49 protein-coding genes and 1 pseudogene (1 of these 50 only partly in view) are annotated in these 57671 nt (G+C 60.4%); 28 read left to right on the forward strand and 22 right to left on the reverse strand.

Annotation, left to right across the window (positions count from 1 at the left end; genetic code table 11):
- Positions 1-894 (reverse strand): LysR substrate-binding domain-containing protein (locus P7F28_RS06740; RefSeq protein WP_277183723.1); only part of this gene is annotated, 894 nt, incomplete at its 3' end.
- Positions 895-1006: 112 nt separating this feature from the next.
- Here P7F28_RS06740 and P7F28_RS06745 point away from each other — a divergent pair.
- Both P7F28_RS06745 and P7F28_RS06750 read left to right on the forward strand, forming a co-directional pair.
- Positions 1007-1771 carry a transporter substrate-binding domain-containing protein gene (locus tag P7F28_RS06745; protein WP_277183724.1) on the forward strand — a complete coding sequence of 255 codons (765 nt, stop codon included), beginning with the start codon at positions 1007-1009 and terminating at the stop codon, positions 1769-1771.
- 2 nt (positions 1772-1773) lie between these two features.
- Complete coding sequence (locus tag P7F28_RS06750; RefSeq protein WP_277183726.1) at positions 1774-2898, forward strand: M14 family metallopeptidase; 1125 nt, start codon at positions 1774-1776, stop codon at positions 2896-2898.
- 13 nt (positions 2899-2911) lie between these two features.
- Here the strand turns inward: P7F28_RS06750 and P7F28_RS06755 are convergent, their stop codons facing one another.
- Positions 2912-4885: a glycoside hydrolase family 28 protein gene (locus tag P7F28_RS06755; RefSeq protein WP_277183727.1), complete on the reverse strand. Its 1974-nt coding sequence runs from the start codon at positions 4883-4885 to the stop codon at positions 2912-2914.
- A gap of 245 nt (positions 4886-5130) precedes the next feature.
- Between P7F28_RS06755 and P7F28_RS06760 the strand changes: the two genes are divergently transcribed.
- From P7F28_RS06760 to P7F28_RS06790, 7 genes are all read left to right on the forward strand, one after another.
- Positions 5131-6027 carry an alpha/beta fold hydrolase gene (locus P7F28_RS06760; RefSeq protein WP_277183728.1) on the forward strand — a complete coding sequence of 299 codons (897 nt, stop codon included), beginning with the start codon at positions 5131-5133 and terminating at the stop codon, positions 6025-6027.
- A 177-nt stretch (positions 6028-6204) separates the two neighbouring features.
- Positions 6205-12021 (forward strand): excinuclease ABC subunit UvrA, encoded by a 5817-nt coding sequence (uvrA, locus tag P7F28_RS06765; RefSeq protein ID WP_277183806.1) that lies wholly within the window; start codon positions 6205-6207, stop codon positions 12019-12021.
- Positions 12011-12433: an ACT domain-containing protein gene (locus tag P7F28_RS06770; protein ID WP_277183729.1), complete on the forward strand. Its 423-nt coding sequence runs from the start codon at positions 12011-12013 to the stop codon at positions 12431-12433. Before uvrA ends, P7F28_RS06770 begins: the two co-directional genes overlap by 11 nt.
- Positions 12434-12473: 40 nt before the next feature.
- The gene (locus tag P7F28_RS06775) at positions 12474-13718 is read left to right on the forward strand and encodes a DUF445 domain-containing protein (RefSeq protein ID WP_277183730.1); all 1245 of its coding nucleotides are present in this window, start codon (positions 12474-12476) and stop codon (positions 13716-13718) included.
- Positions 13719-13773: 55 nt separating this feature from the next.
- Positions 13774-14250 (forward strand): nuclear transport factor 2 family protein, encoded by a 477-nt coding sequence (locus P7F28_RS06780; protein ID WP_277183731.1) that lies wholly within the window; start codon positions 13774-13776, stop codon positions 14248-14250.
- Positions 14250-16184: an amylo-alpha-1,6-glucosidase gene (locus P7F28_RS06785; protein ID WP_277183732.1), complete on the forward strand. Its 1935-nt coding sequence runs from the start codon at positions 14250-14252 to the stop codon at positions 16182-16184. The genes P7F28_RS06780 and P7F28_RS06785 overlap by 1 nt, the downstream gene beginning before the upstream one ends.
- 48 nt (positions 16185-16232) lie before the next feature.
- Positions 16233-18968, forward strand: coding sequence for a glucosidase (locus tag P7F28_RS06790; RefSeq protein ID WP_277183733.1), 2736 nt, complete (start codon positions 16233-16235; stop codon positions 18966-18968).
- A gap of 75 nt (positions 18969-19043) precedes the next feature.
- On the opposite strand, the gene P7F28_RS06795 is transcribed toward P7F28_RS06790, so the two are convergent.
- Positions 19044-19379, reverse strand: a complete 336-nt coding sequence (locus P7F28_RS06795; RefSeq protein WP_277183734.1) for a hypothetical protein — start codon at positions 19377-19379, stop codon at positions 19044-19046.
- Between the two features lie 31 nt (positions 19380-19410).
- Positions 19411-21723: an FdhF/YdeP family oxidoreductase gene (locus P7F28_RS06800; protein ID WP_277183735.1), complete on the reverse strand. Its 2313-nt coding sequence runs from the start codon at positions 21721-21723 to the stop codon at positions 19411-19413.
- 105 nt (positions 21724-21828) lie between these two features.
- On the opposite strand from P7F28_RS06800, the gene P7F28_RS06805 reads away from it, so the two are divergent.
- Genes P7F28_RS06805 through P7F28_RS06815 form a run of 3 tightly spaced genes read left to right on the forward strand, consistent with a single transcriptional unit; the run spans position 21829 to position 25031 of the window.
- On the forward strand, positions 21829-23265 hold the full coding sequence (locus P7F28_RS06805) for a PLP-dependent aminotransferase family protein (protein ID WP_277183807.1): 1437 nt from the start codon (positions 21829-21831) through the stop codon (positions 23263-23265).
- Complete coding sequence (locus P7F28_RS06810; protein WP_277183736.1) at positions 23262-23525, forward strand: helix-turn-helix domain-containing protein; 264 nt, start codon at positions 23262-23264, stop codon at positions 23523-23525. The genes P7F28_RS06805 and P7F28_RS06810 overlap by 4 nt, the downstream gene beginning before the upstream one ends.
- A 57-nt stretch (positions 23526-23582) precedes the next feature.
- A complete protein-coding gene (locus P7F28_RS06815) occupies positions 23583-25031 on the forward strand; it encodes a PLP-dependent aminotransferase family protein (RefSeq protein WP_277183737.1) in 1449 nt (482 codons plus the stop codon).
- Position 25032: 1 nt separating this feature from the next.
- On the opposite strand, the gene P7F28_RS06820 is transcribed toward P7F28_RS06815, so the two are convergent.
- Together P7F28_RS06820 and P7F28_RS06825 are read right to left on the reverse strand one after the other, a co-directional pair.
- Positions 25033-26166: a TAXI family TRAP transporter solute-binding subunit gene (locus tag P7F28_RS06820; protein ID WP_370467252.1), complete on the reverse strand. Its 1134-nt coding sequence runs from the start codon at positions 26164-26166 to the stop codon at positions 25033-25035.
- A 146-nt stretch (positions 26167-26312) separates the two neighbouring features.
- Positions 26313-27899 carry a zinc ribbon domain-containing protein gene (locus P7F28_RS06825; RefSeq protein WP_277183738.1) on the reverse strand — a complete coding sequence of 529 codons (1587 nt, stop codon included), beginning with the start codon at positions 27897-27899 and terminating at the stop codon, positions 26313-26315.
- Here P7F28_RS06825 and P7F28_RS06830 point away from each other — a divergent pair.
- Positions 27898-28167 (forward strand): hypothetical protein, encoded by a 270-nt coding sequence (locus P7F28_RS06830; RefSeq protein ID WP_277183739.1) that lies wholly within the window; start codon positions 27898-27900, stop codon positions 28165-28167. The genes P7F28_RS06825 and P7F28_RS06830 overlap by 2 nt on opposite strands.
- A 671-nt stretch (positions 28168-28838) precedes the next feature.
- Here the strand turns inward: P7F28_RS06830 and P7F28_RS06835 are convergent.
- Positions 28839-30422, reverse strand: coding sequence for an aldehyde dehydrogenase (NADP(+)) (locus tag P7F28_RS06835; protein WP_277183740.1), 1584 nt, complete (start codon positions 30420-30422; stop codon positions 28839-28841).
- A 151-nt stretch (positions 30423-30573) separates the two neighbouring features.
- Here P7F28_RS06835 and P7F28_RS06840 point away from each other — a divergent pair, with 151 nt between their 5' ends.
- On the forward strand, positions 30574-31509 hold the full coding sequence (locus P7F28_RS06840) for a LysR family transcriptional regulator (RefSeq protein ID WP_277183741.1): 936 nt from the start codon (positions 30574-30576) through the stop codon (positions 31507-31509).
- 7 nt (positions 31510-31516) lie between these two features.
- Here P7F28_RS06840 and tam read toward each other — a convergent pair whose 3' ends face one another.
- Entirely contained in the window at positions 31517-32302 is a 786-nt protein-coding gene (tam, locus tag P7F28_RS06845; protein ID WP_277183742.1) for a trans-aconitate 2-methyltransferase, read from the reverse strand.
- 100 nt (positions 32303-32402) lie between these two features.
- Between tam and P7F28_RS06850 the strand changes: the two genes are divergently transcribed.
- Together P7F28_RS06850 and P7F28_RS06855 are read left to right on the forward strand one after the other, a co-directional pair.
- Positions 32403-33329, forward strand: a complete 927-nt coding sequence (locus P7F28_RS06850) for a LysR family transcriptional regulator (RefSeq protein ID WP_277183743.1) — start codon at positions 32403-32405, stop codon at positions 33327-33329.
- Between the two features lie 177 nt (positions 33330-33506).
- A complete protein-coding gene (locus tag P7F28_RS06855; protein ID WP_277183744.1) occupies positions 33507-34739 on the forward strand; it encodes a HAMP domain-containing sensor histidine kinase in 1233 nt (410 codons plus the stop codon).
- Positions 34740-34791: 52 nt separating this feature from the next.
- Here P7F28_RS06855 and ahpF read toward each other — a convergent pair whose 3' ends face one another.
- Both ahpF and ahpC read right to left on the reverse strand, forming a co-directional pair.
- Positions 34792-36378: an alkyl hydroperoxide reductase subunit F gene (gene ahpF / locus P7F28_RS06860; protein WP_277183745.1), complete on the reverse strand. Its 1587-nt coding sequence runs from the start codon at positions 36376-36378 to the stop codon at positions 34792-34794.
- 144 nt (positions 36379-36522) lie between these two features.
- Positions 36523-37086: an alkyl hydroperoxide reductase subunit C gene (gene ahpC, locus P7F28_RS06865; protein ID WP_277183746.1), complete on the reverse strand. Its 564-nt coding sequence runs from the start codon at positions 37084-37086 to the stop codon at positions 36523-36525.
- A gap of 256 nt (positions 37087-37342) precedes the next feature.
- Between ahpC and ribA the strand changes: the two genes are divergently transcribed.
- Positions 37343-38023 carry a GTP cyclohydrolase II gene (ribA, locus tag P7F28_RS06870; RefSeq protein WP_277183747.1) on the forward strand — a complete coding sequence of 227 codons (681 nt, stop codon included), beginning with the start codon at positions 37343-37345 and terminating at the stop codon, positions 38021-38023.
- A 15-nt stretch (positions 38024-38038) separates the two neighbouring features.
- Here ribA and P7F28_RS06875 read toward each other — a convergent pair whose 3' ends face one another.
- Together P7F28_RS06875 and P7F28_RS06880 are read right to left on the reverse strand one after the other, a co-directional pair.
- Complete coding sequence (locus P7F28_RS06875; protein ID WP_277183748.1) at positions 38039-38767, reverse strand: 2OG-Fe(II) oxygenase; 729 nt, start codon at positions 38765-38767, stop codon at positions 38039-38041.
- A gap of 65 nt (positions 38768-38832) precedes the next feature.
- Positions 38833-41112 carry an ATP-dependent DNA helicase gene (locus P7F28_RS06880; protein WP_277183749.1) on the reverse strand — a complete coding sequence of 760 codons (2280 nt, stop codon included), beginning with the start codon at positions 41110-41112 and terminating at the stop codon, positions 38833-38835.
- Between the two features lie 118 nt (positions 41113-41230).
- Here P7F28_RS06880 and P7F28_RS06885 point away from each other — a divergent pair, with 118 nt between their 5' ends.
- Genes P7F28_RS06885 through P7F28_RS06900 form a run of 4 tightly spaced genes read left to right on the forward strand, consistent with a single transcriptional unit; the run spans position 41231 to position 43630 of the window.
- Positions 41231-41356 (forward strand): hypothetical protein, encoded by a 126-nt coding sequence (locus P7F28_RS06885; RefSeq protein ID WP_277183750.1) that lies wholly within the window; start codon positions 41231-41233, stop codon positions 41354-41356.
- Positions 41353-42870, forward strand: coding sequence for an FAD-binding oxidoreductase (locus P7F28_RS06890; protein WP_277183752.1), 1518 nt, complete (start codon positions 41353-41355; stop codon positions 42868-42870). Before P7F28_RS06885 ends, P7F28_RS06890 begins: the two co-directional genes overlap by 4 nt.
- Entirely contained in the window at positions 42867-43229 is a 363-nt protein-coding gene (locus P7F28_RS06895) for a hypothetical protein (protein ID WP_277183754.1), read from the forward strand. The genes P7F28_RS06890 and P7F28_RS06895 overlap by 4 nt, the downstream gene beginning before the upstream one ends.
- Positions 43230-43264: 35 nt before the next feature.
- Complete coding sequence (locus P7F28_RS06900) at positions 43265-43630, forward strand: DOPA 4,5-dioxygenase family protein (RefSeq protein WP_277183755.1); 366 nt, start codon at positions 43265-43267, stop codon at positions 43628-43630.
- A 35-nt stretch (positions 43631-43665) separates the two neighbouring features.
- On the opposite strand, the gene phaP is transcribed toward P7F28_RS06900, so the two are convergent.
- Entirely contained in the window at positions 43666-44229 is a 564-nt protein-coding gene (gene phaP, locus P7F28_RS06905; protein ID WP_277183756.1) for a TIGR01841 family phasin, read from the reverse strand.
- 544 nt (positions 44230-44773) lie between these two features.
- On the opposite strand from phaP, the gene P7F28_RS06910 reads away from it, so the two are divergent.
- Positions 44774-45049 (forward strand): helix-turn-helix domain-containing protein, encoded by a 276-nt coding sequence (locus tag P7F28_RS06910; protein WP_277183757.1) that lies wholly within the window; start codon positions 44774-44776, stop codon positions 45047-45049.
- Between the two features lie 19 nt (positions 45050-45068).
- Here the strand turns inward: P7F28_RS06910 and P7F28_RS33940 are convergent, their stop codons facing one another.
- Together P7F28_RS33940 and P7F28_RS33945 are read right to left on the reverse strand one after the other, a co-directional pair.
- Entirely contained in the window at positions 45069-45602 is a 534-nt protein-coding gene (locus P7F28_RS33940; protein ID WP_370467253.1) for a DMT family transporter, read from the reverse strand.
- A pseudogene (locus tag P7F28_RS33945) lies at positions 45576-46016 on the reverse strand (EamA family transporter); the annotation flags it as partial. The gene P7F28_RS33940 and the pseudogene P7F28_RS33945, both read right to left, overlap by 27 nt.
- A 411-nt stretch (positions 46017-46427) precedes the next feature.
- Between P7F28_RS33945 and P7F28_RS06920 the strand changes: the two are divergent.
- Positions 46428-46607, forward strand: a complete 180-nt coding sequence (locus P7F28_RS06920) for a hypothetical protein (RefSeq protein ID WP_277183759.1) — start codon at positions 46428-46430, stop codon at positions 46605-46607.
- Here P7F28_RS06920 and P7F28_RS06925 read toward each other — a convergent pair whose 3' ends face one another.
- On the reverse strand, positions 46608-47042 hold the full coding sequence (locus P7F28_RS06925) for a hypothetical protein (protein ID WP_277183760.1): 435 nt from the start codon (positions 47040-47042) through the stop codon (positions 46608-46610). It abuts the gene before it with no gap.
- Between the two features lie 239 nt (positions 47043-47281).
- Here P7F28_RS06925 and P7F28_RS06930 point away from each other — a divergent pair, with 239 nt between their 5' ends.
- A complete protein-coding gene (locus P7F28_RS06930; protein ID WP_277183761.1) occupies positions 47282-47662 on the forward strand; it encodes a hypothetical protein in 381 nt (126 codons plus the stop codon).
- A 34-nt stretch (positions 47663-47696) separates the two neighbouring features.
- Here the strand turns inward: P7F28_RS06930 and P7F28_RS06935 are convergent, their stop codons facing one another.
- From P7F28_RS06935 to P7F28_RS06945, 3 genes are all read right to left on the reverse strand, one after another.
- Positions 47697-47864 carry a hypothetical protein gene (locus tag P7F28_RS06935; protein ID WP_277183762.1) on the reverse strand — a complete coding sequence of 56 codons (168 nt, stop codon included), beginning with the start codon at positions 47862-47864 and terminating at the stop codon, positions 47697-47699.
- Between the two features lie 206 nt (positions 47865-48070).
- Positions 48071-49102 carry a S1C family serine protease gene (locus P7F28_RS06940; protein WP_277183763.1) on the reverse strand — a complete coding sequence of 344 codons (1032 nt, stop codon included), beginning with the start codon at positions 49100-49102 and terminating at the stop codon, positions 48071-48073.
- A 53-nt stretch (positions 49103-49155) separates the two neighbouring features.
- Positions 49156-50025 (reverse strand): phosphorylase, encoded by an 870-nt coding sequence (locus P7F28_RS06945; protein ID WP_277183764.1) that lies wholly within the window; start codon positions 50023-50025, stop codon positions 49156-49158.
- 92 nt (positions 50026-50117) lie between these two features.
- Between P7F28_RS06945 and P7F28_RS06950 the strand changes: the two genes are divergently transcribed.
- From P7F28_RS06950 to P7F28_RS06960, 3 genes are all read left to right on the forward strand, one after another.
- A complete protein-coding gene (locus P7F28_RS06950; protein WP_277183765.1) occupies positions 50118-50627 on the forward strand; it encodes a DUF1269 domain-containing protein in 510 nt (169 codons plus the stop codon).
- A gap of 182 nt (positions 50628-50809) precedes the next feature.
- Positions 50810-51574: a ParA family protein gene (locus P7F28_RS06955; protein ID WP_277183766.1), complete on the forward strand. Its 765-nt coding sequence runs from the start codon at positions 50810-50812 to the stop codon at positions 51572-51574.
- Between the two features lie 155 nt (positions 51575-51729).
- Positions 51730-52641 (forward strand): LysR family transcriptional regulator, encoded by a 912-nt coding sequence (locus P7F28_RS06960; protein WP_277183809.1) that lies wholly within the window; start codon positions 51730-51732, stop codon positions 52639-52641.
- On the opposite strand, the gene P7F28_RS06965 is transcribed toward P7F28_RS06960, so the two are convergent.
- Complete coding sequence (locus P7F28_RS06965; protein WP_277183767.1) at positions 52629-53501, reverse strand: mechanosensitive ion channel family protein; 873 nt, start codon at positions 53499-53501, stop codon at positions 52629-52631. The two genes, P7F28_RS06960 and P7F28_RS06965, sit on opposite strands and share 13 nt — an antisense overlap.
- A gap of 154 nt (positions 53502-53655) precedes the next feature.
- A complete protein-coding gene (locus P7F28_RS06970; protein WP_277183768.1) occupies positions 53656-54186 on the reverse strand; it encodes an Lrp/AsnC family transcriptional regulator in 531 nt (176 codons plus the stop codon).
- A 154-nt stretch (positions 54187-54340) separates the two neighbouring features.
- Between P7F28_RS06970 and mdeB the strand changes: the two genes are divergently transcribed.
- Positions 54341-57067 carry an alpha-ketoglutarate dehydrogenase gene (gene mdeB / locus P7F28_RS06975; protein WP_277183769.1) on the forward strand — a complete coding sequence of 909 codons (2727 nt, stop codon included), beginning with the start codon at positions 54341-54343 and terminating at the stop codon, positions 57065-57067.
- Here mdeB and P7F28_RS06980 read toward each other — a convergent pair.
- On the reverse strand, positions 57064-57671 hold the 3' portion of the coding sequence (locus P7F28_RS06980; protein ID WP_277183770.1) for a phosphoribosyltransferase. Its footprint extends 40 nt past the window's final position; 608 of the gene's 648 nt are visible here — the last part of the coding sequence; its start codon lies beyond the right edge, outside the window — the gene reads right to left on this strand; it ends in the stop codon at positions 57064-57066. The two genes, mdeB and P7F28_RS06980, sit on opposite strands and share 4 nt — an antisense overlap.

Here is a 57671-nt window from a genome sequence, read left to right on the forward strand (position 1 = left end):
CGCGAAGGATACGGCCATTGTCGCCAGTTCCTGTGCGGCGGGCGTGAGTGGCACGCCCGCGCGACGTATCAGACACACGGGCGTTTTCCCCGCGCGCTCCCGAATCGGCACGATGCTGACGTGCTCGCGAAAAAACGGATGCGCCGCGAGACTCGCCGGTTCCAGCGCAAGATAATCGCTCGCCGCGATGCAGTGCAGCGTATCGAACACGGCTTCCGTGGTGGCGGCGATATGTGGTGGCGCGAGACGCGCATCGTCGAATAAAGCGGATAAACGGTTCGATGCCGCGCCGCCGCCCGGTTGCCGCGTGCTGACCCATTGCGCATCGCGCAGATCGGCGAGTTTGCGGGCGCGTGCGAGCGGATGCCCGCGCCGCGCAATCACCGACACTTCTGAGTCGAACAATCGCGTGGTTTCCATGTCGTGAACGTCCGCGCCCGGCGCGATCAACGCAAGCGCGAAATCGAGACTTCCGTCGCGTACCCATGAGGTCAGCACGCGCGACGTCGCACTCGTCAGATGCACGTCGATACGCGGACAGCGCTCCCGATAACTCGCCAGCAATCCCGGCAGCAGGCGCAAACTCGCTTCCGCCGCCAATCCCAGCGATACGTTCCCCGTCAACTCGCCGCGCAACTGGCGCATCTCGTCTTCGGTCTTGCGGCATTCGCCGAGAATCAGATCCGCGCGCACGCGCAGCCGCTCACCGATGGGCGTCAGACGCGCGCCGCGCACGTCGCGCTCGAACAGCGGACCGCCTGCGATCGCTTCGAGCTTTCTGAGTTGCTGCGTGATGCCGCTCTGCGCGATATCCAGCCGTCGCGCGGCGGCGCGCAGACTGCCCGCTTCGGCCACGGCGATAAACATGCGCAACTGCGTCAGCGTCAGTTCCATAAGCGTGTGCGAGCGATCATAAAAAACGATCATGATAAGCAAAATAGGACTTTTTTAGCGCATTTCGGCTTCGTACCATCGATGCATTCAACCAAGCGAAACGCGCACTGACATGCTCAAAACTCTGCTGCTCGCGGCCACGCTCGCGCTCGCGCTTCCCGTCCACGCCAAAGACGCCGACACGCTGCGACTGGGCATCGATCCCGGCTATCCGCCGATGGACGTGAAGACGCCCGACGGCCACGTCGCCGGTTTCGACGTCGATCTCGGCGATGAGATTTGCCGCCGTATCGCCATGCATTGCCAATGGGTCGAGCTGGAGTTTTCCGGCATGATTCCGGCGCTTCAGGCGCGCAAGATCGACGGCATCATGTCCACGATGGCGATCACCGACAAACGCATGAAGCAGATCGCGTTTTCCACCAAGCTGTTTCAGTTTCGCTCGCGTCTGATCGCCAAACGCGGCGCGTCGCTGGCGGCGACGGCGGACGGGCTGAAGGGCAAGCGGATCGGCGTGCAAAGCGGCAGCCAGTTCGAAACCTATGCGATGAAAAACTGGCAGCCGGGCGGCGTGGAAGTGGTCGCGTATCAAAGCATGGAAGGCGTGCTGAACGACCTGAGCGCAGGACGGCTGGATGCCGCGCTGCTCGGTTCGGCCGAAGCCGATCACGGCTTTCTAAAGACGCCGCGCGGCGCGGGATTCACCTTCGTCGGCGAACCGCTGTCGATGGGCGATCACGGCGTTGGCATGGGTCTGCGTCAGGACGACGCCGCGCTCAAGGCGAAGGTGGACAAGGCCGTCGCGGATATGCGCGCGGACGGCACGTATCAGAAGATCGCGCACAAATATTTCGATTTCGACGTCTACGGGGACTAAACGTGCGCACGCAAAGCAAAGCACTCGTCGCGACCACGCTCGGCACCACGCGCGAACTGGTCAGCTTCCATTTCGGCGATGGCGCGCCCGGCGAAAAGGTCTACATTCAGGCCTCGCTCCACGCCGATGAAACCCCCGCGATGCTCGTCGCGTGGGCGCTCAAACAACGTCTTCTGGAACTCGAAGCCGAAGGGCGGCTGCGCGGCGAGATCGTGCTCGTGCCGCTGGCAAATCCGATCGGCTTGTCGCAATACGTGCTCGGGCAATTCGTCGGGCGCTTCGAGGCGAACAGCGGGCAGAACTTCAATCGCGGCTTTCCGATGCCCGCCGCGCAGGCGTTGATCGAACGGATCGGCACGCGCTTTTCGCACGATAACGCCGCGAAGAACACGCGTTTGTTGCGCGAAGCCGTATGCGACATGCTCGGCGAAACGCGCGCGAAAAACGAATTCGAGTCGCTGCGGCTGACCTTGCTGACGCTGGCATCGGCGGCGGATATCGTGCTCGATCTGCATTGCTCGCTCGAAGCCACGATGCACCTTTATACGAGTCCCGCGAGCTGGCCCGCCATCGAACCGCTTGCACGCTATCTCGATGCCAACGGCGTTCTGCTCGCCACCGATTCGGGCGGTCAGTCCTTCGACGAAATTCATGCCTTGCTGTGGAACGAACTGCGCGCGCTGCTCGGCGAGAGCGTGCCGATCGATGTGCCGAATATCGCGGCGACGCTGGAGCATCGCGGACAGCGCAATGTCGGCTATGAAAGCGCCGAGTGTGATGCGGACGCCATCGTCGAGTTCCTGATTGCGCGCGGCGTGATCGAAGGCCGCGCGCGTGAATTGCCGCCGCTCGCGCATGAGGCCACGCCGCTGGCGGGCAGCGAGCAGTTGATCGCACCGGTAAGCGGGATCGTGGTGTATCGCGCGGAAGTGGGCGCGCGGCTGAAAGCGGGCGACGCCGTGTTCGATATCGTCGATCCGCTGACGGACATGGTCACGACCATCACGACAAAGAACGACGGCGTGTTCTACATGCGGCGCGCGATCCGCTTTGTCACAGCGGGCGCACCGATGGGCCGTGTAACGGGCGAAAAAGCGTTTAGAACGGGGACGTTGGTTGGGGCATAGCGCAGAGTGTGTTCTACCTCGCATCCGTCACCGTCTGATTCAACGTCTTCCCCGCGATCAACGTATTCACCAGCACGATGTCATGCACGTTGTACGCGTAGATCGGTCCCGGCGTGGTCGATGTCGCGGGACCGGCCGCAGCGGGCGTGCCAAAATCGCAATTGGTGATGGTCACGCCGGTGATGGCGGGAATGGTCGGCGTGGGCGCGGGGCCGTTGTAATCGAACGCGACCGGGCCTTGCGCGACGATCGCCTGAAAGCATGATGCGTTGACGCCGTTCAGCGCCACATTGCTCGCCTTGAGGTTCGAAATATTCACGTTCTGCACCAGCGCGGGCCGCGTGCGGATGGCGTCCTTCGACGGCTGATAATCGCAATCGAAGGTGATGATGCCGCCCTGCGATGCCGACGGATTCGCCGCGCTCGCCGTCACCACACCGAGCGGCACGGTCGCGTTGATCGGACTGCCTGCGAGCAGGCTGCTGCCGTAGCCGGAAGGCGTCAGGCTCACGCCGTTCGGCAGCGTGACATTGTCCACATAGAAGTCCTTCACAAAGCCGCCGCGATTCATATTCGTCTTGATGCGAATCGCGATATTCAGCGAATTCGTCGCCCAGAACTGATTCAGCATTTGCAGATTGCGCGCATAGATGCGCTGCACGCCGCCGCCCATTTCGCTGCCGAGCGTGATGCCGCCGTGGCCGCTGTTCATCGTGCAATTCTGGATGACGTGGTTCTGGGCGGGACCGTATTGCGTATCCAGATCCTTGCCCGATTTAATGGCGATGCAATCGTCGCCGGTGTTGAAGACGACGCTTTCGCACAGCACCATATCGCAGGCGTCGGGATCGAAGCCATCGTTGTTCGGACCGATGCTGTCCACCGTCACGCTGCGCATCACCACGTTCTTGCAATCGGTCGGATGATGTTGCCAGAACGGTGTATTGAACGTGCGATAACTCTGCATCAATACGTTCGTACACCCGATGAATTCGACCATACAAGGCCGCAGATAATGGCCGATGCCGAAGATACGCTTCTCGATCGCCACGCCCGCTTCAGAGAGCGCGGGCAGATAGTTCTGATCCTGCTGCCACGGCGTGGCGGGATTCGTGAGCGACGCGTACAACGCATCCGAAATGCCGGGCACGGCGGTTTTCATATCGATATTGTTAGGATTGCTGGATGCCTGCGACGGCGTCGATGAACTGACGCAGCCGTAGACGCCGTTATTGCCTTTCCAGGTCCACCAGCACGTGGCTGTGTTGCCGCTGCCGGCGAACGGCGTCATGGCCTGGCCGTTGAGAATCGACGAATCGCCTTCGCCCGTCAACGCGATATTGGTCTGATTGCGCGCGTAGACCGGCGGCGCGTAGTTGAGGCAATCGTTGGCTTGCCAGCGGCTGTACCAGAGCTTGCCATTTGCGCCGCAATCGATCGGGCCGTCCTTGGCGTAATCGGCGGGATTGGGGCTGAAAAAGATCTCGCAGTTCGCGGATAAATGAAAGTTCACGTTCGATAACAGCACGATCGGACCGGCGCAATACCAGTTGCCCGCAGGCACGATCACTTGTCCGCCGCCCGCCGCGTTGCAGGCCGCGATGGCGGCAAGGAAGGCGGGACGCGAATCGAAGGAGCCGGGGGCGTGGGTCTGATTCGCGCCGGTCGAGAGTGGCGATTTGGTCGCGTCGGTGTACGGATTCGCGACCGCGATCACCGCGCATGGCTTCGCGCCGTAGTCGGTCACTTGAAACTGGCGGCTCGGGAACATCGAGGTCGAGACACTTTGCAGCGCGTTGATGATCTGCGTCGCGGAGCCGGATGCGCCCCAGATCGGGTCGGGCGCGGGGGAGTCGTTCGAGTCGTGGCCACCGCATCCGGCAAGCATGCTCAGCGCGCCAAATCCGCCGATCAACGGTGCGCCTGCCGAGACGCCTGCCAATTTGACGAACGACCGTCGCGCGGGGGAATGGGGATGCTGTTTCATGCCGTCTCCTCGGAATTTTATAAAACGATGTCGTACTTCTGTATCGCACTCATGCAGTGATTTCCACGCACACTTTGGAAATCGTTTTCTCTATTTACGATAGCCAAGCTACGGACATAGCGTCAATCGACAAACGCTCGGGAGTTTCCCTTAGCGTCGTACGACATCGCATGAAAAAGGCGCGTCCTGCTGCTTTTGCGGACACGCTCTAGAATGGCTTTTCACCTCGTCGAAGGAGCGTCGCCATGCTGGAATTCGTCCGACACGTCACCACGCCGACACTCGATATCGCCTATGCGGATACCGGTCCCGCCGAAGGTCCAGTGGTCGTTTTGCTGCACGGCTGGCCGGATGCCGCGCGTGGCTGGAGCGCGGTGGCGGATCGGCTGAATGCGGCGGGTTATCGCACGGTGGTGCCGGAATTGCGCGGCGCGGGCGGCACGCGTTTCCTTCAGGCCGATGCCGTGCGCGATGGCTCCGCCGTGGCGATCGTGCAGGACGCCATCGATCTCGCGGATGCGCTGGGCATCGATCAATTCGATCTCGCCGGTCATGACTGGGGCGCGCGTGCCGCTTATACGGCGGCGGCCCTCTATCCGCAGCGCGTGCGTCGGATCGCGGCGCTGTCGGTCGGTTTTCAACCTGCGGGCGTGTTCGAATTGCCGGATTTCGCGCAGGCGCGGCGTTATTGGTATCAATGGTTCATGTCGCTCGACGATGGCCCGAAAAAAGTCGCCGCCGATCCCAAAGGCTTCGCGCGCATTCAGTGGGATACGTGGGCGCCCGCCGGGTGGTTCGAGGAAGCGGAGTTCGAAGCGAGCGCGCGGGCGTTCGAGAATCCGGATTGGGTGGCGATTACGTTGAACGCGTATCGGCGGCGGTATCGGAAGGATGAGGCGTCCGATCCGGCGCTCACGTCGCTTTACGACAAGCTCGCCACCGTGAATACGCTCGCCACGCCCACGCTAGTGATTCACGGCGGCGCGGATACGTGTACGGACGAGTCGACATCGGCGGGACAGGAAGGGCATTTCACGGGCGGATACCGGCGCGTGGTGATCGACGGCGTCGGGCATTTTCCGCAGCGTGAAGCACCGGATGCGGTCGCGGACGCGCTGATCGCGCATTTCTCCGAGAAGTGATTCAAGCGCGCTGGCCGGAAGTTTGCGGAAGCGTCAGGAACACTCGCGGCTACTCGTGCGAACAGTACTGTATGCGTGTACAGTACTGTTCGCATCGGCGGCGGCGTCCCGGTTTTATCGCGGGCGCGCGGCCAACGGCTCGAAGCAGCCGCCCAACTCATTGAATCGGTTGACAAATTGGCATCGAATAACGCAATTCGCATTCGCGGCGCACGGCAGCACAATCTCAAGAATCTCGACCTCGATCTGCACACCGGGCAAATGACCGTGGTGACCGGCCCGTCCGGTTCCGGTAAATCGAGCCTGGTTTTCGACACTTTGTATGCCGAAGGGCAGCGAAGGTATGTCGAGACGTTCAGCGCGTATGCGCGTCAGTTTCTGGATCGGATGGACCGGCCGCAGGTGGATCGCGTGGACGGCGTGCCGCCCGCTATCGCTATCGATCAGACGAACCCGGTGCGCAGTTCGCGTTCGACGGTCGGCACCATGACCGAACTGAACGATCACCTGAAGCTGTTCTATGCGCGCGCCGCCGAAGTCTTCGACCGGAAAACCGCGCTGCGCGTGCGTCACGACACGCCCGAAACCATCTACGCCGAATTGCTCGATCGCACGCGCGCCGACGATCCGCGTCTGGCGATCACGTTTCCCGTCGAATTGCCCGATACCGCGAGTGATGAGGAGGTCGAACAATGGCTGTCCGCGAGCGGTTACACGCGCGTGCAGGCCAAGCGTCATGTCGAAACGGAGCAGGGCAAGCGGCAAGTGCTCGATGTGGTTGCGGACCGATTCCGCTTGCAGAACATCGAACGTTCGCGCGCGCTTGAAGCGATCGAAAGCGCGTTGTTGCGCGGCACCGGACGCATTGCTGTCTATGTGCTGAAAGACGAAACCGAGCCTGAAATCTGGCGTTTTTCCACCGGTCTGCATTGCCCGGAAAGCGATCTGCGATATGCCGATCCGCAACCCGCGCTGTTCTCGTTCAACTCGGCTTACGGCGCGTGCGAAACGTGCCGTGGTTTTGGCCGCGTGATCGGCGTCGATTACGGTCTGGTGATTCCCGACGAGAACAAGACGTTGCGCGAAGGCGCGGTCAAGACGCTGCAAACGCCCGCGTGGAAAGAGAATCAGGACGATCTGCTTCGATACGGCGCGAAAGCGGGCATTCGGCTCGGCGTGCCTTGGAAAGAACTGACGCAGAAGGAACGCGATTGGGTCATCAAAGGCTCGCCGGACTGGACCGGCAAGTGGCAGAACCAATGGTACGGCGTGCAGCGCTTCTTCGATTATCTGGAATCGAAGGCGTACAAGATGCACATTCGCGTGCTGCTGTCGAAGTACCGCAGCTATACGACGTGTCCCGTGTGCGAAGGCGCGCGGCTGAAGACCGAATCGATGTTGTGGCGTCTTGGCACCAAGGAACAGGCCGATGCAGTGCTCAAGCCTTCGAATTGCTTCATGCCGAAGGGCGTGGACTGGAATCGTCAGCAGCTCGAAGCATTGCCGGGTCTGACGGTCCACGATCTGATGCTGATGCCGATCGAACGCATTCGCCGTTTCTTCGATTCGCTCACGCTGCCTTCCACCTTGCTCGATGAAGCGCTCAAACTGCTTCACGCCGAAGTGCGCACGCGCCTCAAATATCTCTGCGATGTGGGCCTCGGTTATCTGACGCTGGATCGGCAATCGCGCACGCTGTCGGGCGGCGAAGTGCAGCGGATCAATCTGACGACGGCGCTGGGCACATCGCTGGTGAATACGCTGTTCGTGCTCGATGAACCGAGTATCGGGCTGCATCCGCGCGATCTGAATCGCATTGTCGAAGCCATGCATCGTCTGCGCGATGCGGGCAATACGCTGGTCGTCGTCGAACATGATCCATCGGTGATGCTCGCGGCGGATCGTCTGATCGATATGGGACCGGGGCCGGGCGAACGCGGCGGGCAGATTGTCTATGACGGCACGCCCGACGAGATTCAGACGCGCGACACGCTGACCGGCGCGTATCTCGGCGGACGCAAGCATGTGGCGCATGCGTCGAGCTGGAATCGCCGTATCGTCGATAAAAAAACGCCGCGTTTGACGCTCGAAGGCGCAAGCGATCACAACCTGCGCGACGTGACCGTCGAGATTCCGCTGCAACGTCTGGTGTGCGTCACGGGCGTGTCCGGTTCCGGCAAATCCACGCTGATTCAGGACGTGCTCGCGCCCGCGCTGATGCGTCATTTCGGCAAGGCCACGGAAGCGCCCGGCGCGTTTCGCGCGCTGAAGGGCGCGGACCAATTGAGCGATGTGGTCTTCGTCGATCAATCGCCGATCGGGCGCACGGCGCGTTCCAATCCGGCCAGCTATGTCGGCGCGTTCGATGAAATCCGCAAGCTGTTTGCGAAGGCGCCGCTCGCTGCGCAACGCGGTTACGGCGCAAGCATGTTCAGCTTCAATTCCGGCGATGGACGCTGTCCGACATGCGGCGGCTCGGGCTTCGAACACGTCGAAATGCAGTTCCTGAGCGATGTCTATCTGCGTTGCCCGGATTGCGATGGACGTCGTTATCGCGCGGAAATTCTCGATGTGAAGATCGAGCGTGGTGCGCGCGTGCTGAGCGTCGCGGACGTGCTCGAACTGACCGTGAGCGAAGCGGTGGAATGCTTTGCATCGGATACCGAAGTATTGCGCGTGCTTCAGCCTATCGTCGATGTCGGTCTGGAATATGTGAAGCTCGGCCAGCCGGTTCCTACGTTATCGGGCGGCGAAGCGCAGCGTCTTAAACTCGCGGGCTTTCTCGCGGAAACCTCGCAAGCGAAGAAGAGCGAAAGCCGTCTCTTCATGTTCGATGAACCGACCACCGGCCTGCATTTCGACGATATCGCCAAGCTGATGCAGGCGCTGCGCCGTTTGCTGGAACGCGGGCATTCGCTGATCGTGATCGAACACAATCTGGATGTGATTCGCGCGGCCGACTGGATTATCGATTTGGGTCCGGAAGGCGGCGATGGCGGCGGCGAAGTGGTGTGCGTCGGCACGCCCGACGATGTGGCCGCGTGCGAGCATTCGCACACGGGCCGCGCGCTGGTCGAATACGAAGAAGCGATGCAGCCAGGCGCGGCGGAAAAGCGTGCAGGTGTGCCTTTGCAGCTCGCCGCCGAAGTGGCGAGCGCACGGCGCGCGTTGCAGGGCGAGGACGTGGTGCGCATCGTCAATGCGCGCGAGCACAACCTCAAATCGCTCGATGTCGATATCCCGCATAACAAGTTCAACGTGGTGACGGGCGTGTCCGGTTCGGGCAAGTCCACGCTCGCGTTCGATATTCTGTTCCACGAAGGACAGCGGCGTTATCTGGAATCGCTGAACGCGTATGCGCGCTCCATCGTGCAACCTGCGGGTCGCCCAGAAGTCGATGCGGTCTACGGCATTCCGCCGACCGTCGCAATCGAACAACGTCTGTCGCGCGGCGGGCGCAAGTCCACCGTTGCTACGACGTCCGAAGTATGGCACTTCCTGCGTCTGCTTTACGTGAAGCTCGGCATTCAGCACTGCATTCATGATGGCACGCCGGTGCAGGCGCAAAGCTCGGAGTCGATCGCTGCGCAGATCATGCGTGATTTCAAGGGCCAACATGTCGGTTTGCTCGCGCCGCTGGTGGTGAATCGCAAGGGCGTTTATACGGATTTGGCGAAATGGGCGAAGGCGCGCGGCAATACCCATCTGCGTGTCGATGGCGAATTTCTGCCGGTGAGTCCGTGGCCGAAGCTCGATCGATTCCGCGAACATACGATTGAATTGCCTGTGGCGGACTTGGTCGTATCGGCGAATAACGAGGCGGAATTGCGGCGTTTGCTCGATGAAACACTCGAAGTCGGCAAGGGCGTGATGCATCTGATCGCGCCGTTGGACGATCTTCATGGCGCATGGAGCGAAGGTCAGCGCAAAGGCAAAGAAGAGACGCGCGTGTTCTCGACCAAGCGCGCGTGCCCGGTCTGCGGCACGAGTTATCCCGAACTCGATCCGCGTATGTTCTCGTACAACAGCAAGCATGGCTGGTGCAATACGTGCGTTGGCACGGGCGTGAAGCTGACGCGCGAACAACGCGCCGCGTTCGATGACACCGTGTTCGCGCAGGATGATCGCGGCCGCGAACAAAGCATCGGTTCGGTGGATCAGGAACCGGACGATATCGTCGATCAGCCGTGTCCCGATTGCGAAGGCACGCGTCTGAACGAAGTGGCGCGCGCGGTGACCTTCGGCAATTATCCGATCACCGAAGTCGGCCGATGGACCGTCACGGATACGCGCGAGTGGATTGCATCGCTCAAGCTGAAGGGACGCGATGCGGATATCGCGCGCGATGTGGTCAGTGAGATCGAAGGACGTTTGCAGTTCCTCGAAGAAGTGGGACTCGGTTATCTGAGTCTCGATCGCGCTGCGCCGACGTTGTCGGGCGGCGAAGCGCAGCGCATTCGTCTTGCTGCGCAACTCGGCAGCAACCTGCAAGGCGTGTGCTACGTACTCGATGAACCGACCATCGGTTTGCATCCGCGTGACAATCTGATTCTGCTTTCCGCGTTGAAGAAGCTCAACGACAAGGGCAATACGCTCGTTGTCGTCGAACATGATGAAGATACGATTCGGCGTGCTGATCACATCATCGATATTGGTCCGGGTGCGGGCAAACGTGGTGGCATGGTCGTGGCGCAGGGCAATGTGACGGATCTCGCGGCGCACAAGGCGTCGCTGACGGGGCAGATGCTGGCGAATCCGATCGTGCATCCGTTGCAGCCGCGTCGTGAAGTGCGCGCGGGCACGGCGAAACGGCCTGCGGTGCCGGAGCAATGGCTGACGGTCGAAGGCGCGACGCTGCATAACCTGCGCAATGTGACGGCGAGCGTGCCGCTGAATCGGCTGGTGGCTATCACGGGCGTGTCGGGTTCCGGTAAATCGACGCTCGCGCGCGATGTGCTCATGACCAATCTGCTCGATGCGGTCGGCCGTTCGGTGCTTTCATCGCCTGCTGTAAGGCGTGCGCGCAAAACGGCGCAAGCGGCTGCGCCCGCTGCTTCTAAATCGCGTTCGAGCGTGTTGGCGCGTGAAGCACCGCGTCCGAAATTCGATGTCGTTCACGCATGGCAAGGCTGCGCGGGCGTGACCGGTTTCGAAGCCATCGACCGCGTGCTCGAAGTCGATCAGACGCCGATCGGCAAGACGCCGCGTTCGTGTCCGGCGACGTATATCGGCATGTGGGACACCATTCGCAAGCTGTTCGCGGATACGCTCGAAGCACGCGCGCGCGGTTATACGCCGTCGCGTTTCTCGTTCAATACCGGCGAAGGGCGTTGTCCGGCATGCGAAGGTCAGGGCGTGCGCACCATCGCCATGAGTTTTTTGCCGGACGTGAAGGTGCCATGCGATGTGTGTCACGGCCAGCGCTTCAATCCGGAAACGCTCGCGGTGACGTGGCGCGGCAAGAACATCGGCGAAGTGCTGACGATGGAAATCGACGAAGCCGTCGAGTTCTTCGCGTCGATGCCGTCCATCGCGCATCCTTTGCAGTTGATGAAGGACGTGGGACTCGGTTATCTCACGCTCGGCCAGCCGTCGCCGACGTTGTCGGGCGGTGAGGCGCAGCGCATCAAGCTGGTCACGGAGTTGTCGAAGGTACGCGACGACATCACGCGTCGCGGGCAGAAGCCGCCGCATACGCTCTATGTGCTCGATGAACCGACCGTCGGCCTGCATATGGCGGACGTGGCCAAGCTGATTCGCGTGCTGCATCGGCTGGTGGATGGCGGGCATAGCGTGATCGTCATCGAGCACGATCTCGATGTGATTGCGGAAGCGGATTGGGTGCTCGATCTTGGCCCGGAAGGCGGCGTGAATGGCGGCACCATCGTCGCGGCAGCCGATCCTGAAACGCTGTCGACGCATCCGCGCAGTCATACGGGCGCAGCGTTGCGGCCGGTGCTCGGACGCACGCGGAGGGCAGAAGATGCTGCGTAATCTCGACACACTCATTGCATCGATGCAACCCGAGTTGCAACCGGGCGCTTACGTGTTCGCTTCGGTGCCACACGATGAAGTGATCGGCGGCGACAGCGTGATCGCGACGTTCCGTGAGCGCGAAGGCATGACCGTCGTGATGGCCGAACGTGCGGCGGAACTCGCGGGCATCGACGTGCTGTTTCGCGCGGCGTGGATCACCTTGACCGTTCATTCCGACCTGCACGCGGTCGGTCTGACGGCAGCCTTTGCAAGCGCGCTCGGCGAGGCGGGCATCAGTTGCAATGTGATGGCGGCGGCGTATCACGATCACATTTTCGTGCCGTTCGAAGACGCCGACCGCGCGATGGATGCGCTTTTGAAATTGCAGCGCGCTGGTATGCTTGCGGCCTCTAAAAAACCACCTGAATAAAGCAATGGAAACGCAGGACAAAGCAGTCGCGCTCAAACGAATGAAATGGTTCGCTTTCGCGCTGCTGATCGCGGCGGGCGCGTTGTTCGCGCTCGCCAAAAGCCAGCACGATGCAGGCGCGTGGGCGTGGGTGTCATCGTTTGCGGAAGCGGCGATGGTCGGCGCGTTGGCGGACTGGTTCGCGGTGGTCGCGCTGTTCCGTCATCCGCTCGGCGTGCCGATTCCGCACACGGCCATTCTTCCGGCCAACAAGGCGCGCGTCGCGGATAACCTCGCGGTCTTCGTGCGCGATCGTTTTCTCGGCACGGATGCGCTGGTCGCGCGCGTCAACGCATTCGATCCCGCCACGCGTTTATCGGCGTGGCTCGCGGAGCCTGCCAACGCGCGTTTGCTGGGAAACCGCGCGGTCACGGCGGTCGGTCAGTTGCTCTCCTTTATCGACGATGAACGCGTCAAAACCATGCTTTACGATGCCATTCGCCGTCGCGCGGAAGGCTTCGATCTGGCGGGCGCGGCGGGCGGCGTGCTGTCCACGCTGACTGCGGATCGCCGTCATCAATTGCTGCTCGATGAAGGCCTGAAGCAAATGGCCGCGTGGCTCGACAAACCCGAAGTGCAGGAGATGTTCGCGGCGCGCATCGTCGCGGTGGCGGGCGAGGAATATCCGAAGCTGATCGGCATGCTCGGTTTCGTCGGATTGAATGCGGAAGATTTGGGCGCGAAGTTCGCGGCGGGACTCGTGCGCGGCGCGAATCAATGGCTGCACGATATCAGCGAGAATCCGGAGCATGAACGTCGTCAGGCGTTCGATGCAGCGGTGGAACGCTTCGTCGAGCGCCTGAAAAGCGATCCCACGTTCAAGACGCATATCGACGAACACAAGCGTCAATGGCTCGAACGGCCCGAATTGCGCGCGTACGTGAATGGTTTGTGGGACGAATTCACCGCATGGCTCGATGCCGACCTCAAGCGCACGGATTCATCGCTGCACGCGAAAGTGGTGGAGATGGCGGCGGGTTTCGCGCAGGCCTTGGGCAACGATCCCGCACTGCGCGATTCCATCAACGAACATATGCGCGATGCCTTGAAAGCGCTTGCGCCCGAGTTGCGCGAAGGCATCGCCAAACATATCGCGGCGACCGTCAAGCAATGGGACGATGCCACGCTCGTACGCGATGTCGAATTGAATATCGGCCGGGATTTGCAGTTCATTCGCGTGAACGGAACGTTGGTCGGCGGGATGGTCGGATTGTTGATTCATGCGGTGACCGTGCTGACGCTCTGAGCCGGATGTATCATTGCCGGCACGACCTCCAGGATCAGCACGATCCCTTGAAACCGTGCCCAACCAAAACACCGACCTGATCGCGCGCTTCTACGAAGCGTTCCAGTCGAAAGACGCCGAAGGCATGGCGGCGTGCTACTCGTCCGACATACGCTTCGAAGACCCGGTGTTCGGCGCGCTGCACGGGCGCGAAGCAGGCGATATGTGGCGCATGCTGCTCGCCCGCGCCGAAGACCTCACGCTCGCAGTCGAAGACATCAAATCGCTTGGACAGACCGCCAGCGCGCACGCTGTTGCGCGCTATACGTATTCGGCCACGGGCCGCTTCGTCGTCAACGATATTCAAACGCGCTTCGCCATTCGCGATGGTTTGATCGCCGAACAAACCGATACTTTCGATCTTTATCGCTGGAGCCGTCAGGCGCTGGGCGCGAGCGGCTGGCTGCTCGGCTGGACGCCGCAGATGAAGAACGCCATCCGCACGAAAGCCAAACGCGCGCTGAAGGAATATCAAAAGAAGAAAGGAGCGTGATGACCCGCATCGATCAATTCGATGATGCACGTCTCGAAGACGAATGGCTCGAAGCCGATGCGTTCGGCGGCTTCGCTTCCGGCACCGTCGGCACGATGCGCACGCGCCGTTATCACGCGTTGCTGCTGTGCGCGACGCAGCCGCCGGCGGGGCGCGTTGTGCTGGTGAATGGCGTCGAAGCGTGGATCGAACTGAATGGCGCGCGCATTCCGCTGACAATGCAGCGTTACGCGCCCGATGTGCTGTATCCCGATTCGCGCGCCAATCTGCTGAGCTTCGAGACCGAGCCGTGGCCGACGTGGCGCTTTCGTATCGATCAAGATGTGGTGCTGGCGGCTGAAGTTTTCGTGTCGAAGGAAAGCCGCGAAACGGTGTTGCGATGGCGTTTCGAAGGCGCATCGAAGGCTGCCACGCTCAAAGTGCGGCCCTTGCTCTCGGGACGCGATTACCACGGCATGCATCATGAAAACGCGTCCTTTTCTTTCGATGCGAGCGTCGATGGCGGACGCGTGCATTGGCATCCATATGGCGATCTGCCGGTGATTGCGGCGACCACGAATGGTGTGTATCAACACGCGCCCGATTGGTATCGCAACTTCTGCTATGTACGCGAGCGTGAACGTGGAATGGACTTCACGGAAGACCTCGCATCGCCGGGCGTGTTTGCGTTCGATCTCGCGCGTGAAGAAGCGGCGATGATCCTGCACGCCGTCGCCGAACACGATCCTTTCCGCGATGCCGATGCGCTCACGCATGCCACGCAACTCGCATCGGCGGAAGCGGAACGGCGCGCCAAATTCGATACACGTCTCGCGCGCGCCGCCGACGCGTATATCGTCAATCGCAATGTGGGACGCACGATCATCGCGGGCTTTCCGTGGTTCACGGATTGGGGCCGCGATACCTTCATTTCGATGCGCGGTTTATTGCTCGCGGCAGGGCGCTACGCAGAAGCCGAATCGATCCTGCTCGAATGGGCCGATACGATTTCCGAAGGCATGGTGCCGAACCGTTTTCCCGACAGCGGCGGTCTGCCCGAATACAACTCCGTCGATGCCTCGCTGTGGTTTATCGTCGCCGTGCATGACTATCTGGCGACGAACCACGCCAGCGCCGCCACCGCGACGCGATTGCAACGCGCGGCGGAATCCATTCTCGAAGGCTATACGCGCGGCACGCGCTTCAATATCGCGGCGGGCACGGACGGTTTGCTGCGCGCGGGCGTGCCCGGCGTGCAGCTCACGTGGATGGACGCGAAGGCGGGCGACTGGGTCGTGACGCCGCGCATCGGCAAGCCGGTGGAAGTGCAGGCGTTGTGGATCAACGCGCTGTCGATCGTATCGGAATGGGATACGCGCTGGCAGGACATGCGCGATCGTGCGCGCGCCAGTTTCACCACCCGTTTCGTCGATGCCGATACCCACACGCTCTGCGATGTCGTCGATGTCGATCACGAACCCGGCAAGCTCGATCATTCCATTCGACCGAATCAGATTTTCGCGCTCGGCGGCCTGCCGTTTCCGCTGATCGATGGCGATACGGCGCTTGCCGTGCTCACGCAAGTGGAAACGCATCTGCTGACGCCGCTCGGTCTGCGCACGCTTGCGCCGAACGATCCGGCGTATCGGCCGCATTATGCAGGCGGCGTGCTGGAACGCGATGGCGCGTATCACGAAGGCACCGTATGGCCGTGGCTGATGGGACCGTTTATCGAAGCGTGGCTGCGCGTGCATGGCGCGGATGGCGTGCGCGAGCGCTTTCTCACGCCCTTGTACGATCATCTCGATCATTTCGGTCTCGATCACATCAGCGAAGTGGCCGATGGTGATGCACCGCACACGCCCGGTGGCACGCCATTTCAGGCGTGGTCGCTGGCAGAATTCATGCGCATCGAACGGCTCCTGATCCAGCGTAATACAGTGGAAACGCGCTAAATTACGAGTCTTGCCTGCGGCTTCATGCAGCACCCACAGGAGACTTACATGCCGAAAGCGCCCATCGTCAATCAGATGCAAACCACGGAAGGAATGCGGCTGCATTCACCGGACTGTTCGCGCTGGCAGCGTTGGGGACCGTATCTGAGCGAGCGTCAATGGGGCACGGTCCGCGAGGATTACAGCGAATTCGGCACGGCGTGGGAATACTTCCCGCACGATCATGCGCGCAGCCGGGCGTATCGATGGGGCGAAGACGGCCTTGCCGGTTTCGGTGACGACAAGCTCAACTGGTGCGTGTCGCTGGCGCTTTGGAACGGTCAGGATTCCATCATCAAGGAGCGCTTGTTCGGTCTGACGAACGAGGAAGGCAATCATGGCGAGGACGTGAAGGAACTGTACTTTTACGTCGATGGCACGCCCACGCATTCCTACATGCGCATGCTCTACAAATATCCGCATGCCGCGTTTCCGTACGCCGATCTCGTCGATGAAAACGCGCGTCGCGGTCCTGACATGCCCGAATACGAAGTGCTCGATACCGGCGTGTTCGACGATCAGCGCTACTTCGACGTGCAAGTGGAATACGCCAAGCACACGGCAGACGATATCGTGATGCGCGTGAGCATCGAAAATCGCGGCGATGTGGACGCGGAACTCGATGTCCTGCCGCAAATGTGGGCGCGCAATACGTGGTCGTGGAAACCGTTACCGGTGAAGCCTTCGCTCACACTGGAAACGGTCAACCAGACGCAATACGTCGCCGCAGAGCACGGCGGTCATGAACCGATGGTCGTCACCGCGTGGTCGCCGGATGCCGAAGCGGTCGAATGGCTGTTCTGCGAAAACGAGACCAACGTCAAGCGCCTTTTTCATATGGAGGGCGTTGGCCCGTTCAAGGACGGCTTCAACGACTACCTCTTGCAAGGCGATGAAAACGCCATCCGACGCGATACCGGCACACGCGTGGCCGCGCGCATGCACGTGCGATTGCAGGCGCATGGCAAGGCCGTGGTGTATATGCGCTGGCGTCCCGAATCCGCGCCCGACACCGTGCCGCTCGATGCCGATGCGCTGTTTGCAAGGCGTATTTCGGAGGCGGACGAGTTTTACGGCGCGCTGCAACACGATTTCGCCGATGCAGACCAGCGGCTGGTGCAACGTCAGGCGCTTGCCGGCATGCTCTGGTCGAAGCAGTACTACCAGTTCGATGTCACGCGCTGGCTCGACGGCGATCCTTTGCAGCCGAAACCGCCGAAACAGCGCAGACAAGGGCGCAACGCCGACTGGCGGCATCTGTGTAACGCGGACATCGTATCGATGCCGGACAAGTGGGAATATCCGTGGTACGCGTCGTGGGATCTCGCGTTTCATGCCGCCGCGTTCGTGCTGATCGATCCGGAGTTTGCGAAGCGTCAAATGTTGCTGCTGGTGAAGGACCGCTATCAGCATCCCAACGGACAACTGCCCGCCTACGAATGGGCTTTCGGCGATGCTAACCCGCCCGTGCACGCCTGGGCAACGTGGCGCGTCTACTGCATCGATCGTGCGATTACGGGCAAGGGCGACCGCGATTTTCTGGAACTCGTGTTCCACAAGCTGCTGCTGAACTTCTCGTGGTGGGTCAACCGCAAAGACGCCGACGATCGCAATATCTTTCAGGGCGGCTTTCTCGGGCTGGACAACGTCGGCATCTTCGATCGCTCGTCGCCGCTGCCCACAGGCGGTCATATCGATCAGGCCGATGGCACCGCGTGGATGGCGGCGTACGCGCTCGACCTCATGCGTATTGCATTGGAACTGGCGTACGCGAACAAGGTGTTCATCGATATCGCGGTCAAGTTCTTCGAGCATTTCCTGTATATCGCGGAAGCGGTGAGTTGCGAAGATGGCTGCGATACGGGCTTGTGGGACACGGAAGACGAGTTCTTCTACGACAAGCTGCGCCTGCCGGATGGATCGAGCGTGCCCATGCGCATTCGATCCATCGTCGGCCTCATTCCGATGTTCGCGGTGCATGTGCTGGAGCCGGGCGTCGCGCACGGACTGCCGGGGCTGCGTGACCGGCTGCACTGGTTTCTGGAGCATCGCCCGGATCTGGCGCGGCTGGTATCGCGATGGAATGTCGAAGGAAAAGGCAATAGCGTGCTGCTGTCGCTGTTGCGCGGGCATCGGATGAAAGCGCTGCTCAGGCGCATGCTGGACGAAACCGAATTTCTCTCCGATCACGGCGTGCGCGCCTTGTCGCGCGTGCATCTGGATCAGCCGTTCGTGTTCTATCACAACAGCGAGAGCTTCAGCATTCAGTACCTTCCGGCCGAGTCGAATTCGCGTGTGTTCGGCGGCAACTCCAATTGGCGCGGGCCGGTGTGGATGCCGGTCAACTATCTGCTGATCCAGTCGATCCGCGAATTCCATCGCTATTACGGCGATGATTTCCGCGTCGAATATCCGACCGGTTCGGGTCAATGTTTCTCGCTTGCGCAGATCGCCGATGAACTCTCGCGCCGTCTCACCACGCTCTTTCTGCTGGATAAAAGCGGCAAGCGTCCGGTGATGGCGGCTTATCCGCACCTACAAACAGACCCACGTTCACGCGACCTGATCCTTTTCCACGAATATTTCGATGGCGACAACGGGCGCGGCGTCGGCGCTTCGCATCAGACTGGCTGGACGGGGCTGATTGCGCTGATGCTGCAGCCGCATACCTTCAATTCGTCGGGCGTCGTGCCGCTTGCCGGGGAAGCGGATGCACGCCAGCAGGAGCTTGCAGCGGCGAAGTGAAGCAGCGAGGCATGCGTGATTTATCCGAATATCGATTGTTCGGATAAGTCTGATGTCGCCAGACCTCCTGACTGTTTAAGTTGGCGAAACGACCAACGTGAGGAAAGTCGGGAGAACAAAATGAATTTGATCAGCGTCCATTCCCAGAGCGGCTATCAGCATGGCATGGGAGCGTTCGGGAACGCGCGCGTCGAGCATGAACATTGCCCGCCCATTGCAATGGTCTTCTTTGTATTCGCCGCCGCCATGACAGGCGGCATCTGGTTCGCGGATCGCTTTAACGATATCGCGATCGGCTGGATGGCCGGCGTCGCGATCCTCGGCATGATGGGTCTGGTGATCGACCGGTGGTTCAGCGGCGCGGATGCGCTTGAGCGGCGCATCCGGCATCGGCAGCGGGCGCGCAGTCACGCGCTCGGCAATCTCGCTTCCACGCGCGATCTCACACGGCAATGGCGTGCGTGGAACGCGTCAGCAACACGGGAATGGACTTCGACGTCGGCGTACCGGCGCCATCCGCAACCGATGACAACGGCACGAGCGGATTGGTCTCCGGATAGTACGCGCCCAGGCATCCGCGCGGAATATCGTATGCGACGAGCCTGAAGCTTTCGGCGCGGCGCTCCACGCCATCGTCCCAGACGCTGGTGATATCCACGAACTCGTCCGGCTCGAAACCGAGCATGTCGATATCCTCGCGGTTCGCAAACAGCACGCGGCGCTGGCCGTACACGCCACGGTAGCGGTCATCGAGACCGTAGATGGTGGTGTTGTACTGATCGTGCGAGCGCGTGGTCATGAGCGTCATCAGGCGTTCGCCGTGCCGCGCGCGGGCGCGGTGAATCGGGGTATCGAAGGCAATCTTGTGGACGATGAACTGCGCGCGGCCGCTCGGCGTCTTCCAGATGCGGTCGCGCGACGCCACGCCGAGGTGAAAGCCACCCGGTTGCTTTAGCCGTTCGTTATAGCGCTCGAAGCCGTCGATCACCTTTTCGATACCATCGCGGATCAGCGCGTAGTCGGCGGCGTGCGCGAGCCAGTCCACTTTCGCCGAGCCGAGCGTCGCATGCGCCATGCGCGCGACGATCGCTATTTCCGACAGCAGATTGGCCGATGCCGGCTTGTTCATGCCGTAGGAGATATGCACCATGCTCATCGAATCTTCGACGGTCACGCCTTGCGGCACGCCGTTCTGCATATCGATTTCGGTGCGGCCGAGCGTCGGCAGGATCAGCGCGTCGCGGCCGTGGATCAGATGGCTGCGGTTCAGCTTGGTCGTCACGTGCACGGTGAGGTCGCAAGCGCGCATGGCTTCCCATGTGCGCGGCGTATCGGGCGTGGCGATCGAAAAATTGCCGCCTAATCCGATGAACACCTTCACCTTGCCTTCCAGCATCGCGTGAATGGTTTCGACCACGTCGTAACCGTGTTCGCGCGGCGGCTCGAAGTCGTAGGCCGCGCCGAGCTTGTCGAGAAACGCCTGCGTCGGCTTCTCTTCGATACCGACCGTGCGGTCGCCCTGCACATTGGAGTGGCCGCGCACCGGGCACAGCCCCGCACCGCGCCGGCCGATGTTTCCGCGCATCATCATCAGGTTCGAGAGAATCTGGATGGTCGGCACGGAGTTCTTGTGCTGCGTGAGGCCCATGCCCCACGTCGAAATCACGGCGCGGCCTTTCACGTAGATATCGGCGAGCTTGAGGACGTCTTCCATCGGCACACCGGATTCTTCGATCACCGCGTCCCAGCTTTCGGCGCGCAGGTCGTCGGCGAAGGCGTCGAAGTTGACGGTATGTTCCGCGATGAAGGCCACGTCGAGCACGCGTTCGCTGCCGTTCGAAATGGCTTCATCGTCGAGTTCGATCACGCGTTTTGCCACGCCTTTGATTAACGCGAAGTCGCCGCCCACTTTCGGGCGAATGAACACCGAACTGATTTTCACGCCCTTCGGATTCAACATATCGAGCGTGTGCTGCGGGCTGGCGAAGCGTTCGAGTCCGCGTTCCTTGAGCGGGTTGATCGACACGATGGTCGCGCCGCGCTTGGCGCACTCGCGCAGTTCGCCGAGCATGCGCGGATGGTTGGTCGCCGGATTCTGGCCGAAGATCAGCAGCGTATCCGCGTGTTCGAAATCGTCGAGCGTGACCGTGCCCTTGCCGATGCCAACCGTATGCGGCAAGCCGCGGCTCGTCGCCTCATGGCACATGTTCGAGCAATCGGGGAAATTGTTGGTGCCAACCATCCGCACGAACAACTGATAGAGGAATGCGGCTTCGTTGCTGGCGCGGCCGGACGTGTAGAACGCGGCGCGGTCCGGGTTATCGAGTGCTTTCAGATGCGCGGCGATCAGTTCGAACGCCGCGTCCCATTCGATCGGCACGTAACGGTCGCGTTTCGAGTCGTAGACGAGCGGATCGGTCAGGCGTCCGTGCTGCTCCAGTTCATAGTCCGATTGCGCCATCAGCGCTTCGACCGTGTGCTCTTCGAAGAACGCGGGCGTCACGCGCTTGGACGTCGCTTCGGCGGCGACGGCTTTGACGCCGTTTTCGCAGAACTCGAATGTCGAGCCGTGCTCGCGATCCGGCCACGCACAGCCGGGGCAATCGAATCCATCGGGCTGATTCTGCTTGAAGAGTGTCTTGTAATTGCCGCCCGCAACGCGTTCCTTGACGAGATTGATCGCGACTTGCTTGAGCGCGCCCCAGCCGGCGGCCGGGTGCGTGTACGGTTCGATGCGGGCTTCTGACTTCTTCATGGCTTGTGTGTGACGGCGGATTAAGCGATGAAGAAATCGTACTGTGTTCCAAATTTTTCGCGGCGCACAGAAAATGCGAAATAAGAGGAGTACAGTTGCGACATGATGAAGCTCTACGAGAAATTCGCCGATGAGATCGAAGAAGCCGTGCGGCGCGGCGTGTTCGCGCCCGGTGAACGCGTGACGTCGGTGCGGCAGGCGAGTCAGCAACACGGCGTGAGCATCAAGACGGTGCTGCACGCGTATGCGCTGCTGGAGAGTCGCGGCATTCTGGAGACGCGTCCGCAGTCGGGGTACTTCGTGCGGGCGAAACCGCCTGCGCGTGTGATGGCGCGCGTGGCGAAACGCACGATTGCTGCGGCATCGGAAGTGGATGTGAGCGGGCTGGTGCTGTCCACGTTGCGCAGTATCGGCGCGCACGATGCCGTGCCGTTCGGCTCGCCGTATCCCGATCCCGAGCCGTTCCCGTGGCGGCGCATCAACCAGTATGCGAACGCGATCGCGCGCCGGCATGCAAGCTGGAATCTGATCGATGATCTGCCACCCGGCAATCCCGAACTCATTCGCCAGATTGCGCGGCGTTATGCGGAAAACGGCGTGCCGGTCGATCCCGACGAAATCGTGATTACGGTCGGTGCAACGGAAGCGATCAATCTCAGTTTGCAGGCCGTCGCCAAACCGGGCGATACCGTCGCCGTCGAATCACCGACGTATTACGCGATGCTCCACGCCATCGAGCGTCTCGGCATGCGCGCGATCGAAGTGCCGACGCATCCGGCCGATGGCATCGATATCGACGCACTGGCCGCGATCATCGCGCGGCGCAAAATCGCCGCGTGCATGGTGATGCCGAACTTCCAGAACCCGCTCGGCTTCCAGATGCCGGACGAGCGCAAGCGCCGGCTGGTCGAATTGCTGAGCGAGCACGAGATTCCCGTCATCGAAAACGATGTGTATCACGAGCTTTATTTCGGCGATGCGCGTCCGTCCACGCTCAAGAATTTCGATACCAAAGGGCTCGTCTTGCATTGCGCATCGTTCTCGAAGAGTCTGACGGCGTCGTATCGCATTGGCTGGGCGATGCCGGGGCGGTTTCGCGCGCAGGTGGAGAAGCTCAAGTTCCTCAACACGCTGACCACGCCTTCGGTGCCGCAGGTCGCTATCGCCGATTATCTGCGGCAGGACGGCTACGACCGGCATTTGCGGCGCGTGCGCAAGTTGTATCGGCAGCAGGCGCGCATCATGATGTCGATGGTCGAGCGTTTCTTTCCGCCAGGCACCCGCACATCGACGCCGCAAGGTGGCTATGTGTTATGGGTCGAACTGCCGCCGCGCGTCGATTCGATGAAGCTCTATCGCGCCGCGCTCGAATGCGGCATCACGGTCGGGCCGGGCACCATGTTTTCGACGCGCAATGCGTTCAGCCATTTCATCCGGCTCAACTACAGTTATCCGTGGACGGCGGACAGCGAAGCCGCCCTGCAACGGCTGGGCACTTTGGCCACCGAACTCGACGCGCACGCTAAGGAGAATGACAAATGAACGATGGCATCGATCCGGCGCTGGTCGCCGTGCTCACGCAACTCTGGCGCGCGAAGTCGGAAGCGCCCGATCGCACGTGGTCGCTGGCGAAGATCGCCAAACAAGCCGATTTGCCGATGAGCACCTTGCGGCGTCAGTTGGCTGGTTTGTCGGATGCGGGGCTGGTGGAGATGCAGATGAGCGAGGAAGGCACGGGAAGCGCATGGTTGACGGATGAAGGGGTGACGTTGTGTATGGCGGTGTTTGGGGTGGCATCTTGACGGACATTCAGCCATCAGTGGCGTTGCGAGCGTCGCGCGCGGAATAAGCCGCACACCTTGGACATCCACATCACTCTCCACGGCCGGCGCGATCTGACCAACCAGATCTACGGTCAACTGCGCGCGGGCATTATCGAAGGGCGGCTGGCGGCGAACGAGCGCTTGCCGTCCACGCGCGATCTTGCCGCGCAGCTCGGCGTCTCCCGCAAGACCACGCTCGATGTCTTCGAGCGCTTGATTGCCGAAGGTTTTCTGCGCACGCGCGCAGGCGATGGCACCTTCGTCGCCGCCGGTCTCACGCGTCTGCCAAGCGCGCGCGCCGAACCCGCTTCGGCTATCGCCCGTGCCGCAGGCATCTGGCGCGACATGCCGCAGCGCATGGCCATGCCCATGCCACCCGCCGATGGTTCGCTCGATTGCGATTTCAAAGGCGGCGTCACCGACAAAACGCTGTTTCCCTACGATGCCTGGCGCCGCTGTCTGCATCACGCGATCCGTCAGCAGGCGCGCGCGGGAGGCGATGTCGCGGCGTATCGCGATCCGGCGGGCGAGCAGGAGTTGCGGCTCGGCATCGCGCGCTATCTGGCGTTCAGCCGCGCGGTGACGTGCAACTGGCAGGACGTCGTGGTGACGCAGGGCGCGCAGCAGGCGCTCGATCTGCTCGCGCGCATCGTGATTCAGCCGGGCGATGTGGTCGCGGTCGAGGAGCCGGGTTATCCGCCCGCGCGCGCGTTGTATGCGGCGCTCGGCGCGCGCATCGCGCATGTGCCGGTGGATGGCGAGGGCATCGTCGTGAGCAAGCTGCCGCGCAATACGCGCCTCGTGTATGTGACGCCGTCGCATCAGTTTCCGCTCGGCATGCCGATGAGTCTGGAGCGGCGTATCGCGTTGCTGGAGTGGGCGGCGCAGCGCGGCGCGATCATCGTCGAGGATGATTACGATGGCGAGTTTCGCTTCGAAGGGCGTCCGGTCGAATCGCTGAAAAGTCTGGATCACGCGGGGCTGGTCGCGTATGTCGGCACGTTCTCGAAGACCATTTTTCCCGATCTGCGTATCGGCTATGTGGTGCCGCCCGCGACGCTGCGCGAACCGCTTTGGACCGCCAAGCAAATCTGCGACTGGCATTCCTGCATGCTCACGCAAACCGCGCTCGCCGCGTTCATGCTGGACGGCGATTACGCGAAGCATCTGCGGCGCATGCACAAGGCGTATGCCGCACGGCGTAGTCGTTTGCTGCGAAGTCTCGGCGGCGAACTCGCGCCCTGGTTCGAGCCGATGCCTTCGACCGCCGGCATCCACCTGGTCGCGCGCTTGAGCGACACACACGATGAAGCGCGCGTGGTTGCGGCGGCGCGCGAGGCATCGGTCGGGCTGTACGGAATCGCGGATTTTTATGCGGGCAAGCCGGGCGAGCAGGGCGTGCTGCTCGGCTATGGCGGAACGAGCGTGGAGGCCATCGAGCGCGGCACGGCGCGGCTGGCCGCGCTCATGCCGACGCTGCTTTAGATCACTGATCGCACAATAAAAGCACTTTCTCCTGCGCCGTGCAGGTGGCTTTCTTCGGCTTCGGCGCGTCGGCATCGACGTTGCGCGTGGAGACGGTTTGCGCGCTGCCTTGCGCCATCGCCTGCCGATGCGCGATGCACGCGCGCAGGCGCTTTTCCATCGGCGGATAGTATTTCCAGCCCTTGGTCAGCGGCGGCAAGTCGAGATGCACCTGCTTCCACTTCGGATGCCCGTTCGCCTGCAACTGATCGAAGTTCGTGCACAGCGAATCCGCGAACTTCGACAGCGATCCGACCGTGCCGCGCAAGCCATAGTCATAGGTCACGAGGAACGCGCGCACGGTGAGCGTCGGCGTATCTTCGGTGATCCAGTTCGGATAGCTCGTGGTGCGGATCGTCGCGGGGAAATAGGTTTGCTTGGCGCGCGCGGTTTCGGGCGCGCTCGGATCGAGCCGCAGCAGTTTGATCTGCTGCAACAGCTCCGGATTCATGTCCTGAAACAGCTTGGCCGGCTGGCCCGCGACGATCACCGCCACATCGATCTTGCGCACGATCAGCTTGGCGAGCGAATCCTCGTTGTTGAAGTGCTGCTCGTTGGCCTCGGGAATCGGCTCACCGAACATCAGCCGATACAACGTCTCCGCCGACTGCGCCGTGCCGCTGCCGATCGGCCCCACGCTGATGTTTTTATCCTTGATCTCGTTGATGGTCTTGAGCGGCGAATCCGAACGCACCACGAAGTAAATTTCTTCATCGTAGAGCGGCATGATGAGGCGCAGCGGCTGAATGATCTTGGCGGCATCCGCGTTACCGGACGTCGCCATATCCATATACGCCTGATACACGTCCGATTGCACCAGCGCGAACTTCACGCCCGGCTCGTAGCGCATGCGCTGCACGTTTTCCGCCGATCCCTTCGATGGCAACACTTCGAGATCGATGCCCGCCGGTTGCGCGACGTACTTCGACAAGTCCTGGCCGATCTGGATATACGTCCCGCGCTCCTGACCGGTGGTGATTTTGTACGGCACCGGATCGGCCGCATAAGCCGATTGCAGCGCGCCGCACAGCGCACTGACGGCGAGCATCGCGAGCGCCCCGCGCGCGGCGTTCTGCATGATTTTCGTGGCAAGCATGATTGACCCTTGATCTGAGTTGACGGGTTCGTTGAAACTCGCGGCGATGCACGGCGAACGCCATCCATCGCGCGCAATCTGGTCTTCTTCGGTCATGCTCACGGTGCGCGGGTCGGCGGTCTCCGAACCTTGCCGCGCACGTCGTGTCACTGCGAGGGCTTGGGCATCGAGTCCGAGCCGCTCCAGCCGTATTGTTTGATCGCGCGTTCGAGCGCTTCGGTCTTGTCGGTGTCTTGATGAACCGGCGCGGCGGTCTGTGTTCCGCTTTGTCCGATGATCGGCGGCACGCGCTGCGCGACGGGTTGCGCGGTAGGTTGTGCGTTGAGTTGTGCATTGACAGGCGGATGCGGCACTGTCGACGGGCTCGCGCTCGTTTGTCCGATGTACTGCGGCGGACGCGGCACCGGAGCGGGCACCTGAGCGGGCGCAGGCGCGGGTTGCGCGCGCGTTTCCGGCTGGCCGATGTACTGCGCCGACCCATTCTGCGATGTCGATGGCGACGGCGCAGCGGACGGTTGCCCCAAATACTGCGCCCCACGCGCCGCGGTCGCATCAGACTGCGAATCGCCGATGTATTGCGGCTTTTTCGGTGCGCTGGCTTGTGCTGCGGCCGGCTGCTGCTGCGCTGGCGCCGTGCGAGTCGTCGTATGAGTTTCGGGCGCGGTGCTGGTCGCAGTCAGCGCATTCGTCGCGGCCTGCGCACGCGCCAGTTTGTCGGCTTTCGCGGCGGCATCGGCTTCCGCCCTGGCTTGCGCTTTGGCTTCGGCATTGGCGCGCGCTTCATCGGCGGCGGCCTGACGCGCGGCGGCGGCAGCGGCTTGCGCGGCGCGCTTCTCGGCACGGCGCTCGGCCCACGTTTTCTGCGTCGAAATCGATGCAGCGGGTTTGTCCTGCGCGGGCGCGGGAACAGCGGCAACCGCAGCCGGTGCGGGAGCAGGCGCTGCCAGCTTCGCCGAATTCGTCACAGTCGATGCCGCCAGCGCTTGCCTGGCCGCCGCCGGATTCGTCCCGACCCAGCCCGCATGTTCGATCACGCGTTCCAGCATCGCCTGCGATTCGATGCTGCTGCCATCAAGCGACAGCGCTTCGCTCGCATTCTGCTGCACGCACGCCCACGCCTGCGTCCTTTCGCACGCGCGCGCGAGTTGCAGCGCGGCGTCGCGTTGCAACTCGCGCTTCACCAGTTCGTCGCTGATCGATGCATATTCCGGACGCGTTTGCTGTTGCGCATTCAGCGCCTTGAGACGCGCGCGCGCCGTGGTCAGATCGTGCTGATTCATCGACTGACGCACGCCCGACATCTCGTCGCTGCCGCCGGAAGCCTTCGAATTTGCGGCAATCGTTGGCGCATTCGAACGATCGATGACACCGTGCGTGCTCGGGCCGTATTTCGAATCGATCGCGCCGGACACGCTGTGCTCGCCGGAGGCGGCAGTATCGTCGCCGGAATCGTGCTGGAAATAGAACACCGCGCCTGCCAGCAGCAGCACCGCCGCCGCGCCCGCGATGATCGTCTTGCGCTGCGTCCAGTTTTCGGAGCCTGGAAGGGTATCGGGATCGTGGCGCGGATCGGCGTACGCGTTGCGCGCCGATTGCTCGACACGTTCGATCTGCCTCGCGCGATGCTCGGCCGCCTTCTGCGCGATGCGTTCGGCCGCGCGTTTCGCGTCCCAGCCGCTACGTGCGCCGGTATCGGCGCTGGATGCGCCGGCCGCGCCTGCGGAAGTGGACATGCCAGCTCCCGCCGATGCAAACGGCGCGGATGCGGTCTGCTCGAACATGCTGCCGCGCGGTTTCGCCGCCGCCGATGCAGCATCGCGCTTGAGTCCGAAGGCGGCGCTGCGATCCGCGCCGCATGTAGGGCAACTGTCGGCATTTTTGCGCACCGTGCTGCCGCAACGCTGGCAGGCAACGGAGAACATCGATGCAGGAAAAGTCAGACGCGTGGACATGCTAAAGCCCTCGAAGGACAAATGCGATAACGTGGCTGCCATTGCTTAGGACGCTTCAAGCGCGCTTGCGCTCGGACTTTTTAAATCGTCCCGCGGCAGCAATCCTTCGTATTGTTCCCGCTCTTGAAACACGCGTGTTTCGCTCACGGAAAGTCCGAATATCGACCAAGCTTTTTCGGACGTCAATCGCGTTTCGCACCTATCTCGGGCCGTCAAAAACCTAAAGCAAACCTGCTGCGCGTATGCGCGCTGTTTTTTGCTTTCCGCCTCGTTTTTGTCTCGTATCGCGCCTGTCTCTCGATGCCGGCGCTGGCCCTCGTTTAAGTGTGAACGCGTCGGGATCGGTGCTGCGCCCTGATGGGGCGAAGCATATCGCCGCGCTGGCATCGCTCACTTGTTTCTGACATTTTGGGTTCTCGGCGGCGGTTTTGAGACGCCAATCCTTAGCCGATAAACGACAAGGCCCTATATTCGCCCGATAACCCACTGATGCCAAAGCAATTCAGCTTTTCAATAGCAGCGTGCTACGGAGAGCAAACGCTTGCGTGCTTGCATTTGGTTACATTTGCTAGCGCGTTTTAGGAGATGATTCGTCATCCGAAGTAAATTTATTCGCCATGCATTTTGGACATTTGGTTAGCGATTTCTGAAATGAAAAAAGCTGCGATGCATACACATCGCAGCCTTCGAAGACTAAAGCCTGACTACTTAGTCAAACCCTTAGTCAGCCAATTGCAGCTTACCGTCGATACGGCGATTCAGCCCAAGCGGATTAGCCGTCTTGAGCGCATCCGGCAACAGCGCATCCGGCAGATCCTGATAGCTCACCGGACGCAGGAAGCGGTTGATCGCCAGGCTGCCGACCGAGGTCGAACGGCCATCTGCCGTGGACGGGAACGGGCCGCCGTGAACCATCGCGTGACCGACTTCCACGCCCGTGCCGAAGCCGTTCACCAGCAGACGGCCGGTACGGCGTTCGAGTGCGGGCAGCAGGCGCTTGGCTTCCGCGTAATCCGCTTCGTCGATATGCAGCGCCGACGTCAACTGGCCTTCCAGCGATTCGATCAACTCCAGCATCGAATCGAGGTTCGGGCAGCGCACGATCAGCGACGATGCTCCGAAAATTTCCTCTTGCAGCTCGTGGCTCTTGCGGAAGGCTTCCGCCGTGGTGACGAACAGCGCCGACTGGCCTTGGTTGCCGCTCTTGGCTTCGAGGCCGCGCGCGCAGGTGGTCACATTGGCGTGATCGGCGGCTTTGGACACCGAGCTTTCGTACGTCTTGAAGATGCCCGGCGTGAGCATGGTTTGCGCCGCCGTTTCCTTCAATGCAGCCGATGCCGCTTCGATGAACGTGTCGAGATCCGGACCATCGACGGCGAGCACCAGGCCGGGGTTCGTGCAGAACTGACCCGCGCCCAGCACCAGCGACGACACGAACGCCTTGGCGATGCTTTCGCCGCGATTCTTCAGCGCGTTCGGGAACAGCAGAACCGGGTTGATGCTGCTCATTTCCGCGTAGACCGGGATCGGTTCCTTGCGCGCCGCTGCGATCTTCATCAGCGCGACGCCGCCGCCACGCGAACCCGTGAAGCCCGCTGCCTTGATGCGGTTATCCGCAACCAGACCTTGACCGACATCACGGCCGCTGTCGAACAGCAGCGAGAACGTGCCTTCCGGCATGCCGCAATCCTTCACCGCCTTCTGCACCGCGCGGCCAACCAGTTCCGCCGTGCCCGGATGCGCCGAGTGCGCCTTGACGATCACCGGGCAGCCTGCGGCCAGCGCGGAAGCCGTATCGCCGCCCGCGACGGAGAACGCCAGCGGGAAGTTGCTCGCGCCGAACACGGCGACCGGGCCGAGGCCGACGTGACGCAGACGCAGATCCACGCGCGGCAGCGGCTTGCGTTCCGGTTGCGCCGGATCGATCCGCACGCCGAGGAAATCGCCGTTGCGCACGACATCCGCGAACATGCGGAGCTGGCCGACCGTACGGCCACGTTCGCCTTCCAGACGGGCGCGCGGCAGGCCGCTTTCGGTCATGCAGCGCTCGATCAGATCGTCGCCGATATCGAGAATGTTCTGCGCGATTGTTTCGAGAAACTTTGCGCGCGCTTCCGGCGCGGTTTCGCGATAGACGTCGAACGCGGCCCACGCGAGCGCAGCGGCGCGGTCGAGATCGGCGAGCGTCGCGCCGCCGAAAGCCGGTTCGATGGCCGCGCCCGTGGACGCGTTGACGGCCTTGATCGCGCCGTTGGTGCCGTGCACGGATTGCTGACCGATGAGCAGGTTGCCAGTGAGTTGCATGATGTCTCGTCCTTGAAAGAATTCGGAGCGCGCAGTTGTACGATGACTGCTGCCTTGCGCGAACTATAAGGCCTCGGACCGGGCGATGTATAGTGAATCCTTTCCATCGCTTGATCGCTTTTTGGAATCACCTCGTGGTTGCCCATTCACTATGAAGAACACGCTGGACGTGCTGATGTCGCGGCTTCGCATGAAGCAGTTGCAACTGCTGATCGCGCTCGACGACCACAAATCGCTGCACAAGGCGGCAGGCGCGATGGCGATGACGCAATCCGCCGCCAGCAAGGCGCTCGCGGAACTCGAATCGATGTTGGAAGCGCCGCTGTTCGAGCGTGCGAAAACCGGCCTGATCCCCAATCCGTTCGGCCGATGCGTGGTGCGCTACGCCCGCGTGCTCGCCGCCGATCTCACGGCGCTTTGTCAGGAAGTCGCGCAGATTCGCGCGGGAACAGGCGGAAGGCTGACGGTCGGCACCATTATGGGCGCCGTGCCGGAATGGGTCGCGCCGATCGTGAACGAGATGCACGCGAAGCATCCGGATCTGGCGATCGAAATCATCGAGGATACGAGCGCGAATATGCTCGTGATGCTGGACGATGGCCGCGTCGATCTGGTGATCGGGCGCGCGAGCGTGTCGGATCAGCCGTCGAAGTATCAGTATCAGCCGTTGACGGACGAACCGTTGTCGGTGGTGGTCGGGCACGATCACGCGCATCTGGCGGCGAAGGGTATCGGCTTCGCGGAATTGGCGAAACTGCGCTGGATCACGTATCCCACGTATATGCCGATGAGCGCGCTGCTCGAACGCGAACTCGATCTCGCTGGCCTGCCGATGCCCGCGAATCCCATTTCCACCGCGTCGCCGCTGGTCACGGCAACGCTGTTGCAGCAGAGTGCCGAACTCGTATCGATTTTGCCGACCAGCGTGGCGAAGTTGTTCGAAGCGCATGGCATGCTGCGCATCGTGCCGGTGCCGATGAAATCGAAATCGCAGACGTACGGCATCGTGACCAGAAAGGGCGGCGCGCTGTCACCCGCCGCGCGCCAGTTCGTGCAAATGATGCGGGACAAAGGGCGACCGCATTGAGCGTTTTTTATCGCGTGGCGACGATGAAAAGGCGCGGAAACGGCAGCAGAACCGTGCCGTTATCGAGCACGGTGTACGCGCCGCTCAGCGCTTCTTTATAGCGACTTAAAAACGCGGCCTGTTCGGTTTCATCGAGACGCGAAAGGAAGGGGCGCAACGCGCTGCCTTCGAACCATTCGATGACGGCATCGATACCGCCGTCGAGCGCGTGGTAATACGTCGTGCGCCAGATATCGACGTGCGCGCACAGCGGTTGCAGCATCGCGTAATACCACTGCGCATCGAAGCGCTTCGTCCGTTCCGCGCCCTTCAAACGATCGCGCCACGGACCTTCCTGCGCCGTCTTCTGCATCAGCCGATGCGCGGGTTCATCGAGATTGTCGGGCATCTGCACGGCGAGCCGTCCGCCGGGCGCGAGCTTTTGCAGCAGCGCGGGAAACAGCGTTTCATGATCGGGCACCCACTGAAGCGCGGCATTGGCGAGAATCAGATCGAAGAGGCCGGGCGCGTTCCACGCGGAGATATCGCTCAGTTCGAATTGCACATTTGGGACGTTGAGCAGACGCTTGCGCGCGGCGGCGATCATATCGCTCGAATTGTCCGTGCCGATGATCCGCGCATCCGGTGCGTACGAAAGCAGCGTTTCAGTGGAATTGCCCGGACCGCAGCCGATATCCGCTGCATGGCGAATCTCATTTGCACGCGCGGCGTTCAGCAAATCCCGTACGGGACGCGTGCGTTCCGCTTCGAAGCGTGAGTATTGGGTTGCATTCCAGTCAGCGTTCTTCGTCATCTCCAACCCCTGCGTAAAAGAGCAAGCGCGATTCTGCTATCCGCGCCGTCCCACGTAAAATGAATTTATGCTGCGAATTAATAGGTTTTTCTAACGAATCATGAAGATCGATACTCTCGGTGTGCAAGCCTTCGTCGCCATCGCCGATGCAGGCAGTTTCAAGGCCGCCGCCGAGCAGTTGCACATCACGCAGACAGCGGTCACGCAACGTCTGCGCAAGCTCGAAGACTTTCTCGGCGTGCCGCTGATCGAACGGACGACGCGTTCCATGGCGCTGACCGAAACCGGCCGCACGTTTTTGCCGCAGGCGAGGCGCTTGTTGGGCGAGCTGTCCTCCGCGCTGGTCGAGATTCGTGAAACCGGCATGGCGCAACGTGGCGATGTTTCCATTGCGTGCGTGCCGACGGTTGGCGTGCAATACCTGCCGCGCGTGTTGCAGGCGTATTCGGCGCGCTTTCCGCATAACCGCGTGCGGATTCTCGATCATGCGTCGTCGGCGGTGGTGCAGGCGGTGCTGCATCGTGAGGTCGAGTTCGGCATCAAGATCGCGGGCGAGCATCATCCGGAACTGGAAACGGTCGCACTCGTCGATGATCATTACGTGCTCGTGTGTCATCAGGATCATCCGCTGGCGAAAAAGCGGCGCGTGGCGTGGCGCGCGTTGCAGGACTATCCGCTGATCCTTGCAGGCGATGTCAGCGGCAATCGCACGCTGATCGACAGCGCATTGGAAGGCAGCGATATCCGGCTGCATTCGTTCTACGAAGTTCAGCGCAGTTCCACCGCGCTCGGGCTGGTGGCGGAGGGCGTCGGCGCCGCCGTCGTTCCTGCACTCGCTATACAGAAGGGTTCCTTTCCGAGCGTGCGCGCGATCGAACTCGTCGAGCCTTCCATTTCGCGTTCGCTGGTATTGGTCACGCGCAAATCGGCCAGCCTTTCACCCGCCGCGCAGGCGTTGTACGACATGTTGCTGGCGCAATCCAATACCCGCGCCGATGCACGCACCAGGAAGGCGCGCGCCCGGTGACTTTTACCGGCTGCGTGTCTTTTAAGCACCAGGAATGCCGTCGGAATTTACTGCGCGATTAAGCATCGTCCTATACTGACGATGCATCGCGGCAGCCGTTTTCCGCGTCCGTTTTATTCGGGCATTCACACGAGCCACGCGCGCCGCACCTGGCGCATCGCACGGGGACACACGCAGATGGGCGACATTTCAGACGGCCTGACGGGTCTCGTCGCGGCACTCCGCGCACAGCAACCCGCGCTTACCGAACGCTGGATGAAACTCGTTTTCGGCGATCAGGAAGTCGAGCATTCCGATCAGCTCACTTATCGTCAGCTTGCGGGTCACTTGCCGAGTATCTTTCAGGAAATCTGCATCGTGCTGGAGTCGCGCAATCTGCGCGATTCGGAAGGCGCGATAGAACGCGATGCGCGTCAGCACGGGCAATGGCGCTGGCAGCAGGGGTATCGGATAGACGAACTCGTGCGTGAACTGGACTTGTTTCGGCAAGTGCTGTTGCTGGCGATCGGCGAATATGCGGCGGCGCATGCGAATTTTTCGCGTGACGATGAAGAACACGCGCGCCTGATGACCGACGAAGTGGTCAGCTTCGTCACGCTCGCATCGATTCGTGAAGCGGTCAGCGAACGCGATCGAAAGATCGATGAATACACTGGCATGCTGGAGCGCGCGAATTACGAGCTCACGCTGCGGCAGAAGCTCATCAGCGATCTGTACGAAACGCGTATGCAAATCACGCGGCGCGTCGCACACGATCTCCGCAATTTCCTGAATGTCTTTTCGACGGCGCTGCAACTCGCCACGCGTTCGCCTGCCAAGCGCGATACGGCGCTTGGGCTTGCGAATCGTCAGGTGGCGGATATGGCCACGCTCGTCGATGAAATGGTCGAGTATTCCAAAGTGCTCGGCGACGATTCCGTACTGACGGTCGAGCCGTTCGACCTCGTCGGCCTGTTCGATGAATTGATGCAGGCGTGCCGCGTATCGACGGAAGCGAAGGGGCTGAAGCTGATCGGCCAGTTGGATACGAACCTGAGGATGGTGACGTCGAGCCGGCTGAAGGTGAAGCAGGTTGCGCTGAACCTGCTGTCGAACGCGATCAAGTACACGGCGGCGGGGGAGATCGTGTTGTCGATCAATCTCGCGCCGGACGATCGCTGGCGGCTGCGGGTGACGGATACGGGCGTGGGAATCGGTGAGGACGATCAGGAGCGCGTGTTCGAAGAATTCGAGCGCGCGGCCGATGACGATATTCCCGGCGCGGGATTGGGCTTGGCGATCGTCAAGGAACTGTCACGCACGCTCGATGGCGAACTCAAGTTTCAATCGGCGAAAGGGCATGGCAGCGTGTTTGAGGTGACGTTTCCGCTTGTGTTGGTGCCGAAGCCTGCGCCGAACGCGGCGCCATAAAAAAGGCGAACGGGGCACCCCGTTCGCCTTCGGTCTTCATGACGGTTTTTGATTACGCCGTCACTTCTTCTTCGACCACTGCATCATCATCCACCGACGTGCGGATCAGGTGATCGAACGCGGACAGCGATGCCTTCGCGCCTTCGCCCACCGCAATCACGATCTGCTTGTACGGCACCGTGGTCACATCGCCGGCTGCGAACACGCCGGGAATCGACGTCGCGCCCTTGGCATCGACCACGATCTCGCCGTGCTTCGACAACTCGATGCTGCCCTTGAGCCATTCCGTATTCGGCACCAGCCCGATCTGCACGAACACGCCTTCCAGTTCGACATGATGGCTCGCGCCCGTCGCGCGGTCGGTGTACGAAATGCCGTTGACCTTCTTGCCGTCGCCGGTGATTTCCGTCGTCTGAACTTGCGTGACGATGGTCACGTTCGACAGGCTGCGCAGCTTCTTCTGCAACACCGCATCCGCACGCAGTTCCGCGCCGAATTCGATCAGCGTCACCGCACTCACGATATTCGCGAGATCGATCGCCGCTTCCACGCCCGAATTGCCGCCGCCGATCACCGCGACGCGCTTGCCCTTGAACAGCGGACCATCGCAGTGCGGGCAATACGCCACGCCACGATTGCGATATTCCTGCTCGCCCGGCACGCCGACTTCGCGCCAGCGCGCACCCGTTGACAATACGATGGTCTTCGCCTTCAGCACCGCGCCGCTCGCCAGATGAATCTCGTTGATACGGCCCGGCACGAGTTTGGCCGCGCGCTGCACGTCCATCACATCGACTTCGTATTGCTTGACGTGCTGTTCCAGCGCGACCGCGAACTTCGGTCCTTCGGTTTCCTGCACCGAGACAAAGTTTTCGATCGACATGGTGTCGAGCACCTGACCGCCGAAGCGCTCCGCGACCACGCCCGTCGCAATGCCCTTGCGCGCCGCGTAGATTGCCGCCGCCGCGCCCGCAGGACCGCCGCCGACGATCAGCATGTCGAACACCGGCTTGTTTTCGAGTTCCTTTGCCGCGCGCTCGGCTGCACCCGTATCCAGCTTGGCGAGAATTTCCTTCACGCCCATGCGGCCCGAGCCGTAGCTTTCGCCGTTGAGGAACATCATCGGCACGGCCATGACCTGACGCGATTCGACTTCCTGCTGGAACAGCGCGCCGTCGATCGCGACGTGTTTGATGCGCGGATTGATGATCGCCATCACGTTCAGCGCCTGCACGACTTCCGGGCAGTTCTGGCACGACAGCGAGAAATACGTCTCGAAGTGGAAATCGCCGTCGAGATTCTTGATTTGCTCGATAGTTGCATCGTCGAGTTTGATCGGATGGCCGCCGGTTTGCAGCAGCGCGAGCACGAGCGAGGTGAATTCGTGGCCCATCGGAATGCCAGCGAAGTGAATGCCCGCATCCTTGCCCTTTTCGCCGATGGTGAACGACGGGCGGCGCGCGCCCGCATCATCTTTCTCGACGACGCTGATATGCGTGCTCAGCGAGGCGATTTCATCGAGCAGGCCTTTCAGCTCCTTCGATTTGTCGCTGCCGTCGAGGAAGGCGACGAGTTCGATCGGCCGGGAGACCTTTTCCAGATAGGCTTTTAATTGATTCTTGAGGTTGGCGTCGAGCATGGCGATGTCCGTTCCTTAGTGCGATTTACAGACGTGTTTCGATACAGCGCTGATTTGACACAGCGCTGCAACGAAAGCTTTTTTGGTGCTCCGGACCCGCGCCGAAAGCGGGCGAACCCGGTAAAACTCGCAGAGGATACGAGCTTAGATCTTGCCGATCAGGTCGAGCGACGGCGTCAGCGTTTCAGCGCCCGGCGTCCACTTGGCCGGGCAAACCTGACCCGGGTTCTTCGCGATGTATTGCGCTGCCTGCACCTTGCGCAGCAGTTCGCCCGCGTCACGGCCGATACCGTTGTCGTGGATTTCGCACAGCTTGATCTCGCCTTCCGGGTTGATCACGAACGTGCCACGCAGCGCCAGACCTTCTTCTTCGATCAGCACGTCGAAGTTGCGCGAGATTGCCAGCGTCGGGTCAGCGATCATCGGGTACTTGATCTTTTGGATCGTGTCCGACGTGTCGTGCCATGCCTTGTGCGTGAAATGCGTGTCGGTCGAAACCGAGTAGATTTCCACGCCCAGCTTCTTGAATTCGTCGTAGCGGTCAGCCAGATCGCCCAGTTCCGTCGGGCACACGAACGTGAAGTCGGCCGGATAGAACACGAACACCGACCACTTGCCCTTCAGGCTTTCTTCCGTGACGGTCTGGAAATCGCCATTGTGGTAGGCGGTTGCTTTGAACGGCTTGACTTGGCTATTGATGATGGGCATTACCAGATTCCTTTTGGAGTGGTGTTGAAGAAGTAGATGAACTATACAGGAAAGCTATCGTTCGTGCGAATTTGATTGCTTTTATTGTGGGCATAGATTCAACCTATCAGGCTGATATCGCTCGTTAACGCTTAACGCCCCATTGCCTCTGACAAACCCGGAGCGAAACGTTCAGCCGTGCGACAATCTGCAAACTTTCCCGATGGGCTTTAACATGACTTGCCCGCCCGGGCCGTCATGGACTTGCAGATTGACTATGAAAACCGCTTCTCCCACGCAGGACGAAAAACAGGACGTGAAGAACCCGCAGCAGCGCTTCGGCGAGTGCGATGAGTGCGCGGATGTCGAACTCGTCGCAACCGCGACCATTCCCACGCGTTACGGCACGTTTGCTTCGTATGTGTATCGCGTGAAGCATACGGGGGCGGAGCATATTGCCTTCGTATTGGGCGATGTCGGCAACGGCGAACCCGTGCTGACGCGCCTTCACTCCGAATGCGTGACGGGCGATGTGTTCGGCTCCTACCGATGCGATTGCGGCGAGCAGCTCGATCTGGCGCTGCGCTATATCGCGGCGGAAGATCGCGGGATTCTGCTGTATCTGCGCGGACATGAAGGGCGCGGCATTGGCCTGGCGAACAAGATTCGGGCGTACGCGTTACAGGAACAAGGCCTCGATACCGTCGATGCCAACCTTCATTTGGGCCTGCCCGACGACGCCCGCGAATACGATTCCGCCGCCGCCATCCTGCGCGCGATGAACGTAAAGTCAGTGCGCTTGATGAGCAACAACCCGTCGAAGTTCGACACCTTGCTCAAGCACGATATCCCGGTGTGCGAACGCGTTGCGCTGGCTATTCCCATGCGCGAAGAGAATGAGCGCTATATCAAGACCAAGCAGGCGCGTTTCGGGCATTACTTCGACGAGAACGAGTAAAGCGCCGAACAGGCTTCACGTTGCATCGTGAAAAATCACCCCGAGCATATGCCTGCGTCCTGACCGCAGGCGGCTCACTCCATGCCGCATATTCACGCGATACGGCCCGCGCGTTCCCTGCACGGGCCGGTGATGTACCGCAAAAAACGCCGCATCGCCTTGTGCTAATGACAGCACTTCCGCGCGCGACTGCATGCGCGGGCGCTGCTCCGTCATCACAAATTCGCCGCCGGTGAAATCGCGTCTCGGCGCGGACAGCAGCACCGCCATCTGAATCGGAAAGACGTGTTCGCCGTAGAGATCCTGATGCAGACAGTTGTAATCGCCCGGCACGTAGCGCAGTAACAGCGGCGTCGGCCGCGTTTGCCCGGCCTGATGGCAACGTTCGATAAACGCATCGTGTTCACGCGGATAACGCGTGTCGATCCGCATGATCTCGTTCCACCGATCCGCAATCGGCGCGAGATGCGGATACGCCGCGCGCCTTAACTCACCGATCAGATCGGGCAGCGGATAAGCGAAGTATTTGTACTCGCCACGTCCGAAGCTGTATCGCTCCATCACGATGCGGCTGCGGAAATGCGCGTTGTCGTCGTAGCGCGTGGCGAGAGTTTCGCATTCTTCGCGTGTCAGCAAACCGGGCGCGACGGCCGCGCCGTTGCCATCGAGCTGAGATTCGATCTCCGCCCAGTCGAGCGCTTCGACGCGCGCGGCGATATCCAAAGCCTGTTCGAGCATTTTCATGTTGATTCCTCCATCGATACGCGCAGTGTCACGCGCATCGCGGTCTGCATGCACTCCGGCTCTTGCTATGCAATTCGCAAATCATGCTGCCGCACGATCTGCACGCGCCACCACGCGGGCAACAGCCGCAGCACTTCGGCGCGCGTGAATCGATCGTCGATCAGAAACAGCACGCCGCGATCTTCCGGTCCGCGAATCACGCGTCCCGCCGCCTGCACGACTTTCTGCAAACCGGGGAACAGATACGTGTACGCGTAACCTTCGCCGAACGCATCGTGCATGCGGGTTTTCATTTGCTCGTTGACGGGATTGAGTTGCGGCAGACCGAGTGTGGCGACGAACGCGCCGATCAGCCGCGTGCCCGGCAGATCGATCGCCTCGCCGAACGCGCCGCCCAGCACCGCGAAGCCGATGCCGCGTCCATCCGGCTCGAAGCGCGCGAGAAACGCCTGCTGCGCGGCTTCGCTCATTGCGCGCGATTGCAGCCAGCACGGCACGTTCGGATGCCGTTCCGCGAGCGCCGCCGACACTTGCGCCAGGTATTCGAAGCTGCTGAAAAAACTCAGGTAATTGCCCGGCGCGCGCGCGTATTGCGCGGCGATCATATCGGCGATGCGCTCGATCGATTGCGCGCGGTCGCGGTAACGCGTGGAGATATCGGCGATGGCGTGTACGTCGAGTTGATCGGCGCTGAACGGCGAGTCCACGTCGATACGCACCGTCGTTTCCGGCAAGCCGAGCGTGTCGGCATAGAAATGCGCGGGCGTGAGCGTGGCGGAAAACAGCGCGACGTTATGCGCGCGAGCGAATCGCGCCTGAAGATGCGGCGCGGGGATCACGTTGCGCAGACAAAGCACGGTATTACGCTGATGCGTCAGGGTGACATCGAATATTGAATGCGCCCCGAAACGCTCCGCGATACGCGTGAAATGCACGGCATCGAAATAAAAGCGCAGCGTGTCGGGCGTGAAGGCGTCGGGGTGATCGGCGAGTGCTTCGGTCATTTGCGACACCGCCTGACTCAGCGCGCTTAACAAGGCCTCAGGCGGCTCGGGATACGCCGCGTATTCGATACGCTGATCGCGGCTCGCCTCGCTCCACGCGCGCGCAACGCGATTCAGCACGCGCTTGAGCATAGCGGGCGCGCCACGGCGCATTGCGTTGAACGCCGCGCGATCGAGCGATGCCGTGTACATGCCGCGCGCGCGATCGACGAGGTTATGCGCCTCATCCACCAGCACCGACACGCGCCACCGATTCGCTTCCGCAAGCGCAAACAGCATCGCGCTGGTATCGAAGTAATAGTTGTAGTCACCGACGATCACGTCCGCCCAGCGCGACAATTCCTGGCTCAGATAGTACGGACAGACATCGTGCTCGCGCGCGACCGTGGCCACCGTCGCGCGATCCAGTTGCGCGTGCTTCAGCGCAGCGGCGCGCGCACTCGGCAATCGATCGTAAAAACCTTGCGCCAGCGGACACGATTCACCATGACATGCGCGGTCCGGATACTCGCAAGCCTTGTCGCGCGCGACCAGTTCGACCACACGCAGCGGCGAGGCATGCAGCGTGGCGAGCGCATCGAGCGCAAGCTGACGGCCCGCGCTTTTTGCGGTGAGAAAGTAGATCTTGTCGAGTTGCTGCTTCGGCCACGCTTTCAGCAAGGGAAACAGCGTACCGACCGTTTTGCCGATACCCGTCGGCGCTTGCGCCATCAGACAGCGGCTCGATATCGCCGAGCGATAAATCGCCTCAGCGAGCGCGCGTTGTCCGGCACGAAAATCCGCATGTGGAAAGGCGAGGGCGTTCAGCGCCGAATCCCGCGATGTACGGTGCGCGATCTCCTGCTCCGCCCACGCGATAAACCGCTCGCATTGCGCTTCGAAATGCGCTTTCAACTGCGCAGCCGTTTCCGTCTCGACGATCACCATTTCCTTCTGATCGACGATATCGAAATAAACCAGCGCGATCTCGATTCGATTCAGCCCGCGCGATTCGCACATCAAATGCGCATAAACGCGCGCCTGCGCCCAATGCAAATGCCGATGATTCTGCGGCATCGTTTCCAGCCTGCCGCGATGCGTCTTGATCTCTTCCAGCCGATTGCGCGCGGGATCGAAACCATCCGCACGGCCGCGCACGCGCAGCGGACCGAAGTCTTGTGTCAGAGAGATTTCTTTCAGATAACCCGCAGGCCGCCGATTGGTGACTGTGATGTGTCCCGCGATACCTTCCTGTGCGGTGGGCGCAGGCGTGAAGCGCAGATCGAGATCGCCTTGCTTCGCTGTGAACTCGCACAACGCGCGCACGGCGACGGTGTAGGCGGGTTCGGGTACTGTATGCATGTACAGCAGTCTAGCATGCGTTTTGCGTTGGAATAATGCTTCGTGGCAGTGCGTTTATAGAACAAGCGGCGCGCATTGCTGCGTCGTCCTAAACTCACTTTATTGACGGAGGTATTCCATGAAGCTCGCCAGAATCGGCATGATCATGCTTGCGTTGATGGCCGGATTGCTCGCCGGATGTCAGACGGATGGCAACGGCGCGTCGGGCACGTCATCGACCAGCGGCAGCAGCGGCGGATATTGAGCGACGCCCTCAGCGACGCACTCGCGGCCTTCCGCATCGCGTTGGGCGATGACGCCGTCCTGACCGGCAACGCGCTCGATCCGTACCTCGATCCTTTCGCGCCCGGCGACGCCGCCACGCACGCGCCATCCGCCGCCGTGCTGCCGCGCGATGTCGATGCAGTGCGCGCGGTGCTCGGCATTGCGAACCGGTATCGCGTGCCGCTATGGAGTGTATCGACGGGGCGCAATTTCGCGTACGGCGGCGCGTCGCCGCGCGTGAAGGGCAGCGTCGTGCTCGATTTGCGGCGGATGAATCGAATTATCGACATCGATCAGACGCTGGGATTCGCGGTCGTGGAACCGGGCGTGACTTATTACGACTTGCATCGCGCGCTCGGTACGCCGCGCCGCTTTTGGGTCGATCCGCCTGCGGCGGGCTGGGGCAGCGTGATCGGCAATACGCTGGAGCGAGGCTACGGCACGACGCCTTATGGCGATCACGCGGCGCATCAGTGCGGCATGGAAGTGGTGCTCGCGAATGGCGATATCGTGCGCACGGGCATGGGCGCGATGTCCGCGAGCCGCGCGTGGCAAGTCTTTCGGCCGGGTTTCGGGCCGTCTTACGACGACATGTTCATGCAGTCGAATTTCGGCGTGGTGACCAAGCTCGGCGTGTGGCTGATGCCCGCGCCCGAAGGCTACATGATCTGTCGATACGCCTTCGCGCACGAAGACGATCTCGCGCAAATCGTCGATACGTTGCGGCCGCTTAAGCTCGACGGCACGATTCAAAGCCAGGCGGTGATCGAAAGCGCGGTGCGCTGGGCGGCGGGCGTTTCGGCGCGGCGCGAGTGGTACGACGGACCTGGCGCGATGCCCGATGACGCCATCGAAACGATGACGCGCAAGATCGGCATCGGCCGATGGAACCTGCGCTTTTGCCTGTACGGACCGCAATCGATGGTCAACGCGCGGCGCGACATCATCCACGCGCGTTTTCAATCGATCGAAGGCGCGACGCTGTTCGAGATGCCGTATCGGAATGCCAGTGTGGAACCGGTCGGCGGCGGCGATCGCGCGCAAGTCGGCATTCCGAATATGGAAGCGTTCAATCTGCTCAACTGGCGCGGCGGCACGGGCGCGCATATCGATTTCTCGCCGATCTGCGCGCCGCTCGGACGCGATGCCGCGCAACAGGCGCGCACGGTGCGCGAACGCGCGGCGCAATTCGGGCTCGATTATTACGGCGGTTTTACGATGGGCACGCGCGCCATGCATCATATTTTCGCGGCCATTTTCAATCGCGACGATGCGCAGCAATCGCATGCGGCGGGCGCGCTGATCGAGACGCTGATGCGTGAATTCGGCGCGGCGGGATTTGGGCAATATCGGGCGCATCTGTCGGTGATGGACCTTGCCGCTTCGCAATACGATTTCAACGATCACGCCTTGATGCGCCTTTCGCGCACGATCAAAACCGCGCTCGATCCGAACGGCATTTTGTCGCCTGGCAAGCAGGGGATCTGGCCGTGAAACTATCGCGGCGCGCGTTCATGTTGATGTCGATATCGTGCGCGGTGACGCTTGATGTGCGCGCGGGTTCGGGTGCGGGTTCGGGCACGCCGCGCATCGTCGTGATCGATGAAGCGTTGCGCGCGCATTGGCCGATAAAACCGCAAGACCGCATCACGCGCCTGAATGGCGATGCAGTTTGGCTATGGCACGACCATCTGCAACACGAAGCGCTGATCCACGGCGTCACGCGTCCCGCCGACGCCTTCGTTCTCACGCGGCTTGCATCGGATATCGGCATGCGCGTAACGCAGCGCCCGATTGATACAGAAGCGGTGATTTGGTCAGTCGAGCGCATATCGACCATTTCGATAAAATGACCGATGCCTTCATATTGCCGTGCAAGGATGAAACGATGGACTCAACGGACACGTCCGCCATTACCGGCTGGCACGCCCATATTTACTTCGATGCTTCCAGCCGCGATTCAGCGTGGCAATTGCGGCAGCTTATCGAAACGCACTTCGCAGGCGAATTGCAAAGCGGACGGCTGACGCTGGGCCGCTTTCACGAGCGCCCGGTCGGACCGCATCCGCAATGGTCGTTTCAACTCGGATTCGGCAGCGAAAATCTAACGCCGATGCTGTCGTGGCTCGCGCTCAATCATGGCGCGCTCGATGTCTTTATGCATCCCAATACGGGCGATGCTTTGAAGGATCATCGTGATTCGGCGGTGTGGATCGGCCGGTCATACGACTTGATACTCGACCGGCTGATGTAAAGAAAAAGGCGGAACGAGGTCCGCCTTGTTTCGGATTACTTCTTCGCGCTGGTCGCTTTCGATGTCGCGCGCACTGCGGTTTGCGTGGCGACGCTTGCATCGTTCTGCGCCGCCTCGACAACCTTGTTCGCTGCCTGTTTCGCCGCTTCATAAGCCGAATTCGCGGATTCGGTCGCGGCATCGATCGCCGATCTCCACGCGTTCACGACCACTTCGCTGCCGGCAGGCGCGTTGCTCGCGAAGCTATCGACCAGTGCCTGCGCATTGCGCTGCGACTTGCCGAGTTGCTCCTGAAACGCATCGACGTACACGCCGCGCACGCCCGAGCCGATTTCATAAACCTGTTGCCAGTACGCCTGAACACGCTGCGCGCCGAGCTGCGCATGCTGATTCTGCAAAGCGAAAAATTCCTGCGGACCGCGCGCGGTGTACGTTTTCGCAACCAGCGCCTGATGCTCGGCAAGCGCCGCGCGCAAGGTCTGCGCGTTCAGTTCGAACAGCTTTTCGAAACCTTCGAACGCGCGGGCCGCGAAACCGAAACTCGCATCCAAACCTGCCTTTTGTGCTGCTAGAAGATTTTCCGGCGCAAGACTGCTCATACTGGACTCCAGGTGAAAGTTACCTATTGGATTTGCAATGCTTTGTGCGATGCAGCGGACAAATCATTCTAAAGATTGCGTCGCGAGTGTCAATTGCGTTTTCCCGCGCGACCGATTAACGCCAATGATATTCGCTTCAAATATTGGCGCATGAATGCCGAAAGGCGCTTAAAGGAATATTGACTTCAGCATGCATTTATTTCTGCCGATATTGGTATACCAAAATTCGGCGGACAAGCGTGCGCTTTCGAATAGACCGAACGGACGTTCAGTAAGAAGCTGCCTCAATGCAGACGTTTGGCGTGCGCGGCCATCATCCGCAGTGATTCTTTTTTGAGATGCGTTGTTTCCCTAGTTGACGCATTGATGCTCGAATTGGAAGAATCTCGCATTGCAGCAAATCGCGCAATAAAAGGTAATGCGTCTGCGGATTAAGGGCGTGAGTTTGTCACTGCCTCGTCACTGTGACTCCGTACGATTCCCACCTGCGCAAATCGAGCCGGCGCTGAACGGCATAGTTTATAAATCGAGAGACTGAAAGAAAATGGGGCGTCATTCCCAAACCATCGGACATCTGGAACGTAGTCACGAAGACAACGCATTGCGGCGCGCCATCGCCGCGAGACTCGACCGGGCCATGCAGAAAGGCAATATCAGTTCGGCTAAAGCCGCCGATTGGCTCGATGTCAGCGAGCACGACGTGCAATTCTGGCGGCGCGGCATTACGGTGCCGCCGCTCGACGCCTTCAACCGCATTGCGAAGGCGCTCGATCTGGACGTGCACTGGCTGTGCACGGGGCAGTCAGCCAGCGTCAACTGACAACTGATTGCGCTCGCGTTCAGTCGATCGACTGAGCGATGGTATCCGCTGCCGACGGCTTTCGCCCATGCAGCAACACGGTGCCGATGCCGCTCGCCGCAATCACGCACATGCCGATCGCCATCCACATGTCGGGAAGCTGGCCGAACAGCAGCCAGCTATAAAACGCGGCAAACGCCAATTGAGCGTAGGAAAACGGCGTCAGCACCGAGAGCGGCGCGCGCTTGAGCGCCTGAAGCATCAGCAGATGGCCGCCGGTCGCCACGCTCGCCATCAGCGCGACCAGCAGCCAATTGTTGAAGCTCACGCGTCCGAGCGCGGGCAGCGTTTCGGCCTGGTCCATCCACACCAGCACGCAGAGCACCAGCGTCGCAAAAAACGCGGTGAGGAAGTTCGTGGTGAGGGCGTCGTCGACGCGTGACAGATGGCTCGACACGACCTGGAAGCACGCGAAGGTCGCCGCCGCGCCGATCGGAAACACCACGGTCCAGGTGAACTGGCTGCCGCCCGGCCGCACCACCAGCACCATGCCGATAAAACCGAGCACGACCATCGCCCATTTGCTGCGCGGCACGTCGTCTTTGAGCACGAGGGCGGCGAGCAGCGTGGAGATAAGCGGCGCGAGCATGGCCAGCGAAGTCGTGACCGGAAGCGGCAAGTGCCGCAGACCGGCAAACGTGCAGGCGGAATTGGCGAGCAACATCATGGCGCGGAAAATCTGCAACTTCGCGTTGCCCGTGCGGAACATGTTGAGCACGCCGCGCCGTCCTTGCCAGATTCCCAGCACGACCGCCTGAAAAATGTAGCGGACCCAAAGCAGGGCCAGCAGCGGAACCGCCGCGCCAATCACTTTGATGGTGGAGTCGCTGGCGGCGAATGTCGCCGTGGTCGCGATCATTATGAAGATGCCGGCACCGGTGGTATCGGTACCAACTGCGAATCGCGCCTTGCCGCCTAGCGTTGCCATCGATCTCTCATGGTTTCGGCCGCATCTCGAACGCGCCGGGCGGCGGTTCTGCGACGGCCTTCAAAGAACACGGCGTTCTACGCCGTTACTTCATTGTCCGGACAACGATCAACCGTGGCAAGAAAACAGAAAGGTTCTTTAGAACGTGTTGTGCGCAGGTCACGGCGCGTTAAATGTACTAGACGGTTCGGCCAATTTATTCTTGGCAAGTTGTGCGTGCTTGTCTATTTAGAAAATCGCGCGATCGTTCGCCGTTATTTTAGGGTGACGAAATGATTTGTCTCGCGCATCTCATCCATATCCAACAGATCACGAACAAAACGCTCGATTGTTTTAATCAAAAGCTTTCCCAAGCGTCATTTGCCGTCTACATTTAAAGTAGTTTCTCAACTGCGTACGCAGGAGGCGGCGATGACCATGAGGACGCGGCAAGTCGTTCGCATGCTGGCGACGTTTCGTCATTCCGCCCGTTGCAGAGTGGTGCGCGCGGCAAAGGCTCAGGAAGCGCTAAAGCTCGCTCAAGAAGAAGCCGATGAGAAAGAACGCATCGCTGTGGCTTTGGCGGAAATGACGCCGGAGCGCAGGCACTGATCAAACACGCGCCGCGTTTCTAAAGGGCGAGGAGCGCCAATGGCCGGTGGCATCTTTGATTGCGACAGCGCCGTGTTCGTGCAGCATATCGGCGATGGCGGCCGGTTTGATTTCATCGGTGATGCGTATGACAAGCAGCGTTCGCTCACGCGTGGCATCGTCGGCGGCTTTGGGCTTATTTGCATAGCACGGCGAAGCCACGTCCGCCACATAGCGATTCTTTGAACCTGTCACACCTTGATGCTCGCCATGCGCAATGTATTCGGCATCATCTTCTTCATGAGCGGGTGGAGGAAATGCGTCCATGTCGATATCGTCACGCCCCGCGCGATACAAATGCGCATGATCACGCTTTAATCCTGCCAGTTGCAGCGCGCGTAGAGCATCGTGACCATCGCGCCATGACGCGAATACGCCGGTTATCACTTGATTCATGGTCGCCTCCGAATGTGCCTCTGACTGGCTCGCTTATTCTTCATATTAGTCCAGCAACACACGTTCCCGCATGACAGTCCGAAAGCTTGGAAGCACGCTAAGAAATGCGCGGCGCGCAAGGAAAATGCCGGGTTGCGACCCCAACGCCAATCACCTAAAGTAAGTGACCTGATGCAGTGAGTTGTTTTACCCGGCAATGCGCGCGCGGGCAGATGCGCGTTTTTCGTGAGGTAAGAAAAATGGCGAAAGCCTGCGCGTGGGCGTTTCTGTTTTTGGCGTTAATGACTCGCGTCGCGTACGCGGCACCATGCTATAACGACGGCGATGTCGTTACGCTCGAAGGCAAGGCAACCCGCCAGGCACCGCGCGATGCGGACGCCTCGTCCAAGCCTGCGTGGGTGCTGGCGTTGAGTAATCCCGTCTGTGTTCTTACTGCCGCTGCGGGTCAGGGCGCGAAGCAGCAAAGCACCATTTCCGCTGTGCAGATTATCGACGCCGTGCCAACAGAAAACGCGCGCATTCAACTTACCGGCAAGTTAATCACCGGCAATCTCAGCACGTACTATGCGGTTCCCAATGCAATATGGGTGCTTAAGGAACGCGTATTATCCGGCCAATAACAACTACGCTTAAGCGTTGCGTTTCTCAAAACGCTTAAGCCGCCTTAGCCTGACACTTGCAATATTCAGCCACTACAAACTGCAGCGTTCGATGATCGAGCTTGCGTTCTTCAGCGAAGCGCATGATGGCATCGAGTTGCTGGCCGCTGCAGCGAAATGCCTCACGCCGTGGCGTAGCCGGTTTTTTCTTGTTCGTAGTCATGGCAATCCTCTTCTAAGGACCTTCCCCGACAAGGTCAAACGGGTTAAAGGCTGACCCGTGTGCGCGCTTGTTTGCTTGATGCTTTTTATTTCTTGATGGCGTTATTACACCTGATATTTGTCTGATTAACTGGCTGTTAGCGCACACAGTAGCCCGGACACGAAGCACAGCGCAAAGCGTGGGCCTGATGTCCGGACAGTTATCGATCAGATGCTCTGCTCGACTGGTGTGATATCGATGTCGAGCTTTTGCGAACCACGCAGCACGGTGACCTTTACCACCTGTTCGATACGCGATGCATCGAACATACGCTGCAAGGCGTCCACGCTATCGATACTCACGCCATCTATCGCAACGATTCGGTCACCGATATGAATATCGCCTAAAGCGGCCGGACTGCCCTTGACGATTTCCATCACGTGTACGCCGCTTGCGGCCGTGAGTTCGAAGTAGCGTTGCACTCGGCGCGATATCGGCGTCGTCGTGCCCGCTACGCCGATATACGCGCGACGCACGCGGCCGTGCGCGAAGATCTGCATGATGACCCACTTCGCGGTATCGATCGCTGTAGCAAAGGAAATCGCCTGCGCGCCCGCGATAATCGCCGTATTGACGCCAATCACCTGTCCCGCCGAATTGATCAGCGGGCCGCCCGAATTACCGGGATTGAGCGCGGCATCCGTTTGAATGACGTCGTAAATCATGCGGCCCGACGTGGAGCGCAAAGTGCGCCCAAGTGCTGAAACAACGCCGGTCGTAACCGTTTGTGCAAGCCCCAGCGGATTGCCCACGGCAATCGCAATCTGCCCGACGCGAAGGCTGGCCGAATCGCCCAATTCGACTTGTGGCAAAGGTTCTGGCGAGCCGATACGCAGCACCGCGAGATCGCTCGCAGGGTCGTCGCCAACGAGATCGGCATGAAAGCGGCCGCCGTCTGCAAGCGTGACGGTGATTCGCGTGGACCCGTGAACCACGTGACTATTGGTGAGCAAGTAACCATCGGGCGTAAAAATAAAGCCCGAACCCGTGCCGCCGGACGGACGCTTCACGCCGCGCGCATCGGCAATTTCGCGCTCCACGGCAATGAATACGACGGCTTGCTGCACGCGTTCGAGTGCGCCGATGACCGTGCGCGAATAGGCATCGAGCAGGGCGGTATCGTCGAGCGGCGATGAAGAAGAGGCGGCGTCTTGCGGGCTGCGCGCAAGATCGTCAATGAACTGTGGTCGGCTTCCCATGTGATGGACTCCCGGATATCTGGAATCCGACATGCGGGCTTTCGGTGCCTATTTCAAGGGGTATTGTGTGCAGCGCGCCCACACGCGCGCGCGAGCAGCTTCATCGGCCCGAGCGATTCGACGACGGCGCGTTGCGCATCGTCGCGCACGAATAGCGAACCCGCAAAGCCGAGCGCATTCACGGCCACGCCCTCGACGTGCGATATCGCGCGCGGCACCGCCATCATCCAGCGTCGCGTGACGAGTAGGTTATAAGGCGACGCTTCTTCTATGCCGATGGCCAAGAGAAGCGCGCGATACACATCGTGTGCGTCTTGATGGTCTAGCCACGCCGCTGCATGCGCAAACGGAAGTTGCGGCACGCTAAAGATTCCATCATCGGACCGTGCGGCTTCGATCAGCGGTTCGATGGGAAGCGAATGATCGTCGAGCGGCAAGGGCACGATCTGCAAATGCTTATGAGGCTGACTCGATCCCGCAACGGTGCCGCCGTTGTAGAAGCCAAGGCCATCGAATTGATCGAAACATGCAAACAGCGCGGCAAAATCATATTCGTTAAGCCAAGCGTCTTGCGATTCGAATTGACTCGTCACGATCAGCAAGTGATGCGCAAGCACATTGAATTTGTTAAGCAATAGAAAATGCCGCTCGCCGATATCGCCTACGCGCAGCGCGGCTTCGCATGGAGAGAATGGATCGCGCCGCGCGGCGGTGTTGTCCGCCTTGGCTTTTTCCGCGAGTTTCGACGCCTGTTCCTTGCGCGCGAGATTCACCGCATTCTGAAGAATAAAACGCATGCCGCCGTCTTCAATCGCGCTTTGGCGTGTCTCAAAGGAACGTAGCGCGCCGCACGCAAGCGCGGTTTCGGTTTGACTAAGAATGGCTTGCCAGGAAGGTGCGCTTAGCGTGTGTTGTCCGTTCATACCCGCTCGCATGAGATAGCGTTTGAGAAACGTAAGCCCGCGTCGCCTATATTTGATCCATGTCGATCCGAATTAAACAACAGGAGGGCGACATGAGACGACTCTATTTTCTTTTGCCCGACATTGTCAGCGCCAGAGAAATCATCGACGAATTGCTGCTCAAGCGTATCGAATGGCGTCACATTCATGTGCTGGCGCGTCCGCACGAACCGCTCGAAGATCTCCCTCAGGCAACGCTTGCGCAACGCTCGGACCTGCTGCCTGCGCTTGCGCGCGGCACGGCGGCTGGTGGCGTAACGGGCGTGCTGGCGGGTCTCGTGGCGATGGCCTTTCCGCCAGCAGGTCTGACGATCGCGGGCGGCGCGGTGGTCTGTATGACGCTCGCAAGCATGGGTTTTGGCGCGTGGGCGGCGACCATGATCGGCGTCGGCATTCCCAACACGCGGCTTAAGCGCTTCGAGCATGCCATCGAGCAAGGCGAATTGCTGATGATGGTGGACGTGCCTAAGGACCGCGTAGAAGAAATTGAAAAACTGGTGAAAGGCCGCCATCCCGAGGCAGATGTCGAAGGCGCGGACCCGACCATTCCCGCCTTTCCTTGATTGACAGGCTTTGGCTGGTGCGCGCGCTAAAGGGCGCGATCTGCTTACTTTCTGATACGCTAAGATCACGTGCCGGACTCGGCGGCACGTGCGTCTTAGCGCGTGTCCGCTCCCCTTAGTAACGAAAGCAGCGATAGCAGCGCCGAAAATACAACCGTTCACTTCCGAGGAAGAATAAGCCGATGCGCCGTGTGGTCTTTAATCAAAAGGGTGGCGTGGGCAAGTCCACCATCGTTTGTAATCTCGCTGCCATCAGCGCGTCGCGCGGCCTGCGTACGCTGGTGATCGATCTCGATCCGCAAGGCAACGCAAGCCAATATTTGCTTGGCGCGAATGCGCGCGACGCTCAGCCGAATCTGGCGAGCTTCTTTGAGCATGCTTTGAGCTATAGCTTCCGCGAGCCGGCATTCGAATCGTTTATTCATTCGACGCCGTTCGAAAATCTCGATATCGTGCCGTCGCATCCCACACTCGATACGCTCCAGGGCAAGCTCGAATCGCGCTATAAAATCTATAAGCTGCGCGACGCGCTAAAGAATCTTGCGGCGTATGACGCCGTTTATATCGACACACCGCCCGCGCTGAATTTCTTTACGCGCTCGGCCTTGATCGCCGTGGACCGTTGCCTGATTCCGTTCGATTGCGACGACTTCTCGCGCCGCGCGTTGTATTCGGTGCTGGAAAACGTGCAGGAAATCCGCCACGACCACAATCCCGATCTGAACGTCGAGGGTATCGTCATCAATCAATTTCAGCCGCGTGCGAGCTTGCCCAAGCAACTCGTCGATGAACTGCGCAGTGAGGATTTGCCGGTGCTCAACTCGCACTTGTCGCTGTCGGTGAAGATTCGCGAGAGCCATCAACATGCACGTCCGATGATTTACCTCGAACCGCGTCACAAGCTCGCGCAGGAATACATGGCGCTGCACGAGGAATTGAACGGCTGACGCTTAGCGTGTGTGCCGTTTGTCTGGTGATTCGGCTTAGGGAATAAAGCGCCGCCAAACACGTTCTTGCATTAAGCCTGCTCTAATGCGAGACGTTTATGGTTGCCACCAACGTAATCCCACATGGTCCTCCGACTACTGAGAGTTTGTCCGGCATGGTCGCGTTCGTGCGCGCGGCGGAGTCGGGCAGTTTCGTCGCGGCGGGGCGCGCGTTGGGATTATCGGCGTCTGCGGTCGGCAAAAGCGTGATGCGTCTTGAAGCCAAGCTAGGCGTGCAATTGCTTAACCGCACCACACGGCGCATTGGCTTGACGCATGAAGGCGCGCATTTCTTTGCGCGATGCAAGCGCATTCTCGCCGATCTCGAAGATGCCGAGAGCGAGCTGTTCACATCGACTGCATCGCCGCGTGGGCGTTTGAAGATCAGCGCGCCGTCGCTTGGTGCGCGCCTTTTAATGCCGCTTGTGCCTGAGTTTCGTCAGCGCTTTCCAGATATCGAACTCGATATCGACTTTAGCGATCGCTTAGTGGATATCACGCAAGAAGGCTATGACGCGGTAATTCGCACCGGACGCCTCGCGGATTCGCAATTGCTTGCCAGGCCGCTTGCCCAATACGGTCCCGTTATCGTCGGTTCGCCGGCGTATTTCGCGGGTCACGGCGAACCGGCGACACCGGCCGATCTCGAAGGGCACGCGTGTATTCGCTTTCGCTCACCGGCAAGCGGGCGCATAGAGCCTTGGACGTTGCAAGGCGAATCACTTGACGATCACACGGCGGCGATCGAGCCTCGCGCAGCGCTCACCTTCAACGATATGGAAGCGATGTTAGCCGCGTGCATCTCAGGTTTAGGCCTGGCCTGCGTGCCGGATTACATCGCGCGCGGCGCAATGGAAAATGGGCTATTGCGCGCGGTGTTGAACGCGCATACACGCGCCGAAGGCACATTCCATATTCTTTGGCCGCCTAGCCGGCATGAAGCGCCAAGATTGCGCGCATTCATCGACCATCTTGCTACGCGTTTAGGCGGCGCACCGGTACCTGAGGCGCGTTATCAGGCGGCTTGACTGCCACGCAAAGGTTGCGGTGGCTGCGGTGCTTGCGAAGGCATCAATTCAGCTGCCACGCGCCGCACGACCGGCGTTTCGGGCGTCGGATAACCCGCTTGCGCAAATGTTTCGATAATTGCGCGATTGGTGTCGAAATAGACCTGCCAATAATTTGTCGTATCGGTATAAGGCCGCACGCATAAAAGCGGTCCTTCAGGCGTAAAAGAAAGCACTTCGACATCCGGTGCCGGTTCAGATGAGACATTCGGAATTCTTGCTACGGCGGTCTTCAAACGCGAAATGGCATCCAGCACATCGACGCCGTTAGCAATCTTCGCCGTCAGTTCCACCCGCCGATTCGGCAACACGCTGAAGTTCCAGATGGTGTCGGAAAAAATCTTGTTATTGCCGATAATGGCCGTGACATTGTCGGGCGTAGTGATAGTAGTGCCAAACAAGCCCAATTCGGTAACCGTGCCCGTCACGCCGCCCGCAGTGACAAAATCGCCGACCTTGAAAGGCCGAAGCACTTGCATGAACACGCCCGCCGCAAAGTGCGCCAGCAAGCCACCCCAAGCCGTGCCGATCGCCAGTCCAAAACCCGCAAGCAAGGCGGCAAACGATGTGGTCTGAACGCCGAAAATCTGCAGAATGGCCAGCACCAACAGCAGATTAAGAATGACGCTGACAATGGAACCAAGATATTTCGCAAGCGTAGGATCGACACGGCCATTGCGCGCTAGCAATTTACGCATGCCGCCAATAACCAGACCGATCAGCCAGCGGCCGACTAACCAAAGCGCGATTGCGCCGAGAATCATGATGCCGAAATCGACACCACGCGTCATGATGAAAACACGCACGGTTTCAAGGTTCATGTCTTTCTCGCTTGCGTGAGACTTCGCTAAGAAGAAATCGCCGGCAACTCAAGAAAACCCAAGACTCTGGTTTTATAGGCGATGCATTGCATCACTGCAAGATTTACACGAATGCTTCAGAAAATCGGCATGATCGACCGCATTGATCAGACATTCATGTCCATTCCTCGGCGTCGCTCTTAGGCTCTGGCAACGTCAAACCGGAAGCAGGCAAAGGCAGCGCGGTCTTATAGCGCACTTGTTTGAGCGCAAAGCTCGAACGAATATTCGCGACGCCCGGCAGCTTGGTTAGCCGTTCGAGAATGAAATGCTCCAGCGCCGCGACGTCCGGCAGCACGACTCTTAGCAGATAGTCGGCGTCGCCTGTCATCAGATAGCACTCCATGACTTCCGGGCGTTCGCTGATTGCATGTTCGAAGCGCGCCAGCGCGTCTTTCACCTGTTTTTCCAGACTCACCTGAATGAACACATTGATGCTTAAGCCCAGTGCTTCAGGGCTAAGCAGCGTGACGTGTTGCCTGAACAAGCCCGCCTTTTCCAAGGCGCGAACGCGATTGAAGCATGGCGTAGCAGACAGATTCACCGCGCGCGCCAGTTCCGAATTCGTGATGCGCGCGTTCTGCTGAAGCTCGTTAAGAATGCCGATGTCGATACGGTCCAGTCGCTGCTTAGTGTTTGCGGTCATAGTAGATCGATTCCGGTTTTTAGCCATTTATCAGAGAAATTACACTAAGGAATAGCGCTAAGCCAGCTAAAAGAGACGCACATTCTGTCTGGCTCTGGATATGCTTAAAGAATTGCCAGGAATTGAAGCCGAGACACTTCACCGGAGTTGCGCCATGACTGATTTATCCAACGGCACGCAGCAAATTCTCTCGCTTGCCAAAGGCCGCGAAGATACCGATCCCGCCGAAACCGCCGAATGGCTGGAAGCGCTGGATGCGGTCGTCGATCATGTCGGCAAGGAACGCGCGCAGTATTTATTCGATCGCTTAGCGGAGCACGCGCTGTCGGTCGGCGTGGAGTCCGCGCGTGCGCGTGCAACGCCTTATGCCAACACTATTCCCGTCTCACGGCAGCCGCCTTACCCCGGCAATCTCGAGATCGAAGAGAAACTCGCCGCAGTGCTGCGATGGAATGCGCTGGCCATGGTCGTGCGTGCCAATCGCGCTTACGGCGAACTGGGCGGCCATATCGCCAGCTATGCATCGGCGGCGGATTTGTTCGAGGTCGGCTTCAATCATTTTTTCCGCGCAGCCAATGAAAAGAACGGCGAACAGCACGGCGGCGATCTGGTCTATTTCCAGCCGCATTCATCCCCGGGGGTGTATGCGCGCGCGTATCTCGAAGGCTTTCTCGACGAAGAACATTTGAAGCACTATCGACGCGAAATTGCCGGCCCCGGATTGTGTTCGTATCCGCATCCGTGGCTGATGCCGGATTTCTGGCAGTTTCCGACCGGCTCGATGGGCATTGGCCCGATCAACTCCATTTATCAAGCGCGCTTTATGCGCTATGTGCAGAATCGCGGCTTGCTGCAAACGGAAGGGCGCAAAGTCTGGGGCTTTTTTGGCGATGGCGAAATGGACGAGCCGGAGTCGATCGGTGCACTGTCACTTGCCGCGCGCGAGCAACTCGACAATCTCGTTTTCGTCATCAACTGCAATTTGCAACGGCTCGATGGACCGGTGCGCAGCAATGGCCGCATTGTCGATGAACTCGAAGCGCAATTCACTGGCGCAGGGTGGAACGTTATCAAGGTACTGTGGGGATCGGATTGGGACGCGTTATTCGCACGCGATCGAACCGGCGCATTGCTGCGCGCCTTTGCACATACCGTCGATGGTCAATTCCAGACTTTCTCCGCTAACGACGGACGCTATAACCGCGAACGTTTCTTTGGCCAGAATCCAGAGTTGGCCGCGCTCGCCGCGCATTTATCCGATGAAGACATCGACCGCTTGCGTCGCGGTGGACATGACGTCAGGAAATTGCACGCCGCTTATGCCAAGGCACTCTCACACAAAGGACAGCCAACTGTCATTCTTGCCAAGACGATGAAAGGCTTCGGCATGGGCACGGTCGGTCAGGGGCGCATGACGACACACCAGCAAAAGAAACTCGATCTCGACGATCTCAAGGCATTTCGCGATCGATTCCGCTTGCCTTTATCTGATGAGGATGTCGAACAATTGAAGTTTTGCAAGCCTGCGGATAGCGCGCCTGAAATGCGCTATTTGCATGAACGCCGCCAGGCCTTAGGCGGTTATTTGCCAAGACGGCGCGCACGCGCCACGCACGCGATTACGCTGCCAGCCCTTAAAACATGGGGCCAATTCGCACTCGATGCATCCGGCAAGGAAATGTCCACGACCATGGCCTTCGTGCGCATGCTTGGCAATCTGCTCAAGGATGCGCAACTCGGCAAGCGCGTGGTGCCGGTCGTGGCGGACGAAGCACGCACATTCGGCATGGCGAATCTCTTTAGGCAAGTCGGTATTTATTCTCCGCTTGGCCAATTGTATGAGCCGGAAGATATGGGCTCGATGCTCTATTACCGCGAAGACACAACAGGCCAGATTCTCGAAGAAGGCATTTCGGAGGCGGGCGCGATTTCATCGTGGATCGCGGCGGCGACGTCGTATAGCGTGCACGATCTGCCCATGCTGCCGTTCTACATCTATTACTCGATGTTCGGTTTCCAGCGTATCGGCGATCTGATTTTCGCGGCTGCGGACCAGCGCTCGCGAGGCTTTTTGATCGGCGCGACATCGGGCAGAACGACGCTTGGCGGCGAGGGCTTGCAGCATCAGGACGGCACGAGTCATATCACGGCATCGACCATTCCGAATTGCCGCGCCTACGATCCCGCGTTCGCTTATGAAGTCGCAGCAATCGTGGATGAAGGCATGCAGGAAATGATGACGCGTCAAAACGATGTCTTCTATTACATGACCGTGACCAATGAGAATTATGCGCAGCCTTCCTTGCCCGGTGGCGTGTTGAACGACACCATGCGCGAAGGCATTTTGCGCGGCATTTACCGGCTCGATACCGGCGACGAAGATCACGCTCAAGTGCAATTGCTTGGCTCCGGCGCGATCCTTAATGAAGCAATTGCCGCGCGCGTCATGTTGAAAGAAGACTGGAATATAGAGGCGGCCGTATGGAGCGTGACGAGCTATACGGAATTGCATCGTGATGGCGCGGCTAAGGAACGTGTCGCTCGTCTTGCAGATGAAGACACGCCTGACGCGTTTGTGACGCAAGCGCTTGCTGCTTCGCGCGGACCTGTGGTTGCTGCGACCGACTATGTGCGCGCATTGCCCGAACTGATTCGCGCCTATGTGCCGCGCCGTTACGTCACGCTTGGCACGGACGGTTTTGGACGCAGTGACACGCGTCAGTCCTTGCGTGCGTTTTTTGAAGTGGACCGCTTGGCGATCGTATTGGCGGCGTTGAAATCGCTCGTGGATGAAGGCGTTCTCGAACGTTCGATCATTAAACGCGCGCGAGAAAAATATGCGCTTGGAGACGTATTAAGCGATGCGCCCTGGACCCGCTAAGGCTTGAGCGCCTGGTCGAGCAGATCACGCACTTCATCGTCGCTGGTCTGCTCGAAATCGGCGTAAAACTGGCCGACGCCGAAGTAATGACGGGGCCTGAGCACGCATACGAATTCATCGACGATTGCTTCGACGCGCGCCTCGGACTCCAATGGCGCAACCGGCACCGCAGCCACGATGCGTGACGGACGCGCATTTCGCAGCGACATGCACGCAACCTTCATGGTGGCGCCTGTCGCCATACCGTCATCGACGATGATAGCGATGCGGCCATCGACATCAAGCGGTGGCTTGTCACCGCGATAAAGCCTTTCGCGCCGTTCCAATTCGATCCGCTCGCGCGCGATCACTTCCTCCAGCGCACGCCGACTGACGCCCGCGTAATCGACGATGCGCTCATCGAGATAAAACGCGTCGCCGGAAGCGATCGCGCCCATTGCAAGTTCCGGCTCTAAGGGCGCGCCGAGCTTGCGGACCACGAGCACGTCCAGCACTGCACCGAGCGCGCGCGCAACTTCGAACGCCACAGGCACGCCGCCGCGTGGCAACGCAAGCACGCTGACGTCATTTTTGTGCGCATAGCGGTCAAGGCGCGTCGCTAATT

Origin of the sequence: Caballeronia sp. BR00000012568055 (assembly GCF_029439455.1) — a bacterium.
Lineage (GTDB): Bacteria > Pseudomonadota > Gammaproteobacteria > Burkholderiales > Burkholderiaceae > Caballeronia.

Excerpts from the sequence above, each read along its gene's own strand:
- P7F28_RS06755 (WP_277183727.1), bottom strand. The coding sequence starts at position 4,885 with ATGAAACAGCATCCCCATTCCCCCGCGCGACGGTCGTTCGTCAAATTG.
- phaP (WP_277183756.1), bottom strand. The coding sequence starts at position 44,229 with ATGAGCAGTCTTGCGCCGGAAAATCTTCTAGCAGCACAAAAGGCAGGT.
- P7F28_RS06970 (WP_277183768.1), bottom strand. The coding sequence starts at position 54,186 with ATGACCGCAAACACTAAGCAGCGACTGGACCGTATCGACATCGGCATT.
- P7F28_RS06940 (WP_277183763.1), bottom strand. The coding sequence starts at position 49,102 with ATGGGAAGCCGACCACAGTTCATTGACGATCTTGCGCGCAGCCCGCAA.
- P7F28_RS06760 (WP_277183728.1), top strand. The coding sequence starts at position 5,131 with ATGCTGGAATTCGTCCGACACGTCACCACGCCGACACTCGATATCGCC.
- tam (WP_277183742.1), bottom strand. The coding sequence starts at position 32,302 with ATGACGAAGAACGCTGACTGGAATGCAACCCAATACTCACGCTTCGAA.
- P7F28_RS06800 (WP_277183735.1), bottom strand. The coding sequence starts at position 21,723 with ATGAAGAAGTCAGAAGCCCGCATCGAACCGTACACGCACCCGGCCGCC.
- P7F28_RS06950 (WP_277183765.1), top strand. The coding sequence starts at position 50,118 with ATGAGACGACTCTATTTTCTTTTGCCCGACATTGTCAGCGCCAGAGAA.
- P7F28_RS06955 (WP_277183766.1), top strand. The coding sequence starts at position 50,810 with ATGCGCCGTGTGGTCTTTAATCAAAAGGGTGGCGTGGGCAAGTCCACC.
- P7F28_RS06830 (WP_277183739.1), top strand. The coding sequence starts at position 27,898 with ATGCCAGCTCCCGCCGATGCAAACGGCGCGGATGCGGTCTGCTCGAAC.
- ahpC (WP_277183746.1), bottom strand. The coding sequence starts at position 37,086 with ATGCCCATCATCAATAGCCAAGTCAAGCCGTTCAAAGCAACCGCCTAC.
- P7F28_RS06810 (WP_277183736.1), top strand. The coding sequence starts at position 23,262 with ATGAACGATGGCATCGATCCGGCGCTGGTCGCCGTGCTCACGCAACTC.
- P7F28_RS06875 (WP_277183748.1), bottom strand. The coding sequence starts at position 38,767 with ATGAAAATGCTCGAACAGGCTTTGGATATCGCCGCGCGCGTCGAAGCG.
- P7F28_RS06920 (WP_277183759.1), top strand. The coding sequence starts at position 46,428 with ATGACCATGAGGACGCGGCAAGTCGTTCGCATGCTGGCGACGTTTCGT.
- ribA (WP_277183747.1), top strand. The coding sequence starts at position 37,343 with ATGAAAACCGCTTCTCCCACGCAGGACGAAAAACAGGACGTGAAGAAC.
- P7F28_RS33940 (WP_370467253.1), bottom strand. The coding sequence starts at position 45,602 with ATGGTCGTGCTCGGTTTTATCGGCATGGTGCTGGTGGTGCGGCCGGGC.
- P7F28_RS06945 (WP_277183764.1), bottom strand. The coding sequence starts at position 50,025 with ATGAACGGACAACACACGCTAAGCGCACCTTCCTGGCAAGCCATTCTT.
- P7F28_RS06900 (WP_277183755.1), top strand. The coding sequence starts at position 43,265 with ATGGACTCAACGGACACGTCCGCCATTACCGGCTGGCACGCCCATATT.
- P7F28_RS06855 (WP_277183744.1), top strand. The coding sequence starts at position 33,507 with ATGGGCGACATTTCAGACGGCCTGACGGGTCTCGTCGCGGCACTCCGC.
- P7F28_RS06880 (WP_277183749.1), bottom strand. The coding sequence starts at position 41,112 with ATGCATACAGTACCCGAACCCGCCTACACCGTCGCCGTGCGCGCGTTG.
- ahpF (WP_277183745.1), bottom strand. The coding sequence starts at position 36,378 with ATGCTCGACGCCAACCTCAAGAATCAATTAAAAGCCTATCTGGAAAAG.
- P7F28_RS06930 (WP_277183761.1), top strand. The coding sequence starts at position 47,282 with ATGGCGAAAGCCTGCGCGTGGGCGTTTCTGTTTTTGGCGTTAATGACT.
- P7F28_RS06770 (WP_277183729.1), top strand. The coding sequence starts at position 12,011 with ATGCTGCGTAATCTCGACACACTCATTGCATCGATGCAACCCGAGTTG.
- P7F28_RS06960 (WP_277183809.1), top strand. The coding sequence starts at position 51,730 with ATGGTCGCGTTCGTGCGCGCGGCGGAGTCGGGCAGTTTCGTCGCGGCG.
- P7F28_RS06925 (WP_277183760.1), bottom strand. The coding sequence starts at position 47,042 with ATGAATCAAGTGATAACCGGCGTATTCGCGTCATGGCGCGATGGTCAC.
- P7F28_RS06790 (WP_277183733.1), top strand. The coding sequence starts at position 16,233 with ATGCCGAAAGCGCCCATCGTCAATCAGATGCAAACCACGGAAGGAATG.
- P7F28_RS06825 (WP_277183738.1), bottom strand. The coding sequence starts at position 27,899 with ATGTCCACTTCCGCAGGCGCGGCCGGCGCATCCAGCGCCGATACCGGC.
- P7F28_RS06785 (WP_277183732.1), top strand. The coding sequence starts at position 14,250 with ATGACCCGCATCGATCAATTCGATGATGCACGTCTCGAAGACGAATGG.
- P7F28_RS06885 (WP_277183750.1), top strand. The coding sequence starts at position 41,231 with ATGAAGCTCGCCAGAATCGGCATGATCATGCTTGCGTTGATGGCCGGA.
- P7F28_RS06835 (WP_277183740.1), bottom strand. The coding sequence starts at position 30,422 with ATGCAACTCACTGGCAACCTGCTCATCGGTCAGCAATCCGTGCACGGC.
- P7F28_RS06840 (WP_277183741.1), top strand. The coding sequence starts at position 30,574 with ATGAAGAACACGCTGGACGTGCTGATGTCGCGGCTTCGCATGAAGCAG.
- mdeB (WP_277183769.1), top strand. The coding sequence starts at position 54,341 with ATGACTGATTTATCCAACGGCACGCAGCAAATTCTCTCGCTTGCCAAA.
- P7F28_RS06820 (WP_370467252.1), bottom strand. The coding sequence starts at position 26,166 with ATGCTTGCCACGAAAATCATGCAGAACGCCGCGCGCGGGGCGCTCGCG.
- P7F28_RS06775 (WP_277183730.1), top strand. The coding sequence starts at position 12,474 with ATGAAATGGTTCGCTTTCGCGCTGCTGATCGCGGCGGGCGCGTTGTTC.
- P7F28_RS06910 (WP_277183757.1), top strand. The coding sequence starts at position 44,774 with ATGGGGCGTCATTCCCAAACCATCGGACATCTGGAACGTAGTCACGAA.
- P7F28_RS06965 (WP_277183767.1), bottom strand. The coding sequence starts at position 53,501 with ATGAACCTTGAAACCGTGCGTGTTTTCATCATGACGCGTGGTGTCGAT.
- P7F28_RS06850 (WP_277183743.1), top strand. The coding sequence starts at position 32,403 with ATGAAGATCGATACTCTCGGTGTGCAAGCCTTCGTCGCCATCGCCGAT.
- P7F28_RS06935 (WP_277183762.1), bottom strand. The coding sequence starts at position 47,864 with ATGACTACGAACAAGAAAAAACCGGCTACGCCACGGCGTGAGGCATTT.
- P7F28_RS06745 (WP_277183724.1), top strand. The coding sequence starts at position 1,007 with ATGCTCAAAACTCTGCTGCTCGCGGCCACGCTCGCGCTCGCGCTTCCC.
- P7F28_RS06805 (WP_277183807.1), top strand. The coding sequence starts at position 21,829 with ATGAAGCTCTACGAGAAATTCGCCGATGAGATCGAAGAAGCCGTGCGG.